This is a genomic window from Flagellimonas sp. L-11 (genome assembly GCF_056857735.1).
On the sequence record NZ_JBSXNR010000054.1, the window covers coordinates 1 to 40698 of the forward strand.

Annotated in this window: 42 protein-coding genes; 30 read left to right on the plus strand and 12 right to left on the minus strand. The window is 41.7% G+C overall.

Translation table 11 applies throughout. From position 1 onward, the window contains the following. The 7 genes from AC13CC_RS08435 to AC13CC_RS08465 form a co-directional block, all read left to right on the plus strand. The coding region (locus AC13CC_RS08435; protein WP_482878259.1) for a DUF7151 family protein at window positions 1–1141 on the plus strand (1141 nt) is incomplete at its 5' end. A 77-nt stretch (window positions 1142–1218) separates the two neighbouring features. Beyond that, window positions 1219–3192, plus strand: a complete 1974-nt coding sequence (locus AC13CC_RS08440) for a T9SS type B sorting domain-containing protein (RefSeq protein ID WP_482875705.1) — start codon at window positions 1219–1221, stop codon at window positions 3190–3192. Window positions 3193–3216: 24 nt separating this feature from the next. Continuing rightward, window positions 3217–4149 carry a PorP/SprF family type IX secretion system membrane protein gene (locus AC13CC_RS08445; RefSeq protein WP_482875681.1) on the plus strand — a complete coding sequence of 311 codons (933 nt, stop codon included), beginning with the start codon at window positions 3217–3219 and terminating at the stop codon, window positions 4147–4149. Between the two features lie 56 nt (window positions 4150–4205). Beyond that, entirely contained in the window at window positions 4206–4739 is a 534-nt protein-coding gene (gene idi, locus AC13CC_RS08450) for an isopentenyl-diphosphate Delta-isomerase (RefSeq protein WP_326278856.1), read from the plus strand. Beyond that, entirely contained in the window at window positions 4736–5143 is a 408-nt protein-coding gene (locus AC13CC_RS08455; protein WP_482875682.1) for a 6-pyruvoyl trahydropterin synthase family protein, read from the plus strand. The genes idi and AC13CC_RS08455 overlap by 4 nt, the downstream gene beginning before the upstream one ends. A gap of 1 nt (window position 5144) precedes the next feature. Further along, window positions 5145–6113, plus strand: coding sequence for a type I phosphomannose isomerase catalytic subunit (locus AC13CC_RS08460; protein WP_482875683.1), 969 nt, complete (start codon window positions 5145–5147; stop codon window positions 6111–6113). 28 nt (window positions 6114–6141) lie between these two features. Then, window positions 6142–6414 carry a hypothetical protein gene (locus AC13CC_RS08465; protein WP_293169292.1) on the plus strand — a complete coding sequence of 91 codons (273 nt, stop codon included), beginning with the start codon at window positions 6142–6144 and terminating at the stop codon, window positions 6412–6414. On the opposite strand, the gene AC13CC_RS08470 is transcribed toward AC13CC_RS08465, so the two are convergent. From AC13CC_RS08470 to AC13CC_RS08480, 3 genes are all read right to left on the minus strand, one after another. Then, a complete protein-coding gene (locus AC13CC_RS08470; RefSeq protein WP_482875684.1) occupies window positions 6411–7112 on the minus strand; it encodes a DUF4369 domain-containing protein in 702 nt (233 codons plus the stop codon). The genes AC13CC_RS08465 and AC13CC_RS08470 overlap by 4 nt on opposite strands. Window positions 7113–7154: 42 nt before the next feature. After that, entirely contained in the window at window positions 7155–8417 is a 1263-nt protein-coding gene (locus AC13CC_RS08475; RefSeq protein WP_482875685.1) for a DUF819 family protein, read from the minus strand. 154 nt (window positions 8418–8571) lie between these two features. Then, window positions 8572–10770 carry a DUF5916 domain-containing protein gene (locus tag AC13CC_RS08480; protein WP_482875686.1) on the minus strand — a complete coding sequence of 733 codons (2199 nt, stop codon included), beginning with the start codon at window positions 10768–10770 and terminating at the stop codon, window positions 8572–8574. Window positions 10771–10922: 152 nt separating this feature from the next. Here AC13CC_RS08480 and AC13CC_RS08485 point away from each other — a divergent pair, with 152 nt between their 5' ends. After that, complete coding sequence (locus AC13CC_RS08485; protein WP_326278863.1) at window positions 10923–11693, plus strand: S1/P1 nuclease; 771 nt, start codon at window positions 10923–10925, stop codon at window positions 11691–11693. A 5-nt stretch (window positions 11694–11698) separates the two neighbouring features. Here the strand turns inward: AC13CC_RS08485 and AC13CC_RS08490 are convergent, their stop codons facing one another. Continuing rightward, window positions 11699–12571 carry an AraC family transcriptional regulator gene (locus tag AC13CC_RS08490; protein WP_014033504.1) on the minus strand — a complete coding sequence of 291 codons (873 nt, stop codon included), beginning with the start codon at window positions 12569–12571 and terminating at the stop codon, window positions 11699–11701. Window positions 12572–12785: 214 nt separating this feature from the next. Here AC13CC_RS08490 and AC13CC_RS08495 point away from each other — a divergent pair, with 214 nt between their 5' ends. Next, the gene (locus tag AC13CC_RS08495; protein ID WP_326278864.1) at window positions 12786–13163 is read left to right on the plus strand and encodes a hypothetical protein; all 378 of its coding nucleotides are present in this window, start codon (window positions 12786–12788) and stop codon (window positions 13161–13163) included. A gap of 48 nt (window positions 13164–13211) precedes the next feature. On the opposite strand, the gene AC13CC_RS08500 is transcribed toward AC13CC_RS08495, so the two are convergent. Together AC13CC_RS08500 and AC13CC_RS08505 are read right to left on the minus strand one after the other, a co-directional pair. Then, window positions 13212–13844 carry an MOSC domain-containing protein gene (locus tag AC13CC_RS08500; RefSeq protein ID WP_482875688.1) on the minus strand — a complete coding sequence of 211 codons (633 nt, stop codon included), beginning with the start codon at window positions 13842–13844 and terminating at the stop codon, window positions 13212–13214. A 152-nt stretch (window positions 13845–13996) separates the two neighbouring features. Beyond that, window positions 13997–14350 (minus strand): DUF6249 domain-containing protein, encoded by a 354-nt coding sequence (locus tag AC13CC_RS08505; protein WP_014033507.1) that lies wholly within the window; start codon window positions 14348–14350, stop codon window positions 13997–13999. Window positions 14351–14483: 133 nt separating this feature from the next. Here AC13CC_RS08505 and AC13CC_RS08510 point away from each other — a divergent pair, with 133 nt between their 5' ends. Together AC13CC_RS08510 and AC13CC_RS08515 are read left to right on the plus strand one after the other, a co-directional pair. Continuing rightward, a complete protein-coding gene (locus tag AC13CC_RS08510; RefSeq protein WP_482875689.1) occupies window positions 14484–15062 on the plus strand; it encodes an RNA polymerase sigma factor in 579 nt (192 codons plus the stop codon). Beyond that, the gene (locus AC13CC_RS08515) at window positions 15055–15465 is read left to right on the plus strand and encodes a hypothetical protein (protein ID WP_482875690.1); all 411 of its coding nucleotides are present in this window, start codon (window positions 15055–15057) and stop codon (window positions 15463–15465) included. The genes AC13CC_RS08510 and AC13CC_RS08515 overlap by 8 nt, the downstream gene beginning before the upstream one ends. On the opposite strand, the gene AC13CC_RS08520 is transcribed toward AC13CC_RS08515, so the two are convergent. Both AC13CC_RS08520 and htpG read right to left on the minus strand, forming a co-directional pair. Further along, window positions 15462–15821, minus strand: coding sequence for a DoxX family protein (locus AC13CC_RS08520; protein ID WP_482875691.1), 360 nt, complete (start codon window positions 15819–15821; stop codon window positions 15462–15464). The genes AC13CC_RS08515 and AC13CC_RS08520 overlap by 4 nt on opposite strands. A 66-nt stretch (window positions 15822–15887) precedes the next feature. Further along, entirely contained in the window at window positions 15888–17774 is a 1887-nt protein-coding gene (htpG, locus tag AC13CC_RS08525; protein ID WP_482875692.1) for a molecular chaperone HtpG, read from the minus strand. A 328-nt stretch (window positions 17775–18102) separates the two neighbouring features. Here htpG and AC13CC_RS08530 point away from each other — a divergent pair, with 328 nt between their 5' ends. The 3 genes from AC13CC_RS08530 (at window position 18103) to AC13CC_RS08540 (ending at window position 21181) form a co-directional block, all read left to right on the plus strand. Then, a complete protein-coding gene (locus AC13CC_RS08530) occupies window positions 18103–18759 on the plus strand; it encodes a TetR family transcriptional regulator C-terminal domain-containing protein (protein ID WP_482875693.1) in 657 nt (218 codons plus the stop codon). A gap of 5 nt (window positions 18760–18764) precedes the next feature. Next, window positions 18765–20075: an ABC1 kinase family protein gene (locus tag AC13CC_RS08535; RefSeq protein ID WP_482875694.1), complete on the plus strand. Its 1311-nt coding sequence runs from the start codon at window positions 18765–18767 to the stop codon at window positions 20073–20075. Between the two features lie 95 nt (window positions 20076–20170). Next, entirely contained in the window at window positions 20171–21181 is a 1011-nt protein-coding gene (locus tag AC13CC_RS08540; RefSeq protein ID WP_326278872.1) for a 3-oxoacyl-ACP synthase III family protein, read from the plus strand. Between the two features lie 120 nt (window positions 21182–21301). On the opposite strand, the gene AC13CC_RS08545 is transcribed toward AC13CC_RS08540, so the two are convergent. Beyond that, window positions 21302–23752 carry a TonB-dependent receptor gene (locus AC13CC_RS08545; protein WP_482875695.1) on the minus strand — a complete coding sequence of 817 codons (2451 nt, stop codon included), beginning with the start codon at window positions 23750–23752 and terminating at the stop codon, window positions 21302–21304. 348 nt (window positions 23753–24100) lie between these two features. Here AC13CC_RS08545 and AC13CC_RS08550 point away from each other — a divergent pair, with 348 nt between their 5' ends. Beyond that, a complete protein-coding gene (locus tag AC13CC_RS08550) occupies window positions 24101–24460 on the plus strand; it encodes a CoA-binding protein (protein ID WP_326278874.1) in 360 nt (119 codons plus the stop codon). On the opposite strand, the gene AC13CC_RS08555 is transcribed toward AC13CC_RS08550, so the two are convergent. Next, window positions 24444–25931, minus strand: a complete 1488-nt coding sequence (locus AC13CC_RS08555) for a sodium:solute symporter (protein ID WP_482875696.1) — start codon at window positions 25929–25931, stop codon at window positions 24444–24446. The two genes, AC13CC_RS08550 and AC13CC_RS08555, sit on opposite strands and share 17 nt — an antisense overlap. A gap of 76 nt (window positions 25932–26007) precedes the next feature. Here AC13CC_RS08555 and recR point away from each other — a divergent pair, with 76 nt between their 5' ends. The 14 genes from recR to AC13CC_RS08625 all read left to right on the plus strand — a co-directional run bounded on the left by recR (window position 26008) and on the right by AC13CC_RS08625 (window position 38485). Further along, window positions 26008–26628: a recombination mediator RecR gene (recR, locus tag AC13CC_RS08560; protein WP_482875697.1), complete on the plus strand. Its 621-nt coding sequence runs from the start codon at window positions 26008–26010 to the stop codon at window positions 26626–26628. A gap of 80 nt (window positions 26629–26708) precedes the next feature. Beyond that, window positions 26709–28073 carry a dihydrolipoamide acetyltransferase family protein gene (locus AC13CC_RS08565; protein ID WP_326278877.1) on the plus strand — a complete coding sequence of 455 codons (1365 nt, stop codon included), beginning with the start codon at window positions 26709–26711 and terminating at the stop codon, window positions 28071–28073. A 72-nt stretch (window positions 28074–28145) separates the two neighbouring features. Then, window positions 28146–28919 carry a 3'-5' exonuclease gene (locus tag AC13CC_RS08570; RefSeq protein WP_326278878.1) on the plus strand — a complete coding sequence of 258 codons (774 nt, stop codon included), beginning with the start codon at window positions 28146–28148 and terminating at the stop codon, window positions 28917–28919. A 30-nt stretch (window positions 28920–28949) separates the two neighbouring features. Beyond that, window positions 28950–29561 carry a fumarylacetoacetate hydrolase family protein gene (locus tag AC13CC_RS08575; RefSeq protein ID WP_482875698.1) on the plus strand — a complete coding sequence of 204 codons (612 nt, stop codon included), beginning with the start codon at window positions 28950–28952 and terminating at the stop codon, window positions 29559–29561. Next, window positions 29561–29899: an Hpt domain-containing protein gene (locus AC13CC_RS08580; protein WP_482875699.1), complete on the plus strand. Its 339-nt coding sequence runs from the start codon at window positions 29561–29563 to the stop codon at window positions 29897–29899. Before AC13CC_RS08575 ends, AC13CC_RS08580 begins: the two co-directional genes overlap by 1 nt. Further along, on the plus strand, window positions 29900–31150 hold the full coding sequence (locus AC13CC_RS08585) for a competence/damage-inducible protein A (protein ID WP_482875700.1): 1251 nt from the start codon (window positions 29900–29902) through the stop codon (window positions 31148–31150). Window positions 31151–31224: 74 nt separating this feature from the next. Continuing rightward, on the plus strand, window positions 31225–31452 hold the full coding sequence (gene rpmB / locus AC13CC_RS08590) for a 50S ribosomal protein L28 (RefSeq protein WP_100817573.1): 228 nt from the start codon (window positions 31225–31227) through the stop codon (window positions 31450–31452). Between the two features lie 28 nt (window positions 31453–31480). Further along, window positions 31481–31663 carry a 50S ribosomal protein L33 gene (gene rpmG / locus AC13CC_RS08595; RefSeq protein ID WP_100817574.1) on the plus strand — a complete coding sequence of 61 codons (183 nt, stop codon included), beginning with the start codon at window positions 31481–31483 and terminating at the stop codon, window positions 31661–31663. A gap of 38 nt (window positions 31664–31701) precedes the next feature. Further along, the gene (locus tag AC13CC_RS08600; protein WP_014033527.1) at window positions 31702–31854 is read left to right on the plus strand and encodes a DUF4295 domain-containing protein; all 153 of its coding nucleotides are present in this window, start codon (window positions 31702–31704) and stop codon (window positions 31852–31854) included. Between the two features lie 175 nt (window positions 31855–32029). After that, window positions 32030–32986, plus strand: coding sequence for a signal recognition particle-docking protein FtsY (ftsY, locus tag AC13CC_RS08605; RefSeq protein WP_326278882.1), 957 nt, complete (start codon window positions 32030–32032; stop codon window positions 32984–32986). A 4-nt stretch (window positions 32987–32990) separates the two neighbouring features. Then, entirely contained in the window at window positions 32991–34655 is a 1665-nt protein-coding gene (locus AC13CC_RS08610) for an amidase family protein (RefSeq protein WP_482875701.1), read from the plus strand. Window positions 34656–34771: 116 nt separating this feature from the next. After that, complete coding sequence (gene rimO / locus AC13CC_RS08615; protein WP_326278884.1) at window positions 34772–36073, plus strand: 30S ribosomal protein S12 methylthiotransferase RimO; 1302 nt, start codon at window positions 34772–34774, stop codon at window positions 36071–36073. 319 nt (window positions 36074–36392) lie between these two features. Beyond that, window positions 36393–36872, plus strand: a complete 480-nt coding sequence (locus tag AC13CC_RS08620; protein WP_326278885.1) for a DoxX family membrane protein — start codon at window positions 36393–36395, stop codon at window positions 36870–36872. Continuing rightward, window positions 36869–38485 carry a Gfo/Idh/MocA family protein gene (locus AC13CC_RS08625; protein WP_482875702.1) on the plus strand — a complete coding sequence of 539 codons (1617 nt, stop codon included), beginning with the start codon at window positions 36869–36871 and terminating at the stop codon, window positions 38483–38485. The genes AC13CC_RS08620 and AC13CC_RS08625 overlap by 4 nt, the downstream gene beginning before the upstream one ends. A 93-nt stretch (window positions 38486–38578) precedes the next feature. Here AC13CC_RS08625 and AC13CC_RS08630 read toward each other — a convergent pair whose 3' ends face one another. Together AC13CC_RS08630 and AC13CC_RS08635 are read right to left on the minus strand one after the other, a co-directional pair. Next, entirely contained in the window at window positions 38579–39334 is a 756-nt protein-coding gene (locus AC13CC_RS08630; RefSeq protein WP_326278887.1) for an anti-sigma factor, read from the minus strand. Continuing rightward, the gene (locus AC13CC_RS08635) at window positions 39331–39894 is read right to left on the minus strand and encodes an RNA polymerase sigma factor (RefSeq protein ID WP_482875703.1); all 564 of its coding nucleotides are present in this window, start codon (window positions 39892–39894) and stop codon (window positions 39331–39333) included. Before AC13CC_RS08635 ends, AC13CC_RS08630 begins: the two co-directional genes overlap by 4 nt. Window positions 39895–40013: 119 nt before the next feature. Between AC13CC_RS08635 and AC13CC_RS08640 the strand changes: the two genes are divergently transcribed. Further along, window positions 40014–40532, plus strand: coding sequence for a fasciclin domain-containing protein (locus AC13CC_RS08640; protein WP_482875704.1), 519 nt, complete (start codon window positions 40014–40016; stop codon window positions 40530–40532). Window positions 40533–40698 lie beyond the last annotated feature (166 nt).

The following is a 40698-nucleotide window of genomic DNA, read 5'->3' on the forward strand; positions in this document are numbered from 1 at the left end:
TCCTGTTGGAGACAAAGGAGAAACAGGCGATAAGGGAGAGACCGGGGACAAAGGCCCACAGGGCGATCCCGGCATACAGGGTCCACAAGGCCCGATTGGTGAACAAGGCCCCCAAGGAATCCAAGGCGAACAAGGTCCTGTTGGAGATAAAGGAGAAACAGGCGATAAGGGAGAGACCGGTGACAAGGGCCCACAGGGCGACCCTGGTATACAGGGTCCGCAAGGTCCGATAGGTGAACAAGGTCCGGTCGGAGAACAAGGTCCCCAAGGAATACAAGGAGAACAGGGTCCGGTCGGAGAGCAAGGTCCGCAAGGTCCGATTGGTGAACAAGGTCCTGTTGGAGATAAAGGAGAAACAGGCGATAAGGGAGAGACCGGGGACAAAGGCCCACAGGGCGATCCCGGCATACAGGGACCACAAGGCCCGATGGGAGAGCAGGGTCCCATTGGCGAACAAGGCCCGCAAGGTCCAGTAGGATTGCAAGGTCCAACTGGTGAACAAGGTCCACAGGGGCCAATAGGAGAGCAAGGTCCAATTGGCGAACAAGGTCCTGATGGACTTGCTAATTTAGTAGTTACAACTGCGGAACCCGCAGGGCTTAACTGTACAGCTGGAGGAGTAAAAGTCGAAACTGGAATTGACGATAATAATAATGGTACATTAGATGTTAGTGAGGTTGATTACACAGAATATGTTTGTAATGGCGACCCTTCAACAGATGATCAAAAAGCATCAGAAGTGGACTCAGATACTCCGGTAGATGTAGACGGTGATGGAAATACGGAAGCTACGGTAGAGGACGTAATTCAGGATATAGCGCCAATTACATCCAAAGCAGCAAGAATATTTTACCCGCCTTCTATTGCTATTGATGCTTCAACCAATGGCACTTTTAGTCTTGACCTTTACCAAGAATATATCAACCAGTATGGTTCGCCAACAGTCGGAAGTATAGGGGCACCTGCTGCAATTCCAACTTATAGTCGTACCGATTTGTATTACTACGTAACCTATGCAGACCCTACGGTGTTCGACACAGGAAGTATGACAATCGATGCAAATGGTAATTTGAATTATACCGTTCAGGCACAACCTGCCGACTACAATGTATTGATCAACGTGGTTTTTGTAGTAAAATAATAAGGACTAAAGACGGATAGAATTTGAAATCAAACACCTCATATAAGTCTTTACTCATTGGACTGTTCATTTTCTTTATGGGAATGAACTTTGCAAATGCACAATTCTTGCTACAAGCACCCGACACTGGCGATGAATATAACTATCAATGGTTTGAGGCATCGGATACTGGAACTGTTTTGGGAACCAATTCATTTTATGAATCTACCCAACCAGGTGTCTATTTTGCCACTTATGATGGTACACTCTGCGGGTCCAATGCTACGGGTTATTTTATATTGACCGATTGCGAAGCACCCAACAATGAGGTGGTCTTGGATATTTCAGCTAGTGTTCCTTCGGGAGCTACCGTAAGCTGGAGTCCAGCGCTAAGTGGGGATCAAACCAGACCTACCGTTACAAGTACCCAAACTGTAATGAGGTATGTGGCCACTATTACAAAAATGGGTAATAGTACAGAACTACCACGTTTTACGGTGGTATGCATGAGTCAAGCAGCAAACTTGATGAATGACATGATTGCTGTTAATGAAGACGAATCGGTTGCCATACCTATGTTAGGTAATGATTTCGATATACCGACTGAAGGCACTTTGACGATTGCTAATCCATCAAACGGAACAGTGAACATTGATGACAATGGAACCCCCAATGACCCATCAGATGATCTGGTGACCTACATGCCTAACCTAGATTTTAATGGCAATGATGGTTTTGATTATACCATTTGTAATGCTTTTGGGGATTGTAGCACTGCAACGGTTACTGTAGATGTACTTCCCATTGTGGATGCCAACGACGATTCGTTATCTACCGATATAGGTGTGGAAGCGGTTGTTTCTTGGCGAACCAATGATAACGATATACCTACTATGGGTTCTATCACAGCTACGGACCCATCCAACGGAACCGTTGTTTTAAATGATAATGGTACGGCTGGTGACCCCTCTGATGATAATATTGCCTACTTGCCTGATTCTGGATTTACAGGTACGGATTCTTTCGAATATACAGTATGTGACGCAAATGGAAATTGTAGTACCGCAACGATTACGGTAATCGTTAATCCTTCAGGAATTGATTTGGATAGTGACAATGATGGTATTGTGGACAGTTTTGAGGATTTGAACGCAGATAACGATAATGACCCGTCTACAAGTCCAACGGACACCGATGGCGATGGTATACCCGATTATTTGGACATTGATAGCGATAATGATGGTATTCCAGATAACATTGAGGCACAACCTGTCTTTGGCTACATTGCCCCAAGTTTAGCGGATGAAAACGGTAACGGTTTGGACGATGCGTTCGAAAATGATGGAAATGTGGGATTGATTCCTCTTGATTCCGATAATGATGGTATTCCAGATTATGTTGACGAGGATAGCGACAACGACAATGTACCGGATGTCATTGAAGGGCACGACCATGACCATGAAGGTATTGCAGATGTGGAGTTAATCGGTTCCGATAAGGATAACGACGGTTTGGACGATGGTTACGAAGGGGAAACAGTAATCGACATTGATGTTAACGATGAAATGGATGACCCAAGTACAACCTTGCCAGATAACGATTCTGACGGTACCCCGGATTTTAGGGATTCCGATGATGACGATGACGGCATCGAAACCATAGATGAAGATTTGGATATGGATGGAAACTATGCCAACGATGATTCCAACGAAAATGGTATTCCAAATTACCTAGATCAAGACTTGGGTGAGTTGACCGATACAGAAGAAGAACCCGACCCAATCAATGTAATTACACCAAATGGTGATACGGTACATGATGTGTTTACCATAAAATATATAGAAAACTACCCGAACAACACCGTGCGAATTTACAATAGATGGGGGGTAATGGTTTTCCAGACCAAGTCCTATAATACCAGCGGTAATGTGTTTGATGGTACTTCCCAAGGAAGGGTTACTGTGGATAAGGATAACAAATTACCAGTTGGCACCTATTTCTACGTAATAGATTATGAGGGTCAAAATGGAAACATGAAACAAATTTCAGGTTATCTATACATAAACAGATAAAGAATGGTTACTGTGGGGAAAAAGATGTTTAAGAGAAAAATGCAATGGTTGTTTGTGCTGTTTCTATTTGGTGTGGCGAGCATGCATGCACAACAAGATGCACAGTACACCCAATATATGTACAACACGGTAAGTGTTAACCCGGCCTATGCAGGTTCACGGGGTCACTTGAGCATTGCAGGCCTGTACCGTAACCAATGGTTGGGGCTCGATGGGGCACCAGAGACCCAAACATTAAATGTTCACACACCGGTTGGCTATCGCGGTGTTGGTTTGGGATTATCTATTGTAAACGACAAGATCGGACCTACCTCCGAGACCTATTTTGATGTGGATTTCTCCTATACCATAAAAACTTCAGATGAAGGTAAATTGAGTTTTGGTCTTAAGGGAAGTGCCCACATGTTGGACATACGCTATTCCGAACTCGATGAGTTTGAGGTGGACCCACAACTACAATCGCAACAAGATATTCAGAATAAATTTTCACCGAACATTGGGGCTGGTGTATACTACCATACCGATAAATTTTATGCAGGTATTTCGGCTCCAAGAATGTTGGAGACCACCCATTTTGACTCATCCTCGGCTTCTACGGCCAAGGAACAGATGAACCTTTACCTGATTACAGGATATGTTTGGGATCTGAACCCATCATTAAAGTTTAAGCCCACACTTTTGACCAAAACGGTACAAGGGGCACCATTACAAGTGGATCTCTCCGCCAACTTTATGTTGAACGAAAAATTTATTGGTGGAGTGGCCTACCGCTGGGATGCCGCGTTTAGTGGACTTATGGGCTTTATGTTGTCCGATCAATTTATGATCGGTCTCGCTTATGACCGTGAGATATCGGAACTTGGAGCGGCCACCTTTAACGATGGTTCCTTTGAAATCATTTTAAGGTATGATTTTATCAGAAATATCGGAAACATGAAATCCCCACGTTTCTTTTAGGAAGAATTTAAATACCTATTCCCGTTATTTTATCGCAAAGGTCATATTTTTACCAAATGAGAGAGGAAAATGTGATACTTGTAAATGAAAAGGACGAACCCATAGGTTTAATGCCCAAAATGGAAGCCCATGAAAAGGCATTGCTTCACCGGGCATTCTCGGTTTTTGTGATGAATGCCAAGGGAGAGACCATGCTCCAGCAAAGGGCCAAGGATAAATATCATTCCCCATTGTTGTGGACCAATACATGCTGTAGCCATCAACGGGAAGGAGAAAGCAATATTGATGCCGGCAAGCGCAGGCTCATGGAAGAAATGGGCTTTACCACCGAACTCAAGGAACTTTTCAATTTTGTGTACAAGGCCCCTTTTGACAATGGCCTTACCGAACACGAGTTCGACCATGTGATGGTGGGATATTTTGAAAACGAGCCCAATATCAATCCAGATGAAGTTGCCGATTGGAAATGGATGCATCCAAAAGATATTAAAAGGGATATGGCAGAAAACCCTGAAGAGTACACCGCATGGTTCAAAATTATTTTTGAACGTTTCTACGACCATCTTATGCAAAACACCCAGGCACAATGAAAGTAAAAGCAAGTAGAAAGGCCAGTTTTAATGCCGCGCATAGATTGTACAGACCAGATTGGGATAACGAAAAAAACAATGCGGTTTTTGGAAAATGCAACAATCCAAAGTTTCACGGACACAATTACGACCTTATAGTCAGTGTTACAGGGGAAATTGATCGGGAAACCGGCTTTGTTATGGATTTAAAAATCCTCAAGGAATTGATCAAGGAACATGTGGAGGAAGCTCTGGACCATAAAAACCTGAACCTGGATGTTCCAGAATTCGAGAATTTAAACCCTACGGCCGAAAACATAGCGGTAGTTATATGGAATAAATTAAGGCCCCATATAAGTAAAGATAAGGAGTTGGAGGTAGTACTCTATGAAACCCCTCGAAATTTTGTAACCTATACAGGATAAGATGAGCCTATATCCATTAAAATTTAAACCGATACTTAAGGAAAGACTTTGGGGAGGCACCAAATTAAAAGATGTTTTAAACAAATCCATTGAAAGCGATATTACTGGCGAAAGTTGGGAACTCTCCGGAGTCCATGGAGATATTTCTGAAGTATCCAATGGGGACTTGGCGGGAACTTCGCTTCAACATTTGATGAATGAACAAGGAGAAGCACTTTTGGGAAAGAGTGTTATGGAACGTTTTGGGAACGAATTTCCCATACTCATCAAATTTATTGATGCCAAGCAAGACCTTTCCATACAATTGCACCCCAACGACGAGTTGGCCAAAGAACGACACAATTCCTTTGGAAAAACGGAGATGTGGTACATTATGGATGCCGACCCTGGCGCTAAACTGATTGTGGGTTTCAATAAAGATGTAGAAAAACAAGAGTACATTAAACGTATTGAAGAGGGCACTTTAACCGATTTGATGAACTATGAAGAAGTAGGGGAAGGGGATACATTCTTTATCAATACGGGAAAAATCCATGCGATTGGGGCTGGTGTACTCTTGGCAGAGATTCAGCAAACTTCCGATATTACCTATAGAGTTTTCGATTTCAACAGAAAGGATAAGGATGGAAACCTAAGAGAATTACACACTTGCTTGGCCGTTGATGCCATCGACTATGAAAAAAAGGATGATTTTAAGATAGATTATCCGAAACTGCCAGATGCTGTCAACCCTATGGTGGATTGCCCATACTTTAAAACGAATTTTATGGAGTTGGCCCAACCTTTAAAACAAAATGTAACGGATAGGGATTCTTTTACAATTTATATGTGCGTTGGTGGAGAAGCAACCATTAACAACGATTGGGGAAGCGCATCCATTAAAAAGGGGGAAACTGTTCTTGTTGCTGCATCAAGTAATTATGTAGATATTGATACCCAAGGAGCTAAACTTTTAGAAGTTACCATTTAATACTATCTTTAAACAAAACTGCTGCATTATGCCAAGTATTCGTGATTTAAAAAAAGATGTCAATTATGTCTTGGGAGACATTATTGAGGCTGTTTATATATGGGAAGCCGGTTCAGGTAACAAAGAATCTGAAGAAGGAACCGTAATCATAGACGAAGCCATTGAGGTGTACGACAATCTCATGGATAAAATCAATCAAAAAAAGATAGAGGACACTAAAGCCCACTTTAAGTCCATACGAAATGAATTGGAGGAAAAGGCCACTAAATTGGTCGAACAGCTCAATAGCCTTGAAGCTTAATTCTTTTTATCCAAAAATTCTTTGAATTTCTTTCCGTATTTGGATGCAGCCACCTCTGGGGTCAATCCTTTGTAGATGGAGTCCAAATACTTTGGATTTGCCTCGCTGGCCTCTGTCATCATAATATAGGGAGTGGCATAAGAATCTCCATTGTTGAGTCCAAAATTTAGGGCATATCGGTATCTTCTGATCATGTTTTGGTTCATTAATCGTTGAATGGAGTCCAAAGCAACGGAATCTTCCTGTAATTCGGGGGTAGAGGCTTGCTGTGCCAGTGTAAGTTCTTTGATGTTGAATTTTGAAGCCATTTCGTAAAACTCCAAGAGCTTTTCATGGGATTTAGATCCAGAAATTTCGACATTGGTATCAAAAGTGTTCCAAGCGGTATTGATTACTATGTTCCCCGACTCTCCAAAAAAGGTAATTCTATCGTTGATGTCATTATTGTCTTCCTTCTTTAGGTAGAGATAAAATATCTCTGGTTCGGCCACCTCGGTCGAAAAACTAAATGCCCCGTCTCCTTTTATTTCCAAAGAATCCAAAACAGCCAAGGTGGAATCCTTGAATTGTTGTAAATAAAGGGTTCCCTTTTTAAGTCCTTTAATGTTTCCACTAACGGTCATGGTGTTTTCCGTAGGCCGTTCACAGGACAGTACGGTAATTCCAACAAGCAATACAAACAAAATCCGCTTCATCATATAATTTTAGCTCGGCAAATATGCATAATCTTCTGAAAATATTTAAACATTTGAGGCGACTTCCATCAACAAAGCACATAAATAGGCTCCTGCCGTACCCACAACATAGCCGAAAACAGCCAAAAGAATGCCCACAGAGGTCAAGGAAGGGTGGAACTCAGCGGCAACAACGGGAGCAGAAGCAGCCCCTCCTACATTGGCCTGACTGCCCACGGCCAAGAAAAAGAAAGGTGCTTTTATAATTTTTGCCATCAAAATAAGCAGCCCGGCATGGATAGTGATCCAAATTAGTCCAATGGCAATAAGCCCAGGGTTGTCCAGTACTTTGCCCAAATCCATTTTCATTCCGATGGTCGCCACTAAAATATAAATGAACATGCCGCCAATTTTACTGGCCCCGGCACCTTCATAATTTTTGGCCTTGGTAAAAGAGAGACCGATTCCGATAGCGGTGGCAAAAACAACCATCCAAAGAAATTCGGACCCAAGGGAGGACAATATTTTTTGTGGATTTCGGATGACCTCAAAATTGTGCTGTAAAAAACCGGCAAAATGATGTCCAGTTAAATGGGCAATACCCACTCCCACAAATGCAAAGAACAACAACATAATGAAATCCTTGAGTGTGGTAACCCTTGCAATTTTTTCAGTGTGGGTAGATACTTTTACCTTGAGCGCTTCTATGGATGAGGTGTCGGCCTTGAGCCAACGGTCAATTTTGTCCGTTTTGCCCACTCCCAAAAGGATGATGGCCAACCATAGGTTGGCGACTACAATGTCTATAAGCACCATGCCCCCGTAACTTTCTTGATTGTATTTGAACACTTCGAGCATGGCAGCTTGGTTGGCACCTCCCCCGATCCAGCTTCCTGCGATGGTGGCAAGCCCTCTCCAAACAGCATCTGGTCCAACACCCCCCACTGTTTCTGGAGAAAATATAGAAACAATCAAAATGGCGATAGGTCCACCTATTACTATGCCCACGGTTCCAGTTAAAAACATGACCAAGGCTTTGGAACCTAGATTCATAATGGCTTTTAGGTCAATACTTAATGTCATCAAAATTAAGGCTGCGGGAAGAAGATAGCGACTGGCCACATAATAAGTGTTGGACGATGACTCGTCTATAATACCCACACTGGCCAAAATAGCAGGTAAGAGGTAGCACATGAGTACCGTAGGGACCACACGATAAAATTTGGACCAAAACCCTATTTTAATGGATGAGGTATAAAAAACAAAACCTAAACAGAGGCAGAGCAGTCCAAATATTACGGTGTCTTGGGTAAAAGGTAGTTGGTCCATAGAATTTGTAAGCTAATTGCCCAAATATAGGAAAATCGTCGGGGTGGTGGTTTAGCCACTTAAGGTTTTGAAATGTTACTGATTCCATCCTTCTTATTCTGATGGCATATAAAGCAAAACCGATGAACAAAACACTATTGGGATTTAATGTTTGCTAGATGTTTAACCAATACGTAAACTTTAAATTAATGGAACGACTTCGAGGAATAAAGGAATTGACAAAATAATTGTCGTTGTACACCAAAAATAGGTCAGACAGGGGAGCAAAGCGCCACTGTAAACGCGAATTGAACCCTAAATTGTCCAGTTGGTTGCTATATTGGATCAGTGTGGACCAAAAAACAGACTTGTTGAAGGTTATATCTATTTTGGGGCTCACCAACCAAAGGTCCTCGCTCTCGTAGGGTTGCGGTAGTTTAATGCTGTTATAGTTTAGACCCAAGGAAAACAGCATTGTTGGTTGGAGTCTAAGGCTCATGTCTCCTTCCAAAACAAACCGCGTACCGTTATAAAAGTCTCCATACCCTGGTTGTACCGAATACGAAAATACCCGTCTCCTGTCGCTTTGAAACCCCATTTCATAGCTGGTATAATAAAATCCTACATTGGCAGGTAGTTCGGTGCCCCCGTCCGTACCTGTTGGATCAAAAGTCTCGGTAAGGTATGTATAACGATTGAATAGCCTGACAGCAAATTCTTCTTGTGATTTAAATTTGGCTTGCCAACTGGAAAAAATCGCATAATCTGTGTTCATGTAATCTAGGGTAGGTCTCCAAATTACATTGGGACTGAACCGGAACCCATGAAAATTTAGTTTTCCTTTTTGTGGCCAAAAATTGAATTCTACAAAAGGTCTTGCAGCCACAATATCTTGCCTGCGTACATATCCCAAATCTGAACGGAAGTCGTTGCCCACAAAATTTCCGCGAACCCCAAAGTTTAGGAATCTGGAGTTATATCGCAGATCTAGACCTCCCGAAGCATCACGGTCCCCTATATCGTGGGCAAAGGATTTATGGTAGAAAAACTTGCCTGTCCAAGTATTGTTTACCGATGCCAGATTATAGTCCATCCCAACCACTCGGTTGTACCTGTCGGTTTGCTCAAGAAAATCGTAATCCCCAAAACTTTGACGGTTTACAAAAATGAAACTAAGGTTGGAACGGGAAAACATTTTTTTCTGAAGTGCAAAAACCGTATTGTTGTTGCTGGGGATTTCGTTATCCTTATCTTCTTCGGTTTGAAGGTTTAACAGACCAAGCCGCCAATTTTTATTCAACTTTCCACTTAGTCTTATCCCGCCCACGATGCCATTTTCTATGGTTTCATCGTCTGCGTTTTGTGCAATCCCTATTCTTCGAGAGAAAAAGGGGTTGGCATCCCTTTCGTTTCCAAAAGAACCAAAAAGGTCGCTGTTGTCTATAAAGAACTGGCGTTTTTCGGGCAGCGAAACCTCAAAACGGGAAACGTTGGTAATCAAATTGTCTACTTCTACATTCGAAAAATCCGGGTTTAGGGTAACGTCCAAGTTCATACCGTTGCCTATGGAAATTTTTGCATCCCCACCAAAATCAAACTTGCTCAGATCTTCATTGTTTTCATAGTCCTTTCCCACAATACCGTTTACATAAGGAATAAGGGCCATAGGGGTTCTGGATTTTCCTAAAGGCTTTTCAAATACCATATCGCCCATAAACGCCAAGCTGTACACGAGCTGATTTTGGGGTATTTTTATCCAAGTACTGGTTTCGTTGGTCTGCATATCAAACCTATAGCTATTGAAACGCCACTTGGTCTCTCCTTGCTTAAACTTAAAAGATGTTAAAGGAATTGCAATTTCGCAGATGTAGTATCCATCATATACTTTTGCCTCTCCTTGCCACTTTACGTCCCATGATGTGGTAAAACCGCTTGGACCGGACCCGCCATTGGAGATCAAAGCTTCTCTCCGGACACCATAGGGGTTCATACCAAAAAGGAAAGCATTGGTGCCATCGTTAAAGGTATCGAACATTAAACTGATATTGTCATTGCCGCCTGCTCGGTAATCCCTTTTTAAAGATGGAATCACATAGTCATCCCCTTCAGTGTCCAATCTAATGCCAACATAAAGTGTAGTGCTGTTGTACACCATCTTAATATCTGTCTGTTGTCCTGCCAGCGTGGTGTCCGAAGGAAAATATTGATGAAAATTGTTGGCGCTTTCAGAGGTTTCCCAGACACTTTCATCCAAGATACCATCTACTTTAATGATATCGTTTATGAACTTAACCGTAAAGGTTTTAGGGCTGGATTGGGAAAACAGGGCAATAGGGAGCAAGATTGTAGCGAGTACAAAAAGTTTTCTTAACATTGGTTTAGTTTAGTTGGTTTAACAAAACTACGGGATAGGTAGTTAAAAAAATCCCAAAATTCTGAATTAGATTGTTCTTTGGTAAAACATTCTGAAAATTAGCCGTGATTTGTTTTAATAATCACCTTCGCTATTCTAAAAGACATTAAAAAATGAAAAGAACCTTGTTGCTATTGCTTTTATTTCCCTTTATAGTTTTTGGTAATACTATTTGGGGGAAAACCGGACATCGTGTTACCGGACAAATTGCACAAGAATATTTAACAGGAAAGGCCAAAAGGGCTTTGAACGATTTATTGGATGGGCATAGTCTGGCTTTTGTCTCCACATTTGCAGACGATATAAAAGCGGACAGGGCCTATTCAAAATATTCGGCATGGCATTATGTCAACTACCCATTGGGGACGAGTTATAAGGATTCGAAAAAAAGCAAACATGGTGATATTGTTACGGCAATCGAGGAATGTATATCCAAGGTAAAGGATAAGAAAAATACGCGGGAAGATCGTGTTTTCCATTTAAAAATGTTGGTTCACCTTATTGGGGACCTGCACCAGCCCATGCACGCGAGCAGGGGTGAGGACAAAGGAGGTAACGACATTCAAGTACAGTGGTTTGGCGAGGGAAGCAATTTACACAAGGTATGGGACAAAAACCTGATCGAATCTTATGGGATGACCTATACGGAACTGGCGTCCGAATTGGACGGGGTAAATCGCAAGGAACGTAAAAAAATCCAAGAGGGAACCATTTATGATTGGGTCGATGAATCCCACGAAATTTGCGCAGTACTATACGAATCTGTTGAAGTGGGCGATAAGCTGGGATACCGTTATTCCTACGAATATAACGATCTATTGTTCCAACAGCTCCAAAAAGGAGGATTGCGGTTGGCCAAGGTCTTGAATGATGTGTTCGGGTAAGAGCTTTAGGATTGCAATACCGTTTTCAATTGATTTCTATATTCCGAAGGGTTTTGCCCGGTAAATGCCTTGAAGGACTTGTTAAAGTGTGAGAAGTTGTTGAAACCACTATCATAACACACTTGGGTAATGCTCATGGGCTGTTCCGCCAACAGTTTGGAGGCGTGCACCAATCTATACTCGTTAACAAATTGGGTAAACGTTTTGTGGGTGATTTTTTTAAAGTATCTACAAAAAGAAGGTACCGTCATACTCACTATATCGGCAATTTGCTCCAAGCTAATGTCCTCTTTAAAGTTAGCCTTTACATAATTGAAGACAATATTGATACGGTCGTTGTCCTTTACCTCGGTCTCAATGGAAAATCCTTCAGCGTTCAAAACATTCATTTCGGTAGAGGTAGCCAAAATGTTCAATATATTAAGGATGGACAGTAACCTTTGGAAATCTGTCTGGTATTCCAGGATTTCCATTTTTTCCCCAACTTTCATTTTGGTCTTTCCAGAAAAGGCGATGCCCCCTTTGGCAACCTCGAACAATTTCTGAATATTTTTCATCTCAGGGATATTGAAAAAATCACTTCCCAGAAAATCCACCTTCATCTGTACTAAAGTCTCACTCTTGTTGCCGGTAAGCTTATCGGTAAAGCCACAATGCGGTAAATTGGAACCAATAAGGATAAGGTCCCCGTTCCTATAATAAGATACGTGACTGCCTATTTGCCTTTTGCCAGACCCCCCGTTCACATAAACCAACTCCAATTCTGGGTGGTAATGCCAACCATTGTTCTTGTTCTCATTGTTTGCGTTGAATTTTTGAAACGCGAACGAGTGGCCAAAACTTGGGGCTATTGCTTCAAATGCAGGTTTTTGGATCATTTAGCGCAATTTTTCCTTTTAATACCATAAAGGTAAAAAACTAATTACCGTGCAAATATCTACAATGTTAACTTAAAGTTATGCTATTTTATCATTAATACTATGTTAAAACGCTTACCATGTTAATATAGCACATAAACTGGAAAAGATGGTGGTATTTCAGTGCACCAATGCAGCGTACATTTGTACTGTAATCTTAAAAAAACGAAGTGTTATGAAAGTAGTAAAGAATTTAACAGTAGCAGCAGTCCTTTTGATATCCTCTTTGGGAATGGCTAACGGAAACACAACCGATTTTGGTAAAAAAGTAGTAGCCAAGTACGAGGTTGAAAAGAATTTGGTAAAAGTAAACCTTGATCCTGTATTTGTAAAGAAAGGTCAAAAAATTATGATGAACCTTTTGAACATTTCTAAAGGTAAGGTGCTTTTAAAGGTATACGATAGTGAAGGCAGACTTGTTTTTGATGAAGCTATCGACGGTGACATCGTTGTTGAAAAAGCATTCAACTTTGAAAAAGCCTTTAAAGATGAATATACCATAGTTGTAGTGGACAAATTCGGTACCTACAAGAAAACTATGGAGGTAAGATAGTTTGTTTAGTTAATTTTTATGTGCATTGGGGGCGAGAGCCCCCTTTTTTTATGCCCATTTTTTAAGTTTTTCTCTTTTGTTGGGCGGGAGGGCTTCATTTTTTATGGCCAGTTCCAAAACATCCTGGTCTTTTGCTTTGGAAAAAATCAACGTATAGAATTCCTGAACGGTCAAAGGGTTTTTGGACGCTTCTACCAGTTGCATGGAATCACCAACACGTACTGTACCCGGTTGCAAAACACGAACATAGGTTCCGGGAAAGCCATGGTCTATAAATTGCTTCAGTATATTTTGGTCCTTAAATCTAATGCCCAGTTTATAGCAAGGCTCCCTTGGTTGTGTTATCTGGACCAGTGCAGAGCCTAGTTTATAAATACTGCCTATCCGTATTTGAGATTCATTCAAGCTGTCAAGAGTCAAATTTTCTCCGAACATGCCCCAATCCCATTCCAAATGGGGATATTTTGCTTTCCAATAGGGATAGTTGCCGGCAGAAAACAAATAACAGGCTTTATAAATACCACCATGGTACTTTCGGTCTGCAACGGTATCGCCATGCACATCTTCCGTATCCAAAAAGAGCGGCTCTTTAACTGGGAATTTGTAAATACCCGTTGTGGTCTCTTTACCGTTCCAAATAATTTTTGTGGGTTCACCGAGGTTTGTAGAGATAACTTTCATGATGGCAAGTTATAAAAAACCACCGCTTGTGGCGGTGGTCCTTCATTTAAATTTGATGTTAAGGGGTTTAATCGAAAAGAATTCCGCACATGCATGCATCGGGGTTTCCATAGAAACTGTCATTCCGTGAAAACGGGAATCTACTAAATTCTTTAATCCTCTTTTTCCAATTTCTTGGTCATGTTAAAACCTACCATGAGTCCAACACCCGCCAATAAGAAGATAGTGCCCGGGTAGGCTACTTCATCATCAACCCCTAAACTGTATACCAAAATGGAGGCTACAAAAATGGCTGCTCCAATACCGATAAGTAGTAGAGAAAGGTTAAGGATGATGATTTTCCAGAAAGGTGCTGCACCTTCCCGTTTTCCCCGGACAAAAATGCTAGCATCCGCTCCTTTTTCTATTAAAGCCAATCGTTCTTTGTTTCTTGTTGAAAAATAGAGGTAGGCAATCGCAAAGATGACTCCAAAAATTATTGGTAAAATAATTACTTCTGATCCCATAACTGTTCGTTTTAATGATTATTCGTATTTTTTTATTCATAACCTATGACGACAGTTTTCTAACTTAGGTTACATAATTTAAAAATATTATTTTTTGTGTAACCTAAACTGCACTTTTAGCGTCCAATGAGCAATGCTGACCAACAAGGAAAAGGAACTGATTTCGGAAATACGCAAGGGAAATACCCGGGCATTCTCCGATTTTGTGGACAGTTATAAGGATTTGGTCTTTACTTTGTCCGTAAGAATGTTGGGCAACAGGGAGGAGGCAGAAGAGGTTGCGCAAGATGTATTTATTAAGGTATATAAGTCCCTGCCCAGCTTTAAAGGGGATTCCAAAGTTTCAACGTGGGTCTATAGAATCGCCTACAACAGCTGTTTGGACAGGTTAAAAAAAATAAAAAGGAAGAGGGTTCATACCGATTTGGACCATATCGAGCAAGTTGCCCATTCGGAAATGGATACTGCTCTGGACAAAATGGTCAGACAGGAAAGAAGCGAAATAATTGGTCAATGCCTATCACAATTATCGGCGGAAGATGCAGGAATCCTTACCTTGTTTTATTTTGAGGAAAAGAATTTGCAGGAAATAGGGCAGACAACCAATCTTTCCGTGAATACATTGAAGGTTAGGTTGTTCAGGGCAAGAAAAAAATTGGCCGGGATTATGGAAAAAAATATGAACAAAGAAATATTGGAGAGCAATGGATAAGAACGAGGCCAAAAAATTGGAAACTTTTGTGGACAAGATCATGGAAGATGCTCCATTGGAAACCCCTTCCTTGGATTTTACCCAAAATGTGCTGCAAAAATTAGAAGCTGAAACGAACAACGAGGTTTTTCAATACAAGCCCATATTGTCGGGCAGGGTTTTGTCGCTTGTATTTGCTGCCTTTGTTGCCATGTTGGTTTTAGTAGGGATGCGGTTTGGCCTTGATGATGGCCAAGGGTGGTTCAAGAACCTTCAGATGGAAGCATGGTTTAAAAATAGTTGGGGGTGGATGGAAAATTACACCTCTTCCAAAGTAATGGTGTATAGTTTTCTATTTTTGGGCCTTATGTTTTTTGCCCAAGTAACTTGGTTAAAAAAGTACTTGAACCGAACTGCCTTTTAGATATTGACGTAGTAATACGCCCAATACATCAAAAAGAATTGAAGAGGAATTCGAAGAATCAAAATCCATTTGGGAATACCTGCTGATGCTTTTTCACTGGAAAGCATATAAAAATGTACGGACAGAAACGCTGCCAGCATCAAAATTATTCCAAATACGCTCAGTTTTCGGGTAGCTTCAAAGCATATTCCAATGCCCAACAGGATTTCAGCAATGCCACTTATATATACCAAAAGTTTATGGTTGGGCAGGTACAGCGGCATAATGCGCATGTACATTTTTGGTTTTATAAAATGCATTAAACCTGCAACCATATACATTCCGGCCATTAGGTAAAGGTGCCAAGGAGTTTCCATAAGGCTAAAAATAAGAAAGGCAGACCATAATGGACTGCCTTTACCTAAAATTTATTTTGAATGACCTTACTTGATCATATCGTAGCTTCTCGCAATAAAATTGGTAAGCTCTTCGCCTTTCAACAAACCTTTGGACAGGCGGGCCAAATCCAAGGATTGGTTGATCAACCTTTCCCGTTTCTTTGCGGTCTTGGTATTCAAGATCTCGCTGACCAATTCGTGATTGGTGTTTACGATAAGGTTGTACATATCCGGCATATTGCCCATACCGAACATACCACCGCCACCGGTTTGTTGCATTTCCTTCATACGGCGCATAAATTCGGGCTCGGTAATTATGAACGGAGAAGCACTGCTCTCCATGGCCTCCATCTGAATAGTGTATCCCTTATCGGAAATTACTTTTTCCAAATCAGCCTTTAGGCTGTCTTTTTCTTCTTCGGATAGTTTTGAAATGGCCGTATCCTCTTTTTTGATGAGGTTGTCCACATGGTCGGCATCCACTCGAACAAACGATAGGTTTTCTTTGGAAGTTTCCAATTTTTGCATCAAGTGCGGTACAATGGGGGAATCCAATAAGAGTACTTCATACCCTTTTTTCTTAGCGGCTTCAATGTAGCTGTGTTGTGCCTCTTTGTCCGAAGCATACAACACCACCAATTTGTCATCCTTATCGGTCTGGTTGTCCTTGATTTTGGCTTCCAGTTCTTCGAACGTGTAGAAGTCTCCATCAACCGATGGGTAAAGTGCGAATTTGTCCGCCTTGTCAAAGAATTTATCTTCGGAAAGCATTCCGTATTCGATGACCACTTTAATGTCGTTCCACTTCTGTTCAAAATCCTCGCGGTTGTTTTTAAAGAGCGAAGTCAGTTTATCCGCTACTTTTCTGGTGATGTAGGAAGAAATTTTCTTCACTGCACCATCAGCTTGCAGATAGGACCTGGATACATTCAAAGGAATGTCGGGTGAATCAATAACCCCTTTCAACATCGTCAAGAATTCGGGAACAATGCCTTCTACATTATCGGTAACGAACACTTGGTTCTGGTACAACTGGATTTTATCCTTTTGTATACTAAGGTCGTTGGTCAACTTTGGGAAATATAAGATGCCCGTTAAGTTGAACGGATAATCCACGTTCAAGTGAATATGGAACAAGGGTTCCTCGAATTGCATGGGGTACAACTCCCTGTAGAAGCTTTTGTAGTCTTCCTCGCTTAAATCCGTAGGCTGCTTGGTCCAAGCTGGCTCGGGGTTGTTGATGATGTCGTCCACCTCTTTGGTAGGTGCAGGTTCGTCTTCCTTGGTGCTTTCTGGTTTAGGAAGGGTTTCCGTTTTTGTTCCAAATTTGATTGGAATGGGCATGAACTTGTTGTACTTGGTCAAAAGTTCACGGATTCTCGCATCTTCCAAAAACTCGGTGGAATCCTCAGCTATGTGGAGGATAATTTCCGTTCCCCTTTCCGTTTTGTCGCTCGGTTCTATGGAAAATTCTGGAGAACCGTCGCAACTCCAGTGCACTGCCGGTTCTTCTTTATGGCTTTTTGTGATGATTTCCACTTTCTCTGCAACCATAAAGGCAGAATAGAAACCAAGACCAAAATGCCCGATGATACCGGCATCTTTACCGGCATCCTTGTATTTGCCCAAAAATTCCTCGGCACCCGAAAAAGCCACTTCGTTAATGTACTTTTTCACTTCCTCCTCGGTCATACCAATACCTTGGTCTATAATATGGATGCGTTTGTTGTCCTTGTCCATCTTAACCTCGATCATGGGATTGCCATATTCCACTTTCGCTTCCCCAATGGAAGTAAGGTGCTTTAGTTTCAAGGTTGCATCCGTAGCATTGGAAATAAGCTCCCTCAAGAAAATCTCATGGTCACTATACAGAAATTTTTTAATCAAGGGAAAAATGTTCTCTACTGAAACATTGATTTTACCTGTAGCCATCGTTTTGTTTTTTTATTCTTCTTTACCCCCTTTTCCAGTCAAAAAAAATACCAGAACGTTAAATATGACAAACTGACATTTAACTATCATAATGTCAACAGGTGAATTTTAACATAACTTTGTTTATTTTTATTTAAAAAAGATTAAACAAAATATGTATATTTACAGTGTTATAGGATGAAATTGCTATGAACTAGTAACACTATAACAAGTTTGTTTATTTATTGGTTAGGTTGTGAAAATGCACTTTCGCTCGAAAGTGCATTTTCTTTAAAAGTTTGATTGTGCCACCTCGCCACCCTTTAAACTCTCATAAAAAAATACCAAAATGGCAAATACTAGTAAATCCAAGATTACCGATGATAAAATTATAGGCCTGTTTATGGAATCTGTACTGGAACATGAAAGGGTACCCAGCTCGGTATTCAAATTTTGTAAGGAGCATAAAATAAAAGAAGAGGAGTTTTATGGATTGTTTGGCTCGTTTGAATCGCTTCAGCAATCCATTTGGAACAAATTCTTTGAGAATAGTTATGGGGTAATGCAGAAGAACGAACAATATGCTTCCATGACAAATGAGGAGAAGATGCTTACTTTTTTCTACACATTTTTTGAGAACCTGACCTTAAACAGGAGTTATGTGCTATTTATAATGAAGGAGCATAAATTTTCCTTGGAAGGATTGGGCCAATTAAAGGGGGTGCGGAAAAAGTTCAAGGATTTTGCATCCACGCTCATTGAAGAGCGAAACGAGGAAAAAAACCTCAAAATCCTTAAATATAATGCACCGTTGTTCTCGGAAGGTGCTTGGTTGCAGTTTTTGTTCATTTTAAAATTCTGGATGGAAGACGGTTCCCCTGGCCTGGAAAAAACAGATATCGCCATCGAAAAGTCCGTGACCACCATTTTTCAAATATTTGAAAGTACACCATTGGAAAAAATAGTGGACTTTGGAAAATTCCTCTACAAGGAAAAATTCGTATAAGGCCCATGAAAAGTTTGGATACCATTCCCACTGGAAAAATAGAACGGGCTGGAAAACTCGTTAAAACTGGCGTTAAGATAGGCGGCAATTATGTGAAATACTACGGCAAAAAACTGGTTGACCCACAGACCAACCGAGATACACTGAATCAAGACAATGCGGAGGATATTTATGATGGCCTAAAGAGTTTAAAGGGCAGTGCCCTAAAGGTGGCGCAAATGCTCAGTATGGAAAAGAACTTGCTTCCCCGTGCCTATGTGGAAAAATTCTCCCTGTCCCAATTTTCCGTGCCACCATTGTCCGCTCCCTTGGTTCGTAAAACTTTCAAAAAGTATTTGGGGAAGTATCCAGAGGATGTTTTTGATGAGTTTGAAAAGGACTCCGTTAATGCAGCTAGCATTGGACAGGTGCATCGTGCCGAAAAGGATGGTAAAAAACTGGCCGTTAAGATTCAATATCCAGGAGTTGCCGAAAGCATTAGCAGTGATTTGGCCCTGGTAAAGCCAGTGGCCATAAAAATGTTCAATTTAAAAGGCAAGGATTCCGAAAAATACTTCAAGGAAGTAGAGCACAAATTAGTGGAGGAGACCAACTATATTTTGGAACTGGAGCAAAGTGATGAAATTACCACCGCTTGCACTGTTATTCCGAACATGCAGTTTCCAAAATACTACCGAGAGCTATCCAGTGAGCGCATCTTGACCATGGATTGGATGGAGGGAATCCATTTGGGGGAATTTACCCAAACCGATTTCGATGCTGATTTGGGCAACCAATTAGGGCAGGCGCTTTGGGATTTTTACATGTTCCAAATTCATAAATTAAGGAGGGTACATGCCGACCCACATCCGGGAAACTTTTTGGTGAGTTCGGAGGGCAAATTGATTGCAATTGACTTTGGGTGCATCAAAGAAATACCGGAAGAGTTTTACGTGCCCTATTTTGAGTTGGCCAAGGAAGAAAATATCAATAACGATAAAATCTTCATGGAGAAACTGTACGAATTGGAAATCCTGACACCCACCGATTCCGAAGAAGAACTGCAATTTTTTACGGCCCTGTTCAAGGAAATGCTCACGATTTTCACTTCACCCTTTCACAAGGAAACATTTGACTTTGGCGATAAAGTTTTTTGGGCCAAGATTGCGAATCTCAGCGAGCGCTACTCCAAAGATGAACAAATTCGAAAAATGAACGGAAATCGCGGTTCTAAACACTTTTTGTATATAAATCGCACATTTTTTGGACTTTATAATTTGTTGCACGATTTAAGAGCCAAGGTAGAAGTGAACCATTTTGAAAGGTATATGGACTAATTTCCTTAATAAATATCCGGTTCTTGGGATATATTTTTTACTTTTCCATTAATTAGCCTAGGACTTTTTAAAGATTCAATATTAAGCACTTTATAATGTATAACTCAAGAATATCAGGATTGGGATTTTACGTCCCTGAAAATGTGGTCACTAACGACGATTTGTCCAAAGTGATGGACACGAATGACGAATGGATTCAAGAACGGACCGGTATAAAGGAAAGGCGACATGTTGTAAAAGGGACCGATACCACCACATCCATGGGGGTAAAAGCGGCCAAAAAAGCAATTGAACGTGCAGGTATTGATAAAGACGATATTGATTTTATCGTTTTTGCTACATTAAGCCCCGATTATTACTTTCCTGGCCCCGGGGTTTTGGTACAACGCGATTTGGGATTAAAAAGAACTATAGGGGCACTCGATGTTCGAAACCAATGTTCTGGTTTTGTCTACGGAATCTCCGTTGCTGATCAATACATAAAAAGTGGCATGTACAAAAATGTGCTAGTTATCGGTTCCGAACTACATTCCCATGGTTTGGACATGACAACAAGGGGTAGGGGCGTATCCGTAATTTTTGGGGATGGTGCAGGAGCTGCCGTGTTAACCCAAGAAGAAGATGCTTCTAAAGGGATTCTTTCCACCCATTTACATTCCGAAGGGCAACATGCCGAAGAACTTTCCTTGATTGCGCCCGGAATGGGCAAAAGATGGGTGAACGATATTATTGCAGATGCAGACCCTGAAGATACTTCGTATTACCCTTATATGAACGGGCAATTTGTGTTTAAAAATGCGGTGGTTCGTTTTAGCGAAGTGATTATGGAGGGTTTACAAAAAAACAATCTGGGCCCTCAGGATATTGATATGCTGATTCCGCATCAGGCCAACTTGCGGATTTCACAATTCATCCAAAAGAAATTTGGGTTGAAGGACGACCAAGTCTTCAATAACATCATGAAATACGGAAACACCACGGCCGCATCCATTCCGATTGCTTTAACAGAGGCATGGGAAGCAGGTAAAATCAAACAAGGTGATTTAGTGGTGCTTGCTGCTTTTGGCAGTGGATTTACTTGGGGCAGTGTAATCATTCGGTGGTAGCCAATATCGTCACAATAAAAGTAAGAATAAAATAAAACCCCGATCCTTTAGGATCGGGGTTTTTGATTAATGCCCCCACAAGATAACCAACCAACACTCAATATGAGGCATCAATACATTTTATAAAATTCCACCACCATTTTGTTTGGTGTTGCTATCTCTTCTTTTGCGTTGTTTGGCGCTATTTTTTCCACTTCCAAATCGGTAGGATAGACCAACGTACACATTATTGCTTTCCCAGTTAAAGGCACCTTCTTGTGCATAGGGGTAATCACCTTCAAAGGCGAAGCGCATGGTGTTGAAAATATCGTTATAGTTTAAGCTAAGGGTCCCATTGCCCTCGGCAAAGCTGTAGCGCGCGCCCAAATTCACAAAATACATGGGTTGGGCATCAAACTGTATGCTTTTGTTTCGTCCACGGTAAAAGCCAAAGGCTTGCAACGTCAATTTTTTGGTCACGGTGAAGCTATTGTTCATTCTAAGGTTCCAGGCCGTGTTATCGACCTCCACTCTTTCTTCAACAATATCGTCCTCGCTTGGGTTGGGATCCGTAGAGTTCAACGTTTCCGTAATACCTCTTTGCGTCTGCGAAAAAAGGTCGAAACTGCCGTTAATGTTCCACCATTTAATGGGCTTGTAGTTAGTGGATAGCTCTACCCCGTAGGCAGAGGTTTTATCAAAGTTGTCAAAAGTGAGAATGGTCTTGTTCAAATCCAAGCGGTCTATATAAATCGCCCTGTTGATTTCGTCTGAAATGCTTCTGTAAAAAACACCGCCCGTAACACTACCGTTTTTGATTCTTTTGGTGTAATTGGCTTCATAGGAGCTTGTAAACTGGGGAACCAAATTTGGGTTACCAAAGGAAGATATCAAAGGGGTGGCAAACTCTCGGATTGGGTTTACTTGTTGCAGCCCCGGTCTGTCCACACGTCTGCTATAACTAATTTGTACCTGATCTTTTTCATTGGGTTTGTAGGTAACAAAAGCGGATGGATATATTTCGGTATACTTGTCGGTAAAGGAACGTACCGCATTGGTATCCGCTTTTACCTGCACATCTTCTACCCGAACACCCATTTGGTAGGACCATTTCTCGTAGGACTGTCCAAAAGTGGCGTAGGCGGAATAGATATCCATATCATATACAAATTTTGTGGATGGCGTTGGTACCAAGTTTCCTTCGGAATTAAAAGTTTGGCCAGTGGACGAATAATCCACCTTGGTCTCAAAATTTCTGGATTGCAATCCCACTTCCAACTTGGAAATACTGTCCAGCGGATTCACGTAATCTAAATTGGCCGTAGTTTGGGTACGTTCGGTATCCACAAAATCCATATAATCCGGATAGGTAGATGCTCCAGTGGATCTAAAATCGGCATCTTGTTCGCTTTCAAACTGGTTGTGGTCCACTTCCAGCTCTATGTTGTGCCCTTCCTTGTCAAAGTCCAGTTTATAGTCAAAATTGTATTGCTCGCTCCGGTTGTTGGAGTCGTCAAAGAACAATTGGGTCACATTTCTGGATGGATTGTTGAAATACGAGACTTCGGTTTTGCCATCACCTTCTCCTTCATAAATATTTTGATTGGTAAAGAAGGATATGGTGTTTTTGTCATTCAAATAGAAATCGACCCCCACTTTATAGAGATGGGATTTGTTGTTATTGAAGAAATCAAACTTTTGGCGTGAGTTTTCCCCGATGCGGAGAATGCTTCCATCGTTGACCCATTTACCGATATTGTTCCCGTAATTTCCATAAAAGTTGAATTTGCCATTGCGGTAGTTCAAGTCGATAGAGCTATTGAATTTGGCCTCGATACCTTTGGTAAGGCCCATGTTCACGTTTCCGTTGAAGCCAATGTTTGCATTTTTGTGCAAAACAATATTGATGATGCCGCTCATCCCTTCGGGATTGTACTTGGCAGACGGGTTGGTGATCAGTTCTATGGATTTTATGGATGTGGACGGAATTTGCTTGAGCAATTGTGCAACGGGCACGTTGGACAATTTTCCATCGACCATGACCCGCACATTGGAATTTCCACGAAGGGTAATATCGCCTGTTTGGGAATCCACATTAACGGATGGAATGTTGTTCATAATGTCCGATGCCGAAGCACCTGCGGTCGTAAGGTCTTTCCCTACATTGATTACCTTTCTGTCCACACGTTGTTCTATGGTGGTTCGTTCGGCCACTACCTCAACGCCTTCCAGTTCCTTGGTCTCTTCCTCCAAGGTTACGGTTCCCAAGTTCAGGTTCCGTTTCCCTTTGGCTATCACCAGTTTTTGGGAGTAGGTCTTGTAGCCGATAAACTGTACTTCAAAAAGAAAGGTGCCATCGGGCAGTTTTTCAATTTCGAAGCTTCCATCTTCGGTAGTAATACCGCCAGTTATGGTCGTTGACCCATCTTCGGATTTGATGACGACCGCCGCGTATGCAACAGGTTGTTTGCTGGTGTTGTCCACGACTGTTCCGTTAACAGAGCCTAAAGCCGTATCGGGATCGTTTCCAAAAGAATAAAATGGGGATGCAATGCACAGCAAAAGTGCAAAAAGAATGCTCACATGTCTCATGAGTTGTTCGTTTTTTGATTGATGATTCGATTGATTGATGTTACCTTTAAGACGCCCGATACTGGAGAATGTTACAGAAGAAAATTATTTTAACATTCCTTAACATAAAATATGATGGCTTTGCCCATTTTTGTAAGGTATTCTGAATTGGATGGGCAATTGCGGCAAGTCTATAAAAGAAGAAACCCCGGCAAAATACCGGGGTTATACATTGATAAGCTATACTAAACACTAACCATTAACTATAAAAATACAGTCTTACCAATGACAATATAATATATGAATAATAGACGAGTTTTCCTTTTAAAAGTTACAGTCTATATTAAAGTTTAACACAAAAATTAACAAATGTCAAAAACACTTGTCGTAGGGGCTTCTACAAACCCGGGAAGATACAGCAACACAGCAATTCGTAGGCTGGTTGACAACAATGTTGAAACAACCGCATTTGGGATACGTGGGGGAACTGTATCTGGGGTGCAAATTAAAGACAACTTGGTTGATTTTCAAAATATTGATACCGTAACTTTATATTTAAGCCCCAAAAACCAAAAGGAATATTATCAACAAATCGTGGATTTAAAACCCAAACGGGTGATTTTTAATCCGGGTACCGAAAACCCTGAGTTCTACAAAATCCTTGAAAACGAAGGGATTAAGGTGGAGGTGGCCTGTACTTTGGTGTTGTTGGCTACTGGGCAATACTAGTTTTTGGCTTGGATTTCTTGGTCCTGATCAGCCAAAGACCAATAAATGTCAATAAACCGTTGAGTGGTAACAATTCATAGCCGACCTGATACCCTCCCAAATAATCTGCAGGTACACTGGCAACCAAAACTATGGTGACCACCGAAGCTAGTGCAACTATCCAAACATAACTATCCTTGATCTTATGCTTGGTTAAGATGCCAAAGGCAAAAAGACCCAATAAAGGGCCGTAGGTATAACCGGCCACAGTGAGCAGACTATCAATAACATTGCTGCTAAGAATGTACTTAAAGGCGATAATAACAATCACCAACACTATGCTCATTACAATATGGGTGCGTTTTCTTATGCGCTTTTGCTCTTTGTCCTCTTTTTCTTCAACATTTAAAAAGTCCACACAAAAAGATGTGGTCAGGGAAGTAAGCGCACTGTCGGCACTACTATAAGCGGCAGCAATCAACCCAAGCATAAAAGTAATGGCCAAAGCCAACCCCAAACCTCCATTTAGGGCAATTTCAGGGAATAACAAGTCGGTTTTAGGGGTGCCGTCCATCAACGGAATGCCAATGCCCTTCCTTTTTGCATAGATAAAAAGCAAGGCGCCCAAAAGCATGAATAAAAATGTGACGCCTACCAGTACAAAACTGAAAGAGACCATGTTCTTTTGGGCATCTTTCAAGGATTTGCAGGTCAGGTTCTTTTGCATCATATCCTGATCTAGGCCCGTCATGCAAATAGTCACGAACATTCCACCTACAAAGGATTTAATAAAATAACTTTTGTTCAAAAAACTATCCGTTATTAAAAAGTCATTGTAATTCTTTAATTCTTCCGAAGCCAAGAACTCTCCAAAACTCCATCCCAATTCCTTGTTTATCATTACAATGGAAAGGATTACGGCCAAAATCATAAAAAGTGTCTGCAGGGTATCGGTCCAAACAATGGTTTTTATTCCCCCTTTGTTCGTGTAGAGCCAAATCAATACAATGGAAATGACCACCGTAAACTCAAAACGAACCCCAAGGTCATCAAAAACAAATTGCTGTAAAACGATGGCGACCAAATATAATCTGAAAGCGGCACCCAAAACCCGGGATATAAAAAAGAAAAACGCCCCGGTACGGTGGCTTACTTTTCCAAAACGATCAAGCAAATACTCGTAAATAGAGGTGAGGTTCAGTTTGTAATACAGGGGCAACAATACAAATGCCACTACAAAATAGCCAAAAAGATACCCAAGAACCACCTGCATATAGGTCAATTGGCTATCTCCCACCCATCCAGGAACCGATATAAAAGTTACACCCGATAGCGAGGCACCTACCATTCCAAAGGCAACAACATACCATGGGGATTGCTTGCCGGCCTTAAAAAAATCGGCGTTGGAATCGTTTTTACCAGTAAAGTAAGAAATAAGGATGAGCACCATGAAATAGGCACCTATAAGCAACAGAATTTGTGTGGCTGTCATATTTGCAATTTGATTTGCAAAATACGAAAGTAAATTGGTAAAGGTAAAATCGTAATTTTGTAATAGAATTGATGCTATGGAATTTTCATCGAAGCTATTGGAAAATGCAGTTTACGAAATGTCGCAATTGCCGGGAATCGGTAAGCGAACAGCATTACGGTTGGTATTGCACCTGCTAAAACAGCCCGAAGAAAGAACCGAACTCTTGGCACATGCCTTGCTAAAATTGAAGAGCGAGGTCAATTTTTGTAAAAACTGCCACAATATTTCCGATACCGAAGTGTGCGAAATCTGCGCCAATCCCAAACGGGACGAAACCATAGTCTGTGTGGTGGAAGATATCAGGGATGTAATGGCCATTGAGAATACATCGCAGTACAATGGGTTGTACCATGTGCTGGGGGGTAAAATATCTCCCATGGAAGGTATGGGGCCACAAGACCTTACCATAGCATCGTTGGTCAATAAGGTGAAGAATGGAGTTGTAAAAGAATTGATATTGGCCCTGAGTTCAACCATGGAGGGCGACACCACTAATTTTTATATTTATAAACAATTGGACGGACTGGAAGTTACAACTTCCACGATTGCCAGAGGTATCTCGGTCGGGGATGAATTGGAATATGCAGACGAGGTAACTTTGGGAAGAAGCATCATCAATAGGGTGCCTTTTGAAAGCTCGATCAAAGCGAATTAAATAAACATAAGTCAAAAATAAGTCGATTTCTTTAGTATTTTTGTAAAATACAAATCAAAATCACTTTGATAAATACGAATATGTCAAAATTTGAATTGAAATTACCGCAAATGGGAGAAAGTGTCGCAGAAGCTACCTTGACCAACTGGTTGAAGGAAGTGGGCGATACCATTGAGATGGACGAGGCCATCTTTGAAATTGCCACCGATAAAGTGGATTCCGAAGTTCCCAGTGAAGTGGATGGCGTGTTGTTGGAAAAGCGGTTCGAAGTAGATGATGTCATAAAAGTTGGTGAAGTGGTCGCCGTAATCCAAATAGAAGGTGAAGCTGACCATGTAGCGGATGACAGTACCGATGACGAAATGGTGGTAGAGGAACCAGCAGAAGTGCCAGCAAGGGAATTGGAAGCCCAAATGGCAGGGGTGAAAGAATCTGTTTCCTCCCCAGCACCCGATTTTTCAAATTCGGAACGATTCTATTCACCTTTGGTGAAGAATATTGCCAAGGAAGAAAATGTTTCCATGGACGAATTGGAGGCCATTGTTGGAACGGGAAAAGAAGGCAGGGTCACCAAGAACGATATTATGGCCTATTTGGAAAACCGTTCCAATGGAAACGAAACCAAAGTAGAAGCAACACCACAGCAAGAAGTCAAGACTGAAAAAGCGGCAACGCCCATAGCGCCAAAAGAAACGGTCGCGGACAAACCAAAAGAATCCAAAGTTCAAGTAGGTGCAGGAGATGAGGTAATTCCGCTCACCCGAATGGGCAAACTGATCGCCCATCACATGGTCGAGAGTGTATCCACCTCAGCACACGTACAAAGTTTTGTGGAAGTGGATGTGACCAATGTGGTGAACTGGAGAAACAAGGTAAAAAATGCTTTCCAAGAACGCGAAGGGGAAAAACTGACCTTTACGCCCATATTTATGGAAGCCGTGGCCATGGCCTTGAAAAAATATCCAATGATGAACATATCGTTGGATGGGGACAAGGTCATTAAAAAGAAAAACATCAATTTAGGTATGGCAGCGGCCCTGCCCGATGGCAATTTGATTGTTCCGGTAATCAAAAATGCCGATCAATTGAACTTGGTAGGCATGGCCAAAACCGTGAACGATCTTGCCAGTAGAGCTAGAAATAATCAGTTGAAGCCCGATGAGGTAAAAGATGGCACCTACACGGTAACCAATGTCGGTTCCTTCGGAAGTGTTTTCGGAACGCCCATCATCAATCAACCACAAGTGGGAATCCTTGCTTTGGGCGCCATAAGAAAGATGCCATCGGTCATCGAAACCGATCAAGGCGAATATATCGGAATCCGCAGTAAAATGTATCTATCGCACAGTTACGACCACCGTGTTGTAAATGGTGCCTTGGGGGGTATGTTTGTAAAAGCCGTAGCCGATTATTTGGAAGCTTGGGACATAAACAGGGAAATATAACGCAAAACCGTTCATATTCTTTTCACTATTCTTAATTTAGAAGCCCAGTGAATTTTATTTAAAAAGTCCCACATGCAATTACAATTGACTAAACCTATCTGCTTTTTTGATTTGGAGACCACGGGAACCAACGTTGCAAAAGACAGGATAGTTGAAATATCCATCCTAAAGGTTTTTCCCAATGGAAACAAGGAAAGTAAGACATGGTTGGTGAACCCGGAAATGCCGATTCCGGCAGAATCTGAGGCCATTCATGGAATTTCCAATGAAAAAGTGGCCAACGAGCCCACTTTTAAGCAGTTGTCCAAAGACATTTATGCCATGATCCGTGATAGTGATTTGGCAGGTTTCAATTCCGACAGGTTCGATATTCCCTTGTTGGCGGAAGAAATGCTCCGGGCCGATGTGGATTTTGATATGAAGAGTATGGTCTCCGTAGATGTGCAGACCATTTTCCATAAAATGGAAAAACGAACTTTGGAGGCAGCTTACAAATTCTATTGTGATAAGAATTTGGACGACGCTCACAGTGCCGAAGCCGATACCATGGCCACTTATGAAGTTTTACTCGCACAGTTGGAAAGATACCCTGAACTGGAAAACGATGTTAAAAAACTATCGGAGTTCACTACCCGAAAGCAAAATCTTGATTTTGCAGGTTTTATCGGTGTGGACGAAAATGACAACCCTATTTTTTCCTTCGGAAAGCACAAAGGAAAAACGGTGGATGAGGTCATGGAAAAAGAACCAGGATATTTTGGTTGGATTTTGAACGCCGACTTCCCGCTGTACACCAAAAAAGTACTTACCCAAATAAAGTTGAGCAAGCTCAACAATAAATTTTAAGATAAGAAGCGTTAACCCCCATAACAGATTATGAAGCTGATTTGTATAGGACGTAATTACGTTGATCATATTGATGAATTGAACAACGAGCGTCCGGATGAACCTGTGGTTTTTATAAAGCCCGATTCTGCTATTTTGCCCAAAGAGCAAGATTTTTATATCCCCGAATTTTCTCAAGATGTACATTATGAAGTAGAGGTCTTGGTGAAAATCAAAAAAGTGGGAAAACATGTTTCCAAAGAATTTGCCCATAAATATTATGATGAAGTTGGTCTGGGAATAGATTTTACGGCAAGAGACCTTCAATCCAAATTAAAATCCAAAGGATTGCCCTGGGAAAAGGCCAAAGGATTTGATGGAGCGGCCGTGGTGGGCAAGTGGTTGTCCAAAAGTAAATTTAAAGATTTGGACAATCTAAATTTTACATTGTCAAAAAATGGGGAAAAAATGCAAGAAGGGAATACCTCTTTAATGCTGTGGAAAATAGATGAAATTATAGCGTATGTATCTACGTATTTTATGCTGAAAAAGGGCGATATTATCTTTACAGGTACACCTGCCGGTGTTGGTAAAGTAAGCCCAAATGACTACCTTGTCGGTACATTGGAAGGAGAGCAACTGTTTGATATTAATGTAAGATAATGATTTACAATCTCGATAAAATAAATGAAATGGCCGAAGGTGATGAGGATTTCATTACCTCCGTAATTTCTGTGTTTTTGGAAGAAGTCCCGGAAGATTTGGAAAGCCTTGAAAAGGCAATCAGCTGTAAGGACTACGAAAACATATACAAGCTAGCGCACAAAATTAAGCCCAATGTGGATATTTTGGGCATGGAGCAAACAAGGGCCAAGGCGCTCGAAATAGAAACCTTAGGCAAAACAGCAGGCAGTATGGAGGAGATTGAGGAAAAATTCCCCATCCTTAAAAAGGATGTGCTCCAAGTGGTCACCGAACTAAAAAACGACTTCAATTTATAGATGCAAGCCGAAATAATTACCATTGGGGATGAAATTCTCATTGGCCAGATTGTAGATTCCAATTCAGCGTTCATATCCAAAGAACTCAACAAAATTGGAGTCTCGGTCTATCAAATTACTTCCGTACAGGACGATAGGGAACATATACTCAAATCTTTAAAAGAAGCAGGAGAGCGCTCTTCGGTGGTCATCATTACGGGTGGTTTGGGGCCCACAAAGGATGATGTCACCAAGCATACCCTTTGTGAATTCTTTGATGATGAACTGGTCCGGGACGATTCAGTATTGTCTCACATTGAAGAGCTTTTCAAAAAATATATTACAACCCCAATTTCGGATTTGAACAGGGAGCAAGCCATGGTTCCATCCAAGGCTACGGTGCTGCACAACGAATTTGGTACCGCTCCTGGCTTGTGGATAAAAAAAGGGAAGACCGCCTTTGTTTCACTTCCAGGTGTACCTTATGAGATGAGAAATCTCATCACCAAATCCGTATTGCCCAAAATTGTTGAAGCATACGAACGTCCCCATATTGTTCATAAAACCATTATGACCTATGGTATGGGAGAGAGTGCCGTGGCGGAAAAACTGGAGGATTGGGAGAATGACCTGCCATCTTTTATAAAGTTTGCCTACTTGCCTAATCTTGGGAGCGTAAGGTTGCGGCTTTCTGCCAAAGGAGCGGATAAAGAAGCCTTAATGGCCGGCATAGAGGAACAGGTCAAAAAGTTGTATCCTTTGATCGGTGATATCATTTATGGTGAGGAGGAGGAAGATGGACGAGTGGAGAAACAAATCGGTACTTTGTTGACCAATAAAAAAATGACATTGTCCACGGCCGAAAGTTTTACGGGCGGCAGTATTGCAGAAAGAATTACCGCAGTTCCGGGAGCATCCAATTATTTTAAGGGAAGTATAGTGTGCTATGCCACCGAGATGAAAGTAAGATTGTTGGAAGTGCCACAAGAACTTATAGATAAACATTCCGTGGTCAGCGAAGAAGTTGCCATGACCATGGCCAATAATGTGAAGAAAAAGCTGGAAACCGATTTTGCGATTGCCACTACGGGCAACGCAGGGCCCACCAAAGGTGATTCCGATGCCGATGTTGGAACCGTTTACATAGGAATAAGCACACCAAAGGCTACTTTTGCCCAAAAATTTGTGATGGGCAAGCACAGGGAAAGGGTCGTCAAAAAGTCTGTAAACAAGGCTTTTGAGCTCTTGTACAAAGAAATTTTAAATTTCTGAAAAAGATTTTTGTACGTCCCATTAAAATGGTATAAATTTGCAGCCTCAATAAAATCACTCAAATAGTTAGGGAGATGTCTAAAGTTTGTGAAGTAACAGGAAAAAAGGTGATGTTTGGAAACAACGTTTCCTTTTCTATCAATAAGACCAAAAGGAGGTTCGATGCGAATATCTCCAAGAAGAGATTTTATATTCCGGAGGAAGATCGTTGGGTAACCTTGAACGTTTCTGCCCGTGGGTTGAAAATCATCAACAAGAAAGGAATCTCTGCTGTCTTGAAGGAAATCAATTCCAAAAAGTAAGTTGTAAAAGCATTATAAGTACAATACAATGGCAAAGAAAGGAAATAGGGTTCAGGTAATTTTAGAGTGTACAGAACACAAAGAATCTGGTATGCCAGGTACTTCTAGATATATTACCACAAAGAACAAGAAAAACACGCCAGATAGGATGGAGATTAAAAAGTACAATCCTATCCTTAAGCGTATGACCGTTCATAAAGAAATTAAGTAATAGCTTTTTACAAAGTAAAGAGCAAAAAAATATAAACCATGGCAAAGAAAACAGTAGCAACGCTTCAGTCATCATCCAAAAGATTGACAAAGGCCATCAAAATGGTAAAATCCCCAAAAACTGGAGCTTACACTTTTGTAGAGTCTGTAATGCCACCAGAAATGGTAAATGACTGGTTGAACAGCAAATAAGGAAAAACTTCCTTGCACACTATAGAAGCCGCTTTTTAGCGGCTTTTTTTATTTTCTTGATTTTGTATTTTACCAACCTCTACTACAACCATAAGGGTAATCCGTCCCGATCAAATTTTGTATTAACAAAACTCCCCTTACTTTCCTATCTTTGACCATTAGCAAAGAACACAGGATGAGTCTATTCAAAAATATATTTTCAAAGGATAAAAAAGAGACCTTGGACAAGGGGCTCGAAAAATCCAAAACCAGTTTTTTTGGTAAACTGGGCAAGGCCGTTGCAGGTAAATCCAAAGTGGATGATGAAGTATTGGATAACCTGGAAGAGGTTTTGGTAACTTCCGATGTAGGCGTAAATACTACGCTTAAAATAATAGACCGAATCGAACAACGTGTGTCCCGCGACAAATACATGGGTACCGATGAACTCAATACCATTTTACGTGAGGAAATAGCAGGTTTGCTTTCTGAGACCAATTCGGGCGAGGATACCGAAATTACCGTGCCCCAAGACAAAAAGCCCTATGTAATTATGGTTGTTGGCGTAAACGGTGTGGGTAAAACAACCACCATTGGTAAATTGGCCCATAAGTTTAAAAATAAAGGAATGAAAGTGGTGCTGGGGGCAGCCGATACCTTCCGAGCCGCCGCCATAGATCAATTGGAGGTTTGGGCCAAGCGGGTAGATGTCCCTATTGTAAAACAAAAAATGGGCAGCGACCCTGCCTCTGTGGCATTTGATACCTTGAGTTCGGCGGTGGCAGAAAATGCCGATGTGGTTTTGGTGGATACCGCAGGACGTCTGCACAACAAGGTCAATCTAATGAACGAGCTTTCCAAAGTGAAGCGCGTAATGCAAAAAGTGGTCCCCGACGCGCCTCACGAGGTGCTTTTGGTGCTGGACGGATCTACGGGACAGAACGCATTTGAACAGGCCAAACAATTTACCAAGGCCACCGAAGTAACCAGTTTGGCCGTAACCAAGTTGGACGGAACAGCAAAGGGTGGGGTTGTCATCGGAATTTCCGACCAATTTCAGATCCCCGTAAAATATATTGGTGTAGGTGAAGGGATCGAGGATCTTCAAGTGTTCAATAAATATGAATTTGTCGATTCATTTTTCAAAATATAAAATCATGTTCAGATATTTTCTATGTGCCTTTTTACTGATCGGATTCATTTCCTGTAAAGATAAAAATGCGGAACCCAAGGAAGAGGTTGTCCTTTGGACACCCTATAACGATTCCGCTGAGGTTGCTGCCAATGCAGAGCACGAGAACAAGAGGATGCGCTATAAATTCATCCAAAGTAAAGTGTTAGACAAGAACGAGGTTTTTTTGCCTCTGTATGATGAAGTGTCCCGGTTCACCGAAGCGCAATACGAAAAAATGAAACCTTTGGTTTTGGAACAGGATATCCCAACCATTCAAAACCATATTGATGCAGGAACGTTCACCTACGAAGATTTGGTGTTGTTCTACCTGCACCGAATTTATACCTACGAACTGCCCAACAAAACCACCTTAAACACCATAATTGCATTGAATCCAAATGTCCTTGAAGAAGCCCGCCAATTGGATGAAAGCAAGGAGACGCATCATCCCATTTACGGTATGCCCATTTTATTGAAGGATAATATCGGAACAGCCGAAATGAAAACCACCGCAGGTGCCATTGTTCTCAAAGAAAACCAGACCGATGATGCTTTTATCGTAAAGCGCTTAAAACAAAAGGGCGCTCTTATTTTAGGCAAGGTAAACCTAAGTGAATGGGCCAATTTTCTATGTGACGGTTGTCCCAATGGTCAAAGTGCGGTTGGTGGACAAACCTTGAACCCCTACGGAAGAAGGATTTTTGATACGGGAGGTTCCAGTGCGGGCAGCGGAACATCCACCGCTGCCAATTATGCAGTAGGTGCGGTGGGAACCGAGACTTCTGGGAGCATACTTTCGCCATCCAGTCAGAATTCCGTGGTTGGTTTAAAACCGACCATAGGTCTATTGAGCAGAACGGGAATCGTGCCTATCTCCAGTACCTTGGACACCCCAGGTCCCATGACCAAAAATGTAACCGATAACGCCATCCTTTTGGATGCCATGTTGGGCAAGGACGAAGCCGATTATAAATCGGTAAGTACCGAAAAATCAGGCATTTTATCCGCTTGGATGAGCCCTGAGCCCCTCAATGAAATTCGTCTTGGAGTGATGACGAACTTTATGGAGGGGGACTCCATTTATGCTGCCAATGTGCAAGCTTTGCGAGAAGCGGGTGCCCAAATAGTTGCATTTGAAGCAGAAAGTATTCCTTTGGAAGGTTTCACTACGCTGTTGAATTTGGATATGAAAGAGGATTTACCTGCTTATTTAAACGCAGAGGTGAAAGATAGGGACGCCGTAAGAGTGGCATCGGTAGAAGATGTGGTCACATTCAACAATCAAGATTCTTTGGTTAGAATACCCTACGGGCAAGCACGTTTTGATGGTATTTTGGCCGATTCAACCACGGCAGAACAATTCGAAAAAATAAAGCAAGATTTGAGGGAATCAGGTAGGGCGTTCTTCAAAATAATGGAAGAAAAGCAGCTTGATGCCGTGTTGAGTATCAACAATTACCACGCAGGCTATGCTGCCGTGGCAGAATATCCCGCTTTGACCGTTCCGATGGGGTATAAAGCTGATGGCGAGCCTGAAAGCATGACTTTTATCGGAAAGCCATTTTCCGAAGCCCATTTGTTGCGAATAGGCAAAGCTTTTGAAGAGCTGACCAAGGCCCGAAAAATGCCAGAAGACTATCGGGATTAACAAGCTTAGTATTGCTTTTACCTAATTACTACAAGATATACTACCGCTAAAATTATACACTAATGTGATTGTAATGCTTTGCGTTATTGTATTTTTGCACTCCATTTATAGGAAATATGCGTACAAAATCGCTCAAAAAGAACAAAATCAATGTAGTGACCTTGGGTTGTAGCAAAAATGTCTACGACTCCGAAGTGTTGATGGGACAATTGCGTGCCAACAACAAAGATGTGGCACACGAAGAGGAAGGCAATGTTGTGGTGATCAACACCTGCGGATTTATTGCGAATGCCAAGGAAGAAAGTGTCAACACCATTTTGGACTACGTACAGCGCAAAGAAGCTGGGGATGTTGATAAGGTTTTTGTGACCGGCTGCTTGAGCGAGCGTTATAAACCGGATTTGGAGAAAGAAATTCCCAATGTGGATGAGTATTTTGGGACCAGTGACCTTCCCAATTTGTTGAAAGCGCTTGGTGCCGATTACAAGCACGAGTTGATTGGTGAGCGTTTGACCACTACACCTAAAAACTATGCCTATCTTAAAATTGCCGAAGGTTGCGATAGACCATGTTCGTTCTGTGCGATTCCATTAATGAGAGGCAAGCACAGGAGCACACCTATTGAAGATTTGGTGGCCGAGGCTGAAAAGTTGGCTGCCAATGGGGTCAAAGAACTCATTTTAATTGCACAAGACCTTACCTATTACGGTCTTGACCTTTATAAGAAAAGAAACTTGGCAGAATTGCTTCAGGCATTGGCCAAAGTCGAGGGGATTGAATGGATTCGTTTGCACTATGCATTTCCTACAGGTTTCCCCATGGATGTTTTGGAAGTGATGCGCAACGAGCCCAAGATTTGTAATTACATCGATATACCGCTTCAACATATTTCGGATTCCATACTTAAAAGTATGCGACGTGGTACCACCCAGACCAAAACCACAAAGCTGTTGAAAGACTTTAGGGAAGCCGTTCCCGAAATGGCTATCCGAACCACATTGATCGTTGGTTACCCCGGTGAAACCAAAGAGGATTTTGAAACCCTGAAACAATGGGTCCAAGAAATGCGCTTTGAACGTTTGGGTTGTTTCACGTACAGTCATGAGGAGAATACCCATGCCTATAATTTGGAGGACGATGTTCCCGAAGAGGTGAAACAAGAGCGCGCCAATATTATCATGGAAATCCAGTCCCAAATTTCTTGGGAACTCAACCAAGAGAAAATCGGGGAAACCTTCCGTTGTATCATCGATAGAAAGGAAGGGAACCATTTTGTGGGCCGCACGGAATTTGATTCCCCCGATGTAGACAACGAAGTGCTTATTGATGCTACAAAACACTATGTGAAAATCGGAGACTTTGTCAACATCAAAATTACGGACGCATCGGATTACGATTTGTTCGGTGAGCCAGCCTAAGGGTCTTGCTTAGGGGCAATATTATTTTTATCATCCAGCGTGTAATTCTTTAATGCACTTGCCATGCCTTGCGCAGCTTGGTATGTCTTCTCAACATACTTTCATTTGTTAGCGGCACTTATTAAGAGTCGCGATTTTATTGTTTTTAAACACAGACAATATGATCAACCCTTAAAAATGACATTCGTCATGGTATTTGGTGGTGGTGTTGGGTACTTTTAGTACTTCAAAATAAAAGAAGATCAGATGTGTCATTTCCCAATTCTTGATTTCTAAAACATATCAGAAGCAACGATTGTTTGCAATTAACTATATAACTATGGACCAAAATCAAAATAAACTGAAAGCAAGTGTTACCCTGCTTCGTATTTTTATCGGGTGGCACTTTTTATTTGAAGGTGTGGTGAAGATGTACAATCCCGAATGGACATCGTTTGGGTATTTGGCAACCGCGCAAGGACCTTTTGAGTGGTTTTTTACCATGTTGATCGGCGATGCAACCATAGGTTGGGTGGACACTTTGAACATTATTGCCCTTATGGTGGTAGGGGTCACCTTTACCCTTGGAATCTTCGAAAAAATCGGGGCCATTGTGGGCATTGGTCTACTGGCATTGTATTTCTTGGCCCATCCGCCATTTCCTGGTTTAACACAAATGAACGCAGAAGGAAACTACTGGTTGATCAATAAGAATTTGATTGAACTTGTGGCCTGTATTGTGATTTACCAACTACCAACAGGCAAATACTTTGGTCTGGATTACCTTAGAAAGTACAAACTTAAAACTCAGGAACAATGAAATGGACTAGAAGAGACCTTTTACTAGGATTGGGAGGCCTGCCCATACTCGGAGCTGTATGGTGGGCAGGAGCGGCAACCTCTGTAGGGTCGAGGAATAAACGCTCGGAAATATTGGAACAACTTAATATAAAGCCATCATTGCCTCCTGCAGTTCCAGGTATTGGCGGTGAACCTGTTCGAATCGGAATTATAGGCTTTGGTATCCGAGGGGAACAATTGACCAGGGCATTGGGCTTTGCTACGGACGAATGGAAAGAAGAAATGCGTTTGGAAGCCGAAGAAGACCCGAACAATAAAAGGTTGGAAGATTTTGAGAAACAAGAACGGCTCAATGTAAAGTTGGTCGGTATTTGTGATATATTCGATGTACGAGCCGAAAAATTCATTAATTCGTTCTCGACGGACGATAATCAAATAAAAAGATATTTGACCTACAAGGATATGATCCAAAGTGGCGAAGTGGATGCCGTGGTAATCGCTACCCCGGACCACTGGCATGCTCCCATGTCCATCGAAGCATTGAACAATAATGTGCATGTATATGTAGAAAAACCCATGACACATACTATTGGTGAGACCTATGCCTTGCGCGAGGCCGCCGAAAAATCCGATGCGGTTTTTGCAGTAGGACACCAACATAGGCAAACCTTGAGTTTTGGCACGGCCCGCGACATTGTGGAAAAAGGAACGCTGGGGCATGTGTCCTTGATCCAGACAAACACAAACAGGAACGACGACAACGGGGCATGGAACTACGATATCCACGAAAAAGCCAGTCCCGATACCATTGATTGGGAACAATTCTTGGGGTCGGCACCAAAGGTACCGTTCAACAAAAACCACTTTTTCAGATGGCGTAAATGGTGGGCCTATGGTTCTGGACTATCTGGAGATTTGTTGACCCACGATTACGACCGCTTGAACTGCGTCCTCAATATGGGAATTCCAGCTTCGGTAAGTGCTTCAGGTGGAATTTATACCCATAACGATGGCCGTAATGTTCCCGATGTGATCCAAGTGAACATGGAGTTTCCCGATTATAGCACGGGAAGCAGTCAAACCAAGGGCAAGGAAAAAGGGATGACCTTTTGCTATAGTGCAACTTTGGGTAACGGATTCAATAGACCTACCATTTTAATGGGGCACGATGCGACTATGGAACTGGGCAATAGATTAACGGTTTGGCCCGATGGGGCGTCTACCCGATATGCCGATATGCTGGAAATGGAAAAAATGAGACCTGACGTACCTATCTACCAATACGACCCAGCAGCGAATGCAACAGATGCCGTATCATCGGCAACATCGCAGTACTTTGCTGATAAAGGCCTAATGTGGACCTATATTGATGGAGTTCGTGTAGATTCCACCTTTTTGCACATGAGGGAATGGTTAAGTGTTATTAAAAATGGTGGAAACGTAAGCTGCGGCATCAAAGAAGGTTTTGATGAAGCTATTTCTGCCCACATGGCAGGTTTATCCTGGAAATTGGGAAGGAAAATAGAATGGAATGCAGCACGCCAAACCTTAAAGCCGATTGAAGGTATAGATTTTGACCAAGTGCTCTTGGGCAACGAAAACTGGAACATGCAACCAGAAATGGTTGGGTGAGGTTTCTTGACTTTTATGGATTCTAGTCCGGAAGGTGGGACATTGCCGAAAAGAATTTGATTCTTGGGCCAATGTCCCACTTGTCCTTTTGGATTATATGATAACGTTGGAAATTAGTTCCTCAACTGTTGGGTGTTCGCTACCGCCAGCAGGTTCTACGGTCAGGTTTAGCGATTCCGCGTTTTCGATATATTTTAAGGTTACTAACTCTTTATCGGTGGGTACAACGCCCATATTGATCATTTCTCCATTGACATCGCTCCACATTTGATAGGTTTTATCCTTGGGCAATACGGGTAATCCTTTGGGGTTGACAAATACCAGTTGACTTTTATGGTTGATGAAAGCTATGGCCTTGCCGTTGGGCGCTTTTTGGTTACCATAGAGTACCAAAGGAACCACATCTGGATTATTGATGTTCTCCAAACGATTGGCGGTGAGCCTGAACTCGGATTCCAGTTCATCCACTTGCTGCTGTAATTGGCTGGTTTGCAATTGAAGTGTGTTTAGATCGCTTTCGGCATCTTGCCATTTCACATAGAGCCAAAACGTACTTAGGCCAAAAACCAATGCAAATCCGGCCGCAATCGATAGGGGCAACCAACTTGTTTTTTTTATCTCTGGTTGACGGATGACGTTTTTTATTCTTTCTTTTACAATTAATGGCGGAGTTATGGCCTGTTCCATACCCATGCGTTCGAAATCTGCTTCCAACACATCAAAATGCTCCTTGAGCGATTCATCTTGCTTCAGGGCATCTTCCACAGCAGTGGTCAATTCTTCTGAAAGCTCTCCGGTCAGATAAAGCTCTAGAAGTCCTTCTTCCAATATCTTTTTCTTTTCCATCATGCCATTGATTCTAAAACGACCCAAATATAAACCAACATATTCGTGTACGTTTCGCGCAATTGTTTTAGTGCTTGCCTAATGTAGGACTTAAAGGTGCCCAATGGCACTCCCATTGCCTTGTGTGCTTGTTTATGGGTATAACCGCTATAATACACCAATGCAATAGCTTTTTGGTGATGAGGTTCAAGGGCTTTTATGGAACCTTTAAGTTCCGTATAATTGGGTAACTCTTCGTTAACCTCCTTAGTATCATATACACTTAAATCATCCGTTTGGATGAGCTTGTTCTTAGTTCGCATTGAATTTAACGTTGTGTTGCGTGCAATTCTGTAGGCCCAAGTATAAAATCTGCCTTTTGAGGCATCGTAGGCTGCTATGTTTTTCCAAATTTTTATGAAAGTTTCCTGTAGCAGGTCTTCAGCCTTGTCTTTATCACGGCACATGCGAAGAATTACTCCGAACAGTGCTCCGGAATATTTGTCGTATAGCTGGTAGAGGGCCTTGTCGTCACCCGAATTTAAGCGGGCGATTACCTCATGGTCTTCAAAACTGTTCTTCATTGCCAGTGTTAAAGATATGATAAAAAACTACGGTGCTCATCCATTTGCCCAAACCATGTGTAAATAATAATTGAAAGCGCTTTAAAAACAATAATCATTGAAAATTTAAATCAGAAAAAATGAAAAAATTAATCTTTGCTTTAGCCACTTGTGCTTTATTATTTTCAACCCAAGACACTAGTGCACAAAAATCCCAAGACATTGTGGACATTGCTGTTTCGGTAGATGATTTCTCAACCTTGGTGACCGCACTAAAAGCGGCTGATCTTGTGGGAGCCTTGAAGGGTGATGGTCCTTTCACGGTATTCGCTCCTGTGAATTCAGGTTTTGCCAAAATTGATTCTGAAACCTTGAACGCACTATTACAACCGGAAAACAAGGAAAAACTTGCGGCTATCTTAACCTATCACGTGGTGTCGGGCAAATTAATGGCTACCGACGTGGCAGCTGCATTGACCCAGGGAAATGGAAAAGCAGAACTTGCAACCTTGAACGGTGGGAAATTAACTGCTATGAAAAAGGACGACGGTATCTATTTAGAAGATGCCCAGGGAAATTGGAGTAAAATTTCCAAAACAGACGTCGTTGCCTCGAATGGAGTGATCCATATTATTGAGGATGTTGTAATGCCCAACTGATAAAGAGTTGTTCGTTTTGATGTTGAAAGAGGCTGTCTAAAAAGGCAGTCTCTTTTTTTTGTTTAAAACTGAAAGGGATCGTAACTTTAGTTATGAGCCGAAAAGTAGTATGGAAGACCAATGACCAGGACCAGTTGAGCCTTCTTCCACCCAGTTATGATGACCT

Bases quoted from the DNA above. Each gene is read 5' to 3' on its own strand.
- htpG (WP_482875692.1), bottom strand. From the start codon at position 17,774: ATGGCTACAGGTAAAATCAATGTTTCAGTAGAGAACATTTTTCCCTTG.
- AC13CC_RS08640 (WP_482875704.1), top strand. From the start codon at position 40,014: ATGAAAAAATTAATCTTTGCTTTAGCCACTTGTGCTTTATTATTTTCA.
- AC13CC_RS08545 (WP_482875695.1), bottom strand. From the start codon at position 23,752: ATGAGACATGTGAGCATTCTTTTTGCACTTTTGCTGTGCATTGCATCC.
- AC13CC_RS08490 (WP_014033504.1), bottom strand. From the start codon at position 12,571: ATGATCCAAAAACCTGCATTTGAAGCAATAGCCCCAAGTTTTGGCCAC.
- idi (WP_326278856.1), top strand. From the start codon at position 4,206: ATGAGAGAGGAAAATGTGATACTTGTAAATGAAAAGGACGAACCCATA.
- AC13CC_RS08550 (WP_326278874.1), top strand. From the start codon at position 24,101: ATGTCAAAAACACTTGTCGTAGGGGCTTCTACAAACCCGGGAAGATAC.
- AC13CC_RS08555 (WP_482875696.1), bottom strand. From the start codon at position 25,931: ATGACAGCCACACAAATTCTGTTGCTTATAGGTGCCTATTTCATGGTG.
- AC13CC_RS08470 (WP_482875684.1), bottom strand. From the start codon at position 7,112: ATGATGAAGCGGATTTTGTTTGTATTGCTTGTTGGAATTACCGTACTG.
- AC13CC_RS08455 (WP_482875682.1), top strand. From the start codon at position 4,736: ATGAAAGTAAAAGCAAGTAGAAAGGCCAGTTTTAATGCCGCGCATAGA.
- AC13CC_RS08460 (WP_482875683.1), top strand. From the start codon at position 5,145: ATGAGCCTATATCCATTAAAATTTAAACCGATACTTAAGGAAAGACTT.
- rpmG (WP_100817574.1), top strand. From the start codon at position 31,481: ATGGCAAAGAAAGGAAATAGGGTTCAGGTAATTTTAGAGTGTACAGAA.
- AC13CC_RS08535 (WP_482875694.1), top strand. From the start codon at position 18,765: ATGAAAAGTTTGGATACCATTCCCACTGGAAAAATAGAACGGGCTGGA.
- AC13CC_RS08515 (WP_482875690.1), top strand. From the start codon at position 15,055: ATGGATAAGAACGAGGCCAAAAAATTGGAAACTTTTGTGGACAAGATC.
- AC13CC_RS08505 (WP_014033507.1), bottom strand. From the start codon at position 14,350: ATGGGATCAGAAGTAATTATTTTACCAATAATTTTTGGAGTCATCTTT.
- AC13CC_RS08570 (WP_326278878.1), top strand. From the start codon at position 28,146: ATGCAATTACAATTGACTAAACCTATCTGCTTTTTTGATTTGGAGACC.
- AC13CC_RS08580 (WP_482875699.1), top strand. From the start codon at position 29,561: ATGATTTACAATCTCGATAAAATAAATGAAATGGCCGAAGGTGATGAG.
- AC13CC_RS08500 (WP_482875688.1), bottom strand. From the start codon at position 13,844: ATGAAAGTTATCTCTACAAACCTCGGTGAACCCACAAAAATTATTTGG.
- AC13CC_RS08480 (WP_482875686.1), bottom strand. From the start codon at position 10,770: ATGTTAAGAAAACTTTTTGTACTCGCTACAATCTTGCTCCCTATTGCC.
- AC13CC_RS08510 (WP_482875689.1), top strand. From the start codon at position 14,484: ATGCTGACCAACAAGGAAAAGGAACTGATTTCGGAAATACGCAAGGGA.
- AC13CC_RS08625 (WP_482875702.1), top strand. From the start codon at position 36,869: ATGAAATGGACTAGAAGAGACCTTTTACTAGGATTGGGAGGCCTGCCC.
- AC13CC_RS08600 (WP_014033527.1), top strand. From the start codon at position 31,702: ATGGCAAAGAAAACAGTAGCAACGCTTCAGTCATCATCCAAAAGATTG.
- AC13CC_RS08585 (WP_482875700.1), top strand. From the start codon at position 29,900: ATGCAAGCCGAAATAATTACCATTGGGGATGAAATTCTCATTGGCCAG.
- AC13CC_RS08540 (WP_326278872.1), top strand. From the start codon at position 20,171: ATGTATAACTCAAGAATATCAGGATTGGGATTTTACGTCCCTGAAAAT.
- AC13CC_RS08630 (WP_326278887.1), bottom strand. From the start codon at position 39,334: ATGATGGAAAAGAAAAAGATATTGGAAGAAGGACTTCTAGAGCTTTAT.
- AC13CC_RS08635 (WP_482875703.1), bottom strand. From the start codon at position 39,894: ATGAAGAACAGTTTTGAAGACCATGAGGTAATCGCCCGCTTAAATTCG.
- AC13CC_RS08445 (WP_482875681.1), top strand. From the start codon at position 3,217: ATGTTTAAGAGAAAAATGCAATGGTTGTTTGTGCTGTTTCTATTTGGT.
- rimO (WP_326278884.1), top strand. From the start codon at position 34,772: ATGCGTACAAAATCGCTCAAAAAGAACAAAATCAATGTAGTGACCTTG.
- recR (WP_482875697.1), top strand. From the start codon at position 26,008: ATGGAATTTTCATCGAAGCTATTGGAAAATGCAGTTTACGAAATGTCG.
- AC13CC_RS08610 (WP_482875701.1), top strand. From the start codon at position 32,991: ATGTTCAGATATTTTCTATGTGCCTTTTTACTGATCGGATTCATTTCC.
- AC13CC_RS08530 (WP_482875693.1), top strand. From the start codon at position 18,103: ATGGCAAATACTAGTAAATCCAAGATTACCGATGATAAAATTATAGGC.
- AC13CC_RS08520 (WP_482875691.1), bottom strand. From the start codon at position 15,821: ATGGAAACTCCTTGGCACCTTTACCTAATGGCCGGAATGTATATGGTT.
- AC13CC_RS08465 (WP_293169292.1), top strand. From the start codon at position 6,142: ATGCCAAGTATTCGTGATTTAAAAAAAGATGTCAATTATGTCTTGGGA.
- ftsY (WP_326278882.1), top strand. From the start codon at position 32,030: ATGAGTCTATTCAAAAATATATTTTCAAAGGATAAAAAAGAGACCTTG.
- AC13CC_RS08575 (WP_482875698.1), top strand. From the start codon at position 28,950: ATGAAGCTGATTTGTATAGGACGTAATTACGTTGATCATATTGATGAA.
- AC13CC_RS08495 (WP_326278864.1), top strand. From the start codon at position 12,786: ATGAAAGTAGTAAAGAATTTAACAGTAGCAGCAGTCCTTTTGATATCC.
- AC13CC_RS08475 (WP_482875685.1), bottom strand. From the start codon at position 8,417: ATGGACCAACTACCTTTTACCCAAGACACCGTAATATTTGGACTGCTC.
- AC13CC_RS08565 (WP_326278877.1), top strand. From the start codon at position 26,709: ATGTCAAAATTTGAATTGAAATTACCGCAAATGGGAGAAAGTGTCGCA.
- AC13CC_RS08485 (WP_326278863.1), top strand. From the start codon at position 10,923: ATGAAAAGAACCTTGTTGCTATTGCTTTTATTTCCCTTTATAGTTTTT.
- AC13CC_RS08620 (WP_326278885.1), top strand. From the start codon at position 36,393: ATGGACCAAAATCAAAATAAACTGAAAGCAAGTGTTACCCTGCTTCGT.
- AC13CC_RS08440 (WP_482875705.1), top strand. From the start codon at position 1,219: ATGGGAATGAACTTTGCAAATGCACAATTCTTGCTACAAGCACCCGAC.
- rpmB (WP_100817573.1), top strand. From the start codon at position 31,225: ATGTCTAAAGTTTGTGAAGTAACAGGAAAAAAGGTGATGTTTGGAAAC.